Origin of the sequence: Pseudoalteromonas sp. R86517, from assembly GCF_042466295.1 — a bacterium.
Taxonomy (GTDB): Bacteria; Pseudomonadota; Gammaproteobacteria; order Enterobacterales; family Alteromonadaceae; genus Pseudoalteromonas; species Pseudoalteromonas atlantica.
In genome coordinates this window covers 526370-584040 of record NZ_JAXHCB010000001.1, presented here as the reverse complement: position 1 = coordinate 584040, position 57671 = coordinate 526370, and the positions used below count along the sequence as shown (strand labels likewise).

54 protein-coding genes and 1 tRNA gene (2 of these 55 running past the window's edge) are annotated in these 57671 nt (G+C 41.7%); 17 read left to right on the top strand and 38 right to left on the bottom strand.

The features are described 5' to 3' along the window. Positions 1–1467, top strand: the 3' portion of a protein-coding gene (mutS, locus tag SJY38_RS02600; RefSeq protein WP_286741804.1) for a DNA mismatch repair protein MutS. Its footprint begins 1119 nt before the window's first position; the window shows 1467 of its 2586 coding nt (coding positions 1120–2586); its start codon lies off the left edge, out of view; it ends in the stop codon at positions 1465–1467. A 131-nt stretch (positions 1468–1598) separates the two neighbouring features. On the opposite strand, the gene rpoS is transcribed toward mutS, so the two are convergent. From rpoS to SJY38_RS02545, 11 genes are all read right to left on the bottom strand, one after another. Next, entirely contained in the window at positions 1599–2573 is a 975-nt protein-coding gene (rpoS, locus tag SJY38_RS02595) for an RNA polymerase sigma factor RpoS (protein WP_024033114.1), read from the bottom strand. A gap of 35 nt (positions 2574–2608) precedes the next feature. After that, the gene (locus SJY38_RS02590) at positions 2609–3433 is read right to left on the bottom strand and encodes a peptidoglycan DD-metalloendopeptidase family protein (RefSeq protein WP_286741803.1); all 825 of its coding nucleotides are present in this window, start codon (positions 3431–3433) and stop codon (positions 2609–2611) included. Between the two features lie 41 nt (positions 3434–3474). Beyond that, the gene (locus SJY38_RS02585; RefSeq protein ID WP_004586188.1) at positions 3475–4053 is read right to left on the bottom strand and encodes a YqaA family protein; all 579 of its coding nucleotides are present in this window, start codon (positions 4051–4053) and stop codon (positions 3475–3477) included. Between the two features lie 9 nt (positions 4054–4062). Then, entirely contained in the window at positions 4063–4701 is a 639-nt protein-coding gene (locus tag SJY38_RS02580) for a protein-L-isoaspartate(D-aspartate) O-methyltransferase (protein ID WP_004586187.1), read from the bottom strand. Further along, positions 4691–5455: a 5'/3'-nucleotidase SurE gene (gene surE / locus SJY38_RS02575; RefSeq protein ID WP_004586186.1), complete on the bottom strand. Its 765-nt coding sequence runs from the start codon at positions 5453–5455 to the stop codon at positions 4691–4693. The genes SJY38_RS02580 and surE overlap by 11 nt, the downstream gene beginning before the upstream one ends. Then, entirely contained in the window at positions 5436–6485 is a 1050-nt protein-coding gene (gene truD / locus SJY38_RS02570) for a tRNA pseudouridine(13) synthase TruD (protein ID WP_286741802.1), read from the bottom strand. Before truD ends, surE begins: the two co-directional genes overlap by 20 nt. After that, positions 6482–6979 carry a 2-C-methyl-D-erythritol 2,4-cyclodiphosphate synthase gene (gene ispF, locus SJY38_RS02565; RefSeq protein WP_273607701.1) on the bottom strand — a complete coding sequence of 166 codons (498 nt, stop codon included), beginning with the start codon at positions 6977–6979 and terminating at the stop codon, positions 6482–6484. The genes truD and ispF overlap by 4 nt, the downstream gene beginning before the upstream one ends. Continuing rightward, on the bottom strand, positions 6976–7677 hold the full coding sequence (gene ispD / locus SJY38_RS02560; protein ID WP_054982725.1) for a 2-C-methyl-D-erythritol 4-phosphate cytidylyltransferase: 702 nt from the start codon (positions 7675–7677) through the stop codon (positions 6976–6978). The genes ispF and ispD overlap by 4 nt, the downstream gene beginning before the upstream one ends. Beyond that, the gene (gene ftsB, locus SJY38_RS02555; protein WP_004586182.1) at positions 7667–7954 is read right to left on the bottom strand and encodes a cell division protein FtsB; all 288 of its coding nucleotides are present in this window, start codon (positions 7952–7954) and stop codon (positions 7667–7669) included. Before ftsB ends, ispD begins: the two co-directional genes overlap by 11 nt. A 30-nt stretch (positions 7955–7984) precedes the next feature. Then, a complete protein-coding gene (locus SJY38_RS02550) occupies positions 7985–8614 on the bottom strand; it encodes a hypothetical protein (protein WP_024033119.1) in 630 nt (209 codons plus the stop codon). Between the two features lie 75 nt (positions 8615–8689). Then, positions 8690–9169 carry a DUF2947 domain-containing protein gene (locus SJY38_RS02545; protein ID WP_286741801.1) on the bottom strand — a complete coding sequence of 160 codons (480 nt, stop codon included), beginning with the start codon at positions 9167–9169 and terminating at the stop codon, positions 8690–8692. 60 nt (positions 9170–9229) lie between these two features. Here SJY38_RS02545 and SJY38_RS02540 point away from each other — a divergent pair, with 60 nt between their 5' ends. The 3 genes from SJY38_RS02540 to SJY38_RS02530 are packed head-to-tail and all read left to right on the top strand — an operon-like array spanning position 9230 to position 11559. Further along, the gene (locus SJY38_RS02540) at positions 9230–9469 is read left to right on the top strand and encodes a DUF1653 domain-containing protein (RefSeq protein WP_029774266.1); all 240 of its coding nucleotides are present in this window, start codon (positions 9230–9232) and stop codon (positions 9467–9469) included. A 52-nt stretch (positions 9470–9521) separates the two neighbouring features. Further along, on the top strand, positions 9522–10370 hold the full coding sequence (locus SJY38_RS02535; protein WP_004586178.1) for a MoxR family ATPase: 849 nt from the start codon (positions 9522–9524) through the stop codon (positions 10368–10370). A gap of 1 nt (position 10371) precedes the next feature. Further along, entirely contained in the window at positions 10372–11559 is a 1188-nt protein-coding gene (locus SJY38_RS02530; protein WP_286741800.1) for a VWA domain-containing protein, read from the top strand. A gap of 692 nt (positions 11560–12251) precedes the next feature. Here SJY38_RS02530 and SJY38_RS02525 read toward each other — a convergent pair. The 7 genes from SJY38_RS02525 to tkt all read right to left on the bottom strand — a co-directional run bounded on the left by SJY38_RS02525 (position 12252) and on the right by tkt (position 17967). Beyond that, complete coding sequence (locus SJY38_RS02525; protein ID WP_004586175.1) at positions 12252–12566, bottom strand: DNA-binding transcriptional regulator; 315 nt, start codon at positions 12564–12566, stop codon at positions 12252–12254. After that, on the bottom strand, positions 12553–12885 hold the full coding sequence (locus SJY38_RS02520) for a type II toxin-antitoxin system RelE/ParE family toxin (RefSeq protein WP_054982728.1): 333 nt from the start codon (positions 12883–12885) through the stop codon (positions 12553–12555). The genes SJY38_RS02525 and SJY38_RS02520 overlap by 14 nt, the downstream gene beginning before the upstream one ends. 78 nt (positions 12886–12963) lie before the next feature. Further along, positions 12964–13419: a GNAT family N-acetyltransferase gene (locus SJY38_RS02515; RefSeq protein ID WP_064385272.1), complete on the bottom strand. Its 456-nt coding sequence runs from the start codon at positions 13417–13419 to the stop codon at positions 12964–12966. A gap of 71 nt (positions 13420–13490) precedes the next feature. After that, on the bottom strand, positions 13491–14726 hold the full coding sequence (locus tag SJY38_RS02510) for an NRAMP family divalent metal transporter (RefSeq protein ID WP_064385273.1): 1236 nt from the start codon (positions 14724–14726) through the stop codon (positions 13491–13493). A gap of 142 nt (positions 14727–14868) precedes the next feature. Further along, a complete protein-coding gene (hpf, locus tag SJY38_RS02505; protein ID WP_024033129.1) occupies positions 14869–15225 on the bottom strand; it encodes a ribosome hibernation-promoting factor, HPF/YfiA family in 357 nt (118 codons plus the stop codon). A gap of 178 nt (positions 15226–15403) precedes the next feature. Next, on the bottom strand, positions 15404–15718 hold the full coding sequence (locus SJY38_RS02500) for a pyrimidine/purine nucleoside phosphorylase (RefSeq protein ID WP_024033130.1): 315 nt from the start codon (positions 15716–15718) through the stop codon (positions 15404–15406). A 257-nt stretch (positions 15719–15975) separates the two neighbouring features. Continuing rightward, positions 15976–17967, bottom strand: coding sequence for a transketolase (gene tkt, locus SJY38_RS02495; protein ID WP_029774273.1), 1992 nt, complete (start codon positions 17965–17967; stop codon positions 15976–15978). Positions 17968–18271: 304 nt separating this feature from the next. Here tkt and metK point away from each other — a divergent pair, with 304 nt between their 5' ends. The 5 genes from metK (at position 18272) to serA (ending at position 22820) form a co-directional block, all read left to right on the top strand. Further along, positions 18272–19423: a methionine adenosyltransferase gene (gene metK, locus SJY38_RS02490; RefSeq protein WP_004586168.1), complete on the top strand. Its 1152-nt coding sequence runs from the start codon at positions 18272–18274 to the stop codon at positions 19421–19423. Between the two features lie 308 nt (positions 19424–19731). Beyond that, entirely contained in the window at positions 19732–20274 is a 543-nt protein-coding gene (locus SJY38_RS02485; RefSeq protein WP_029774274.1) for a hypothetical protein, read from the top strand. Between the two features lie 19 nt (positions 20275–20293). Continuing rightward, entirely contained in the window at positions 20294–20890 is a 597-nt protein-coding gene (locus SJY38_RS02480) for a 5-formyltetrahydrofolate cyclo-ligase (protein ID WP_286741798.1), read from the top strand. A 37-nt stretch (positions 20891–20927) separates the two neighbouring features. Continuing rightward, positions 20928–21581, top strand: a complete 654-nt coding sequence (gene rpiA, locus SJY38_RS02475; protein WP_286741797.1) for a ribose-5-phosphate isomerase RpiA — start codon at positions 20928–20930, stop codon at positions 21579–21581. A gap of 9 nt (positions 21582–21590) precedes the next feature. Continuing rightward, positions 21591–22820 carry a phosphoglycerate dehydrogenase gene (gene serA / locus SJY38_RS02470; RefSeq protein WP_004586164.1) on the top strand — a complete coding sequence of 410 codons (1230 nt, stop codon included), beginning with the start codon at positions 21591–21593 and terminating at the stop codon, positions 22818–22820. Between the two features lie 118 nt (positions 22821–22938). On the opposite strand, the gene SJY38_RS02465 is transcribed toward serA, so the two are convergent. The 3 genes from SJY38_RS02465 to radA form a co-directional block, all read right to left on the bottom strand. Continuing rightward, positions 22939–23790, bottom strand: a complete 852-nt coding sequence (locus SJY38_RS02465; protein ID WP_121637871.1) for a tetratricopeptide repeat protein — start codon at positions 23788–23790, stop codon at positions 22939–22941. A 192-nt stretch (positions 23791–23982) separates the two neighbouring features. After that, the gene (locus SJY38_RS02460) at positions 23983–24915 is read right to left on the bottom strand and encodes a hypothetical protein (RefSeq protein WP_286741796.1); all 933 of its coding nucleotides are present in this window, start codon (positions 24913–24915) and stop codon (positions 23983–23985) included. A gap of 75 nt (positions 24916–24990) precedes the next feature. Beyond that, the gene (gene radA, locus SJY38_RS02455) at positions 24991–26376 is read right to left on the bottom strand and encodes a DNA repair protein RadA (protein ID WP_004586161.1); all 1386 of its coding nucleotides are present in this window, start codon (positions 26374–26376) and stop codon (positions 24991–24993) included. 359 nt (positions 26377–26735) lie between these two features. Here radA and SJY38_RS02450 point away from each other — a divergent pair, with 359 nt between their 5' ends. Next, entirely contained in the window at positions 26736–29213 is a 2478-nt protein-coding gene (locus tag SJY38_RS02450; protein WP_286741795.1) for a PilZ domain-containing protein, read from the top strand. Between the two features lie 182 nt (positions 29214–29395). Here SJY38_RS02450 and serB read toward each other — a convergent pair whose 3' ends face one another. Continuing rightward, positions 29396–30412 (bottom strand): phosphoserine phosphatase SerB, encoded by a 1017-nt coding sequence (gene serB / locus SJY38_RS02445; RefSeq protein WP_377109253.1) that lies wholly within the window; start codon positions 30410–30412, stop codon positions 29396–29398. A 151-nt stretch (positions 30413–30563) separates the two neighbouring features. Between serB and SJY38_RS02440 the strand changes: the two genes are divergently transcribed. Further along, positions 30564–31184, top strand: coding sequence for an AhpA/YtjB family protein (locus tag SJY38_RS02440; protein ID WP_096739180.1), 621 nt, complete (start codon positions 30564–30566; stop codon positions 31182–31184). Here the strand turns inward: SJY38_RS02440 and SJY38_RS02435 are convergent. From SJY38_RS02435 to SJY38_RS02405, 7 genes are all read right to left on the bottom strand, one after another. After that, positions 31151–31918 (bottom strand): TatD family hydrolase, encoded by a 768-nt coding sequence (locus tag SJY38_RS02435; protein WP_154945618.1) that lies wholly within the window; start codon positions 31916–31918, stop codon positions 31151–31153. The genes SJY38_RS02440 and SJY38_RS02435 overlap by 34 nt on opposite strands. Positions 31919–31930: 12 nt before the next feature. After that, positions 31931–32569, bottom strand: a complete 639-nt coding sequence (gene pdxH, locus SJY38_RS02430) for a pyridoxamine 5'-phosphate oxidase (RefSeq protein ID WP_096739178.1) — start codon at positions 32567–32569, stop codon at positions 31931–31933. A gap of 633 nt (positions 32570–33202) precedes the next feature. Beyond that, positions 33203–34945, bottom strand: coding sequence for an arginine--tRNA ligase (gene argS, locus SJY38_RS02425; RefSeq protein WP_248442783.1), 1743 nt, complete (start codon positions 34943–34945; stop codon positions 33203–33205). Positions 34946–35007: 62 nt separating this feature from the next. Then, on the bottom strand, positions 35008–36597 hold the full coding sequence (gene prfC / locus SJY38_RS02420; RefSeq protein WP_004586154.1) for a peptide chain release factor 3: 1590 nt from the start codon (positions 36595–36597) through the stop codon (positions 35008–35010). A 289-nt stretch (positions 36598–36886) separates the two neighbouring features. Then, the gene (locus SJY38_RS02415; RefSeq protein WP_064385284.1) at positions 36887–37921 is read right to left on the bottom strand and encodes an HlyD family secretion protein; all 1035 of its coding nucleotides are present in this window, start codon (positions 37919–37921) and stop codon (positions 36887–36889) included. Positions 37922–37945: 24 nt separating this feature from the next. Beyond that, positions 37946–39490: an MFS transporter gene (locus SJY38_RS02410; protein ID WP_377109252.1), complete on the bottom strand. Its 1545-nt coding sequence runs from the start codon at positions 39488–39490 to the stop codon at positions 37946–37948. Then, positions 39490–40998, bottom strand: a complete 1509-nt coding sequence (locus SJY38_RS02405) for an efflux transporter outer membrane subunit (protein ID WP_377109251.1) — start codon at positions 40996–40998, stop codon at positions 39490–39492. Before SJY38_RS02405 ends, SJY38_RS02410 begins: the two co-directional genes overlap by 1 nt. A gap of 239 nt (positions 40999–41237) precedes the next feature. Between SJY38_RS02405 and SJY38_RS02400 the strand changes: the two genes are divergently transcribed. After that, on the top strand, positions 41238–41906 hold the full coding sequence (locus SJY38_RS02400; RefSeq protein ID WP_377109250.1) for a TetR/AcrR family transcriptional regulator: 669 nt from the start codon (positions 41238–41240) through the stop codon (positions 41904–41906). A gap of 428 nt (positions 41907–42334) precedes the next feature. After that, the gene (locus SJY38_RS02395; RefSeq protein WP_054982743.1) at positions 42335–45007 is read left to right on the top strand and encodes an ATP-binding protein; all 2673 of its coding nucleotides are present in this window, start codon (positions 42335–42337) and stop codon (positions 45005–45007) included. Positions 45008–45055: 48 nt separating this feature from the next. Here SJY38_RS02395 and rimI read toward each other — a convergent pair whose 3' ends face one another. From rimI to SJY38_RS02380, 3 genes are all read right to left on the bottom strand, one after another. Further along, positions 45056–45523 (bottom strand): ribosomal protein S18-alanine N-acetyltransferase, encoded by a 468-nt coding sequence (rimI, locus tag SJY38_RS02390; protein ID WP_286744170.1) that lies wholly within the window; start codon positions 45521–45523, stop codon positions 45056–45058. After that, on the bottom strand, positions 45510–45815 hold the full coding sequence (locus SJY38_RS02385; RefSeq protein ID WP_286744172.1) for a hypothetical protein: 306 nt from the start codon (positions 45813–45815) through the stop codon (positions 45510–45512). The genes rimI and SJY38_RS02385 overlap by 14 nt, the downstream gene beginning before the upstream one ends. A gap of 64 nt (positions 45816–45879) precedes the next feature. Continuing rightward, positions 45880–45956, bottom strand: a tRNA-Trp gene (locus SJY38_RS02380). A gap of 704 nt (positions 45957–46660) precedes the next feature. Here SJY38_RS02380 and SJY38_RS02375 point away from each other — a divergent pair. Next, complete coding sequence (locus SJY38_RS02375) at positions 46661–48259, top strand: BCCT family transporter (protein ID WP_348689179.1); 1599 nt, start codon at positions 46661–46663, stop codon at positions 48257–48259. A gap of 153 nt (positions 48260–48412) precedes the next feature. Here the strand turns inward: SJY38_RS02375 and guaA are convergent, their stop codons facing one another. Both guaA and guaB read right to left on the bottom strand, forming a co-directional pair. Beyond that, complete coding sequence (gene guaA, locus SJY38_RS02370) at positions 48413–49990, bottom strand: glutamine-hydrolyzing GMP synthase (RefSeq protein WP_024033152.1); 1578 nt, start codon at positions 49988–49990, stop codon at positions 48413–48415. A 96-nt stretch (positions 49991–50086) separates the two neighbouring features. After that, complete coding sequence (guaB, locus tag SJY38_RS02365; protein WP_004586134.1) at positions 50087–51556, bottom strand: IMP dehydrogenase; 1470 nt, start codon at positions 51554–51556, stop codon at positions 50087–50089. A 146-nt stretch (positions 51557–51702) separates the two neighbouring features. On the opposite strand from guaB, the gene xseA reads away from it, so the two are divergent. Next, positions 51703–53034: an exodeoxyribonuclease VII large subunit gene (xseA, locus tag SJY38_RS02360; protein ID WP_064385295.1), complete on the top strand. Its 1332-nt coding sequence runs from the start codon at positions 51703–51705 to the stop codon at positions 53032–53034. 11 nt (positions 53035–53045) lie between these two features. Here xseA and SJY38_RS02355 read toward each other — a convergent pair whose 3' ends face one another. From SJY38_RS02355 to SJY38_RS02345, 3 genes are all read right to left on the bottom strand, one after another. Beyond that, complete coding sequence (locus tag SJY38_RS02355; protein WP_377109247.1) at positions 53046–53726, bottom strand: hypothetical protein; 681 nt, start codon at positions 53724–53726, stop codon at positions 53046–53048. A gap of 42 nt (positions 53727–53768) precedes the next feature. Next, the gene (cysE, locus tag SJY38_RS02350; protein ID WP_004586131.1) at positions 53769–54587 is read right to left on the bottom strand and encodes a serine O-acetyltransferase; all 819 of its coding nucleotides are present in this window, start codon (positions 54585–54587) and stop codon (positions 53769–53771) included. A 124-nt stretch (positions 54588–54711) separates the two neighbouring features. Next, positions 54712–55641 (bottom strand): diguanylate cyclase, encoded by a 930-nt coding sequence (locus tag SJY38_RS02345; RefSeq protein ID WP_377109246.1) that lies wholly within the window; start codon positions 55639–55641, stop codon positions 54712–54714. 297 nt (positions 55642–55938) lie between these two features. On the opposite strand from SJY38_RS02345, the gene SJY38_RS02340 reads away from it, so the two are divergent. After that, the gene (locus SJY38_RS02340) at positions 55939–56346 is read left to right on the top strand and encodes a hypothetical protein (RefSeq protein ID WP_377109245.1); all 408 of its coding nucleotides are present in this window, start codon (positions 55939–55941) and stop codon (positions 56344–56346) included. A 1-nt stretch (position 56347) separates the two neighbouring features. Further along, positions 56348–56662 carry a helix-turn-helix transcriptional regulator gene (locus tag SJY38_RS02335; RefSeq protein ID WP_054982750.1) on the top strand — a complete coding sequence of 105 codons (315 nt, stop codon included), beginning with the start codon at positions 56348–56350 and terminating at the stop codon, positions 56660–56662. A gap of 87 nt (positions 56663–56749) precedes the next feature. Here SJY38_RS02335 and SJY38_RS02330 read toward each other — a convergent pair whose 3' ends face one another. Next, positions 56750–57671 carry the 3' end of a M16 family metallopeptidase gene (locus SJY38_RS02330; protein WP_377109244.1) on the bottom strand. Its footprint extends 1958 nt past the window's final position, so only the last 922 of its 2880 coding nucleotides appear in the window; its start codon lies beyond the right edge, outside the window; the stop codon is at positions 56750–56752.

The window sequence follows — 57671 nt, the reverse complement described above, 5'->3', positions numbered from 1 at the left end:
CGACTGCGCAGTGCCCTACAAGCACTCGCACCACTGCACGCATTATTAAACGATGCTAATGATGAGCGTATCGCTAGCATTGTTCGCCATTCTCCAGAGCTGCCTGAACTACAAGCTTTACTTGAGCGTGCTGTTATTGATAACCCACCGGTACTAATTCGCGATGGGGGCGTTATTGCTCCAGGCTACAACAGCGAACTCGATGAATGGCGAAACTTGAGTAAAGGCGCTACCGATATACTTGAGCAACTAGAGCTTAGAGAGCGCGAGCGCACCGGGATCAGCACATTAAAAATTGGCTATAACAAGGTACATGGCTTTTTCATCGAGGTAAGTCGTGCAAATTCACACTTAGTACCTGCTGATTATATTCGCCGCCAAACACTTAAAAATAATGAACGCTACATAATACCTGAACTAAAAGAGCACGAAGACAAAGTGCTTGGCAGCCAATCAAAAGCTCTTGCGCTTGAAAAACAATTATATGAAGAGCTATTTGAGTTTATAGCCCCGCATATTGAACAGCTTCAAATAATGGCTGGCGCATTAGCCGATTTAGATGTATTGAATAACTTAGCAGAGCGAGCACAAACGCTTAACTATGCTAAACCGCAACTATGCGATGATGATAATATATTCATTAAACAAGGTCGCCACCCCGTGGTAGAGCAAGTAATGAAAGAACCTTTTATTGCCAACCCTGTGGAGCTAAATAGCCAGCGTAAAATGTTGATTATTACCGGTCCAAACATGGGTGGTAAATCAACCTATATGCGCCAAACAGCACTTATCGTATTGATGGCGCATATTGGCTGTTATGTCCCTGCTGATAGTGCAAAAATTGGTAATATTGACCGTATATTTACTCGCATTGGTGCAAGCGACGATTTAGCCTCTGGTCGCTCTACTTTTATGGTAGAAATGACAGAAACCGCCACAATATTAAATAATGCAACTGCGCAATCTTTGGTATTAATGGATGAAATTGGCAGAGGTACCAGTACCTACGATGGCTTGTCACTTGCTTATGCAACGGCTGATCATCTGGCACAAAAAATATCTGCTAAAACATTATTTGCTACGCACTACTTTGAATTAACGGAACTTGCCGAGCAAAAAACCGGGCTGGTGAATGTACACCTAGATGCCATAGAGCACAACGACACCATTGCATTTATGCATACTGTGCTTGATGGTGCAGCAAGTAAAAGCTTTGGCTTACAGGTCGCAGCGCTTGCCGGCGTGCCTAAAGCCGTGATAGCCCAAGCAAAACAAAAGCTTAAACTGCTCGAAAACCACCAAAGTGTAACAGCGCCTAATGCTGAGCAACAGGCGTTTTCATTTGCTAATGAGTTACCTGCGCCTGAGCCTTCTGAAGTTGAGGAGCAGCTCGGTGCCATTGACCCTGATAACCTATCGCCGCGTCAAGCACACGAACTTCTTTATAAATTAAAAGCACTACTTTGAATACAGGTAACTTGAGCGGTGGTTAAGAGGCTGATAACACTGTAAATAGTATTTCTTGGGGGTCGTAAGACATAAAAAAAGCTGAAGGTTTTATCCTTCAGCTTTTAAACACATAGACATATAAAAGGGAGTTACGAGAACTGGTCAAACAAACTTTCTGTGCTTAACCCTTCTTGTTGTAAAATATCTTTCAAACGACGTAATGCTTCTACCTGAATTTGTCTTACGCGCTCTCGCGTTAAACCAATTTCACGGCCAACATCTTCAAGTGTTGATGGCTCATAGCCAAGTAAACCAAAGCGACGCGCTAATACTTCACGTTGTTTAGGGTTTAACTCACCTAACCAATCAACAATATGTTTGTTAATATCATTGTTTTGAACTTCGCCCTCAGGGCCTGCGCTTTTTTCATCGGCAATAATGTCTAACAGTGCGCTGTCGTTCTCACCGCCAATTGGCATATCAACTGAGGCAATTTTTTCGTTTAAGCGTAGCATTTTAGTTACGTCTTCTACGGGTCTACCTAAGCTTTCAGCAATTTCTTCAGCAGTTGGCTCATGGTCTAGCTTTTGTGTCAGCTCGCGTGCTGTACGCAAGTAAACATTTAATTCTTTAACTACATGTATTGGCAGGCGAATTGTGCGCGTTTGATTCATAATGGCGCGTTCAATTGTTTGGCGTATCCACCACGTTGCATAAGTCGAAAATCTAAAACCGCGTTCTGGGTCAAACTTTTCAACAGCGCGAATTAAACCTAGGTTACCTTCTTCAATTAAATCTAGAAGTGCTAATCCTCGGTTGTTATAACGGCGGGCAATTTTTACAACTAAACGTAGGTTACTTTCAATCATACGCTTGCGAGATGCTTCACATCCACGTAGCGATTTGCGGGCAAAAAAGACTTCTTCTTCAGCGCTAAGTAGGGGAGAAAAACCAATTTCTCCTAAATAAAGTTGGGTTGCATCAAGGTTTTTAGTTACTTCCTCTTTTGCAAATATCTCTTCTTCGTTATCAACCTCTTCAAGTAATGCTGCAGTTTCTTCTACTGCGGTGTCATCAAATTTTTCGTCGGTGGTGTTTTTGTCAAGTTTTGCTGCGTTAGCCATAAGCCTTCTCCCGAGCAATTATCAATACCTAAAAATTAGGGAAGGTATTTAGCAGGATTGACAGCTTGCCCACGGTAGCGAATTTCAAAACGAAGCGCAGTGACCGAAGATTCTGACTTGCCCATTTCTGCTATTTTTTGTCCTGCCTTAACTTTCTGCTTTTCTCTAACAAGTAGTTTCGAGTTATGTGCATAAGCACTTAGGTAATCATCATTATGTTTCAAAATGATTAAATTACCGTACCCTCGAAGCGCATTACCCGCATACACCACCGTTCCTTGTGCTGCGGCTAAAACTGAAGCCCCTGTACGGTTAGTAATCTGTAAACCCTTGTAACCGTTTTCCTTATTAGAAAAGCGTTTAGTCACTTTGCCCTTTGCAGGCCAAAACCACTTTACTTTACTTCTCGACGAAGGTTTAGCATTACTAACTATTTCATTGGCTTGTTTTCGAACATACTCTCGTTGTTTCGGCTGATCAAGATTTTTCTTTAATTTTTTGTTAGTTTTTTGTTTTATTTTAGTGGGTGTTATTTTTTGTTTAACGGGTGAATTGCTAGCAACCGCATGGCTAGTGGTGGCTGCAAGCGAAATAACTTGCCCAGGATAAATAACATAAGGTGATGGAATTGAATTGTTTTTTGCAAGCGACCTAAAATCTTGCCCTGCACTAAAGGCAATGGAATATAAAGTATCACCCTTTTGTACTGTGTATTTATTTCCATTAATGTTAATGCCTTTTTGAAAATCATTAACATTAGTATTGAGGCTACTAACAGGAGCAGGAATATGGCGAGATGAACACCCCGAAAGCAAAACAGCAATAAATACAACTGCATATAATACGTACTGACTATTCAAGGTGTTTTGCTCCGAAATTTAAAAAGTACTACTTTTGCTTGTTAGCGTAATAAAAAGTAAGCAACCGCTATTAATATAACTAAACCCCAACCAAGTACTTCAACATATTGACGTAATTTTTGCTCCATTTTAACCCCGCCCCACTTCATTAAAGCAGAAACTAAAAAGAAACGCGCACCGCGGCCAACGGCAGACGCTATTAAAAATGGTAAAAATGCCATTTGTAATACCCCTGCACCAATAGTAAATACCTTATAAGGGATAGGTGAAAAGCCTGCTAAAAATACCACCCACACGCCATACTCTTTAAACCATGTAAGCGCTGTTTCAAACTTTTCTTGCCAGTGCATCTGCTCAATAAAGGGCTGTACAACAGGCTCAAATAACCAGTAACCTAAAAAGTAACCTACAATCCCCCCAAGTACTGAAGCAACTGTTGCAAAGCTTGCAAAGCGCCACGCTTTACTTGGCTGAGCAAGCGACATAGGAGCAAGCATTACATCCGGTGGTACCGGAAAAAAAACGGACTCAGCAAAGCTCATGGCTGCTAAATAGCGCTCAGCAAAGCGGTGTTTTGCCCACACTAGGGCCATATCGTATAACTTAGTAAACAATTTCAACGTGAATTCCTATTCAATATCACCAGGGACGAGAGGGACAAACCGTACTGGTGCAATAACATGCTCTGTGAAGCTATCGCCTTGGCGAATAACCATGGTTAATTTTTGTTCTTGCTCTCCAATGGGGGCAAGGAGTACACCGCCATCAGCTAGTTGTGCAAGTAAGTCTTGGGGCACTTTTGATGCGGCCGCGGTAACTATAATACCATTAAACGGGGCCTGTGATTGCCAGCCTTGCCAGCCATCTGCGTGTTTCATGGTTACATTGTATAAATCAAGTTGGTGTAAACGGCGTTTAGCCTGCCATTGCAGTGCTTTTATACGCTCGACCGAATACACCTTATTAAAACACTTGGCTAACACTGCGGTTTGATAACCAGAGCCTGTGCCAATTTCTAACACTTTGTCGCGTACGCCAGCCAAATGAAGCAGCTCGGTCATACGCGCCACAATATAAGGCTGCGAAATAGTTTGCCCTTGCCCTATTGGCAACGCCGTGTTTTCGTACGCCTTGTGTTTTAGTACATCATCAATAAAGGCATGACGTGGTATATCTGCAATGGCTTTTAATACCTGTTTGTCTTCTACCCCTTCTTGCTCTAATAGCTTAGAAAGCGCAATAGCACTGCGCGAGTAATTAGCCAGCACGGTTTATCTCCATTTCAGCTAACCACTGCCCAACCGCTTCAATACTTTCTTTTGCTGTCATATCAACACTTAACGGTGTAACTGAAGCATAGCCATTATTAACAGCGTAAAAATCAGTGCCCTCACCGGCATCGCTTTCAATACCAAGCGAGCCATACCAAAAAATATCACGCCCCCATGGGTCCGTTTGTTTGGTCATGGTTTCGGCTTTATGTCGAGCGCCTAAACGCGTAACTTGCACCCCTTTTAGCTCACTTAGAGGAATATCGGGTACATTTACGTTGATAATTTGATCTTTAGGCAGTGGGTGCGATGCCAGCCCTTTAATTATGTTAACGGTCACAGCTGCTGCGGTTTCAAAGTGCTCACCATGGTGCGAGCAAAGCGACACGGCAATAGCAGGCAAGCCTAAATGGCGCCCTTCGGTCGCCGCAGCCACAGTGCCTGAATACAATGTATCATCGCCCAAATTAGCGCCGTGGTTAATACCTGCTACGACTAAATCAGGCGTTTCATCTACTAACTGATTAACCCCTAAATGAACACAATCAGTAGGTGTGCCATTAACCGATATAAAGCCGTTTTCAAGCGTGGTAGAGCGCAGTGGATTTATTAACGTTAACGAGTTACTGGCACCACTACAGTTACGATCAGGGGCTACAAGGGTTACATCGGCAATTTGCGTAAGAGCCTGGTATAAAACAGCAATCCCTTTAGCGTTTACACCGTCGTCGTTACTTAGCAGTATCTTCATTTTGACTGTCCTTTTCTTTTCGCTCATTAGGGCTTGCATCGGTGTAATCCACCAGCTCACGTAAAAGTGCGGTAGCAAAACACCCTTTAGGCAATCCAAAGCTTAATTTTAAAGTCGTTTCGTCTAGTGTTTCTATGGTTAAATCTTGCGGAATGAGACGCAGCATACGGCGCTCATTTTTAAGGCCTAATTCGCCTAAGCCCTCACACCATGCTTGGTATGGTTTTAGCCATAATTTTTCTTGATCAGTTAAGCCCTTTTCGCTTTTACCAACCATAGGAGCCGACATCATAATATCGCCAGAGGCTAAACGCGCTATGTTTTCATCGCTTATTGCATCTTCAAAAAATGCGTTACTACCGCTTAGCATAAATACTTCACGGTGCATGGTTTTAGCTAACCCATGCTCTTTAACACGTAAGCTCACTATTTGATTAAATACATGTGAACGGGCAGCGGAGATAATAATACCGCGTAGTTTTTTATCGCGAATGCGCTCGCCGGCAAACATTTTTTCGGCCATAACTAAATTATGCCCATCGCGGCCAAAGCGCTGCTCGCCAAAGTAGTTAGGCACACCCGCACGCACGGCATTAATGCGGCATAAAATATCAAGCGGCTGGGTTACATTACGAAGCGTAATAGTGAATCGGTTTCCTTTGTGGCAACCGGTGCGTAATTTACGTTCGTGGCGCTGTTGCGAAACCACAAAAATGCTGTCGCTATTGAGTTCACTAAAATCAATGTGCTTTTTAATGGGTACTTTTACGCTAAACCATTGGCTACACACGCCGTGGCGGTCTTTCATGCCGGCATAGCTTACTTCGCGCGGTGACACTCCAGCCTTTTGTGCAATTAACTTAGCCACATATTGCGTGTTTTCACCTTTTTTAACGACCTGTAAGCATACATGCTCACCACTGCCGGTAAATTCTATGCCGAGGTATTCATCAACCATAAAATCTTCAGCAACGGTTTTAAAGTCTGCTTTTGAAAGGGGTGCACCGTATAGATAATTTAAATCGCTCATGCGCTTGCTGTACTCTCAAGCGCTTTGCTCATAATAACCACCGCATGGCTAGAAATACCTTCTTTACGCCCTTCAAAGCCGAGCTTTTCGGTGGTGGTCGCTTTAACATTGATTTGTGAAAGCTCGCAATTTAAATCGCTGGCTAAATTAGAGCGCATAGCGTGGATGTGTGGCAACATTTTAGGAGCCTGCGCCACAATAGTGACATCGCCATTGCCCAGTACATAACCTTGCTCTTTGGCAAGGCCTACAACATGGCGAAGTAAAATACGGCTATCTATATTTTCATACTCGCTCGCCGTATCCGGAAAATGCTTACCAATATCGCCCATTGCCAACGCGCCTAAAATAGCATCGCATAATGCATGAATAGCAACATCGCCATCTGAGTGTGCTAAAAAGCCCTGCGGGTAATCTATTTTTTCGCCGCAAATTGTTATTGGGCCTTCGCCACCAAATTTGTGTACGTCAAAACCATGGCCAATTCGAATCATAATGCTTGCTCGTTTTGTTGTTTGTTTAATAAAAACCCCGCTAGGTCTAAATCCTCCGGCGTGGTTATTTTAATATTGTCGCTGCGCCCTGCAATTAGCTTAACGGGTTTATTTGCCCACTCAATGGCACTGGCTTCATCGGTAATAGTTACGCCTTCACAAAGCGCACGTTGCAACGCATTTTTAAGCTCGTCATATTTAAAAAACTGCGGTGTAAGCGCTTGCCATAAATCATCACGAGGCACGGTTTGCTCGCTATGCGTGTTACCACGCTTTATGGTGTCTTTTACCTTGCTTGCTAAAATACCGCCTTCGTCGTCGGCTATACAATGCGCTATTAAGGTTTCAATATCGTTAATAGTGACTAAGGGGCGGGCTGCGTCGTGCACCAGCACCCATTCAGGAGGGTTATTTTCTAAAAATAATAGGCTATTAAGCACTGAGTCTGCTCGCTCTTGCCCGCCGTTCGCGCGTAAAATTCGCGAGTCTATGTGCGCAAGCGAGTCAAAATAAGGGTCGGTTTGACTAACGGCGACAACTATTTGGCTTAAGCTTTGTAATTGCGAAAGCTTACAGAGCGTGTGCTCTAAAATAGTTTTTCCTGCCAATTTAATATACTGCTTAGGTGCACTGTGCTGCATTCTGCTGCCTACGCCGGCAGCGGGTACAATGGCAGCTATTGAATTATTATTTTTCATGTTGTTTGCCCGGTAAAACACGTATAAATGTTTCATCCGGTTTAATCATTCCTAATTCGTTACGAGCGCGCTCTTCTATGCCTTCTTGACCAAGCTTTAAATCTTCTATGTCGGCGGTGAGTACTTTATTGCGCTTAATTAGTTTTTCATTAGTTTGTTGATGAGAAGCCACGGCTGCTTTTAAACGCGTATAGTCTTGCACACCGTTATGTCCAAACCAAAGTCGGTATTGTATAAACAGTGCTAAGCACAACAGGCCAAGCTGAAAAAACCGCATTTAACACTCCCTATTCGTTTTTAAATAAAATTAGGCTCGTGGGCGTTTTATATTACGCCAATTAATATTACCCGCTAATAACATTTCTCTAAGTGAAAGCAACCTAGGTGCGCAGCGTTTTGAAAATTGCCACTGATGCCCGCAACACGCCGCTGTTAAACTCATTTTACTGGGTTTTACCAACTGCGCATTCGCTTGCTCTAGGCCCTTGCCAAAAAAATCAAACCAGCCTAGTTCATTACAGTGCAGTTTATTGTCGCTTACTTGATCTATGCTGTCTATTCTTAGCCTCACTTGGTCATGGCTATTTATTAACACCGGCACTATTAGCCCCACTTGGGCATATTTTTTATAAAAAAGTTCATTTGCCTGAGCGTTAACCTCTGGCGGTGTTGGCTTTTGTTTTTCAAGCCAAGAGCCATTTTGTGAGTCGAGCGTAAACGGCGAACTCCCATTGGCAACCAAAGTGGCCGCCCGTTCTATATAATACGGTAAGCTTTTTAATTGGCGGCGTAGTTTATCGGCATTAGGCTCAGCAACTAAGCGCTGTACCTCTCGCTGATAAAACGCATTGCACAATTGTGCATACAGCACTTTTTGCGCATCACTTTGCCATATTTCTTGCTGCTGAGCTGCAAGTGGCTGACTCTTCGCTACCAATAGTTATACTCAAAAAACAATTAGGTAGCTGTTTTATAGCACAATAGCGGCTATTTTTTAAGCGCACTAGGCAATTTAAACGCTTGGCTTTTCACCTAATTTAGCAATGCCGCTTTCTAAAAATTGCACCACGGTATTACGCTTTTTACCAATTAATAAACTGCCATCAGCTAAAAACATAAAGTTTTGCCAATTACGTTTAAATACATCGAAGGTGGTTTCTATAACGTTATCGCGTGCCATACAAAAATAAACGGTGGTATTAGCCTGCCAATCTAAATGATCCAAAATGGCTTGTGGTAAGCTTTCGTCGCCATTTTCCCACGCATCTTCCCAATTTACTTCGTCGCTAAAGCTTTCTTCTTTACCGCACCAATCAGTTTTATCAAAAAAATCGGGGTGGTCGAACTCGCGGCTCACCATAGTGCTCCAAAGCACCGCAGCACGTTCGCTGGTCATTGGCTTAATACGCGCAGCGTCTTCTTCAGATACAGGGAGGTCTTTATGACGAAAAACCCAGGCTTTTTTGTGATCATCGAGCGAAATATAATTCATAGTGTTGGTGTATTCTTTGGCATAATAAAAAGCAAACGCAATTATACAAGAGATCAAAACATGACTACAGCAATAAAACCGCTTTCCCTCAAACCAGGGATATATCAACACTACAAAGGCCCACAATACAAAGTATTTTACGTAGCAACACACAGTGAAACCGACGAGCAACTAGTTATATACCAAGCCCTGTATGGCGAGTACGGCATGTGGGCACGCCCACTAAGTATGTTTTTAGAAACCGTTGAAAAAGATGGACACACTATTCCACGCTTTGCCTACCTTGGAGCTGCAGATTAACTATGGCATTATAATCACATACAACACTGATCAGACCAGGCAAAGGGAACCCGTGCAATTTAATTCTACCGACAACTACATCGCTAGCAGCTCGCTTAAACAGGCTGTAAATGCCGCTATTATGCTTGAAAAACCCTTATTAATTAAAGGTGAGCCAGGTACAGGTAAAACCATGCTGGCTGAAGAGCTTGCTAAAAGCTTAGATACCGAGCTTATTCAGTGGCACATTAAATCAACCACCAAAGCACAACAGGGCTTGTACGAATACGACGCGGTATCGCGCCTACGCGACAGCCAATTAGGCGATGAGCGCGTACATAATATTGGCAACTACATTGTTAAAGGTAAACTGTGGCAAGCGTTTAACTACGCTGAACTTAACGGCAAACGGCCAGTGCTTTTAATCGACGAAATAGACAAAGCCGACATCGAGTTCCCAAACGACTTACTGCTCGAACTTGATAAAATGGAGTTTCATGTTTACGAAACTAACGAGCGCATTGTAGCGAAAGAACGCCCTATTGTGATCATCACGTCAAACAACGAAAAAGAACTACCAGATGCCTTTTTACGCCGCTGCTTTTTTCACTATATTGATTTTCCAAGCAGCGAAGAAATGCAGCAAATCGTTGATGTGCACTACCCTAACGTTAAACAAGATTTAGTTCGCCAAGCACTCGAAGTATTTTTTAACTTACGTGAAGCCAACGGTCTTAAAAAGAAACCTTCCACCAGCGAATTACTGGATTGGTTAAAGCTTTTAATGGCAGAAGATATAGACGCTAAAACACTGCACGATAAAGCCCAAAAAGGCGGCTTAATGCCGATGTTTGGCGCACTGCTTAAAAATGAGCAAGACATAAGCCTCATCGAAAAACTTGCGTTTATGAGTCGTCGCTAACATGTTAGTACAGTTTTTTTTCACGCTGCGCAAATACCGCTTACCGGTAAGCCTGCGCGAGCTACTCGATTTAATAAACGCCTTAAAAAAAGGCGTTATATTTGCCGATGTAGATGGCTTTTACCATTTAGCCCGCACCATAATGGTAAAAGACGAAACCCATTTTGACAGGTTCGACAAAGCCTTCAGCGACTATTTTAGCGGTATTGCCGACCTTGATTTGCTTGAAAGTTTAAAACAACAGCACAACTTACCTAAAGATTGGTTGCGCAAAGAGTTTGAAAAACACCTAAGCGATGAAGAAAAAGCCCAGCTAAAAGCCATGGGCGGGCTCGACGAGCTAATGAAAACCCTAAAAGAGCGTTTACAAGAACAGCAAAAACGCCACGCAGGCGGTAATAAATGGGTGGGCACCGGCGGTACATCACCTTTTGGTGCATATGGCTATAACCCAGAAGGCGTGCGTATAGGGCAAGAGGGTAACCGTAATCGCCAAGCGGTAAAAGTGTGGGATAAGCGCGAATACCGCAATTTAGACTCTGATCGCGAAATTGGCTCTCGTACTATTAAACTCGCCCTTAAAAAATTACGTAAATTTGCCCGCACAGGCGCAAGTGACACCCTTGATTTAAACGAGACCATTCGCGCTACCGCCAAACAAGGCGGCATGCTGGATGTAAAAATGGCACCCGAGCGCCACAATGCCGTTAAAGTATTAATGCTGTTTGATATTGGCGGCTCAATGGATGACTACATTCATACCTGCGAAGAGCTATTTAGCGCAGCCCACAGCGAGTTTAAACATTTAGAGTTTTACTACTTTCATAACTGTTTATACGAGCACGTTTGGCAAGACAATGCGCGCCGCCACTCAAACATAATCGACACCATGACGCTGATTAATAAATTTACCAGCGACTACAAGGTCATATTTGTAGGTGATGCCACTATGGGCCCATACGAAATAGCCTACCCCGGCGGCTCAGTAGAGCACTACAATGAAGAGCCCGGCAGTGCATGGTTGCAACGTATAACAAACCACTTTGATAAAGTCGCCTGGCTCAACCCACAACCGGTTGAACACTGGCCGTACTATCAATCCATTGATTTTATTAAGCAGCTGATGGATAACAGAATGTACCCATTGAGTTTAGATGGAATAAGTAAGGCAATAAAAGAGCTGAGTTAGAATGTTAATTTACGAAGGCTCAAAACTAGTAGCGAATCCTCCAGGCGTGAACCTATAACTTTGTTGGGTGGCGCCTTTGGCTTAACCAACCTACCTTTGACGTAGGTCGGATAAGTGGCGAAGCCACGCCATCCGACGATAATGATGAATTAACTAGAAACAACCCGACTTACTGCGCTAAATATGAGCTGTTGAAATTTCAAGCAAGGAAAGGCTAAATAATGATACCTACCCTTATCCTATAAATTATTATTTGCACTCTTCTATATAAGGTTATAATATAAACATATAACCAAAAGGAATATGGTTATAACAAAAAAGCCTAAGCGATTATAAATCAACTTAGGCTTTCTTTAGGTATTGACCATTTGTAAATTGCTAATGCCATACCCTTTTGCGTGAGAACTAAAGGTTAGCATTAGCACGGTAAAATGGTCAATTAATTTAAACCATTTGACCGAGAGGTGCATCATGCAAATCACGATTAAAATTAGTGAGAAGTTTTTAGCTGATTTAGTAAGGTTAGTTACTTCAGTTTCTCCAATCTTGTTAATCATCAATAACTTTATGTGACAATTATTTAACTGATAAAAAGAAAGGATTCTTTTTATATTTCAACATTATACCTTGTAGCTCAACTGCGCTTTATTCATTTTAAAACATAATAAAAATCGTATTACAGTGTCAAAGCCCTACAATTCAGCTATATGATTCAATGTTTCAGGATGTCGCTGCACAAGCTTTAACAAGGTAATTGCTTGCCCATTCGGTGCACTACGCCCTTGCTCCCAGTTTTCGAGTGTTCTTGCTGATGTATGTAGAATGTTTGCAAATACACCGCGCGACATATTAAATGTTTCTCGAATATTTACTATTTCATCGGGTGAGATAGCAAGATCGTTAATATCATTTACTGCATGAGTACGTAACGTTAGCTTTCCTTGTGAATGCGCTTTAGCATCATCAAGTGCTGTCGTTAATTCTGAAAATAAATCACGTTTGCTCATTGCGCCATACCTCTAAGAATTCTTTTAATTGCTTTTTCTGATCTGCTGTTAAATCGGTTACTTCGTTTTTACTGTAAATAGTGAGTAGATAAAAACGTCTTTTGTCGTCCAAGTAATAATATATAACTCTTGAACCGCCACGCTTACCTTTTCCTTTGCTCGCAACTCGAACTTTACGTAAGCCGCCTGTTCCTTGAATCACATCGCCCTGTTTTGGGTTAACCATGAGGTCTGCTTGAAATAAACGATATTCGTCATCACTCAAGTACAGCTCTCGGTACTTTTCAAATATGCTTGATTCAACAAATAGGCTTTTCATACATAGAAGTATACGCAGATAGCGTACAAATTCAATTAAAGATTTTAAATGGGCGGCAGCTGGTATCTTTTGCTTTAGCTAAAGCACTTTACTCATAAACAAGCTATACGGATCTAGCTGATAATCACCGAACGGCTCGCACTCTTTAAAACCAAATTGAGTGTAAAGCTTTTGCGCAGGTAAAAATGCTTTTGCTGTTCCAGTTTCTAGGCTTAACTTTTTATACCCTCGCAGTGTTGCTTGCTCAATAATATGCGTGAGTAACTTAGCGGCTATGCCTTGGCGTAAATAGTTGCTTGAGGTGCGCATTGATTTAATTTCGCCATGCGTTGTATTTAGTGCTTTTAAAGCACCAACACCCGCTAAATTATTATCAATCCATAAGCTATAAAAAATTATATCGGGCTGAGTGAGTTTAGTTACATCCAGCGCATGTACGCTTTCAACAGGTGAGTGTTTTAGCATATCGTTATGATGCGCTTGTAGTAACTTTATAATGTGTGGGTTTGAAAGCTCGTCTGTTCTAATATCCATTTACACCCCATTTAACCCTTGAATTTAATGCTTTAGGGCTTTAATTAAAACCCTAAAGTAAATAGCTATTTTTAAGCTGCTAGCTTCCACACCACAAACGCAACAGCAAAACCAACCAAGTACACTAAGCCTAACCAGGTTAAGCTGCGCAATAGTACGCTGTGTTTAATGGCGGGCTCTGAGCGCACTAGGCTAAAGTTAAGCCATGCAAAAACGGGGGTAGTGACAAAAGCAAGTGTCATGGCAAAGGTAAGCATTGGCCCCAGGGCCGATTTAAAAAATAAAATAACGGCCATACCGGCAAAGGCCTGCAGTACTAACCAAATATTTAAACTGTGTTTAGATTGCTTAAAACCAAGTAATTTATGTGACTCGTTAAGTGTACGGGCGTAGCCATCAAGCACGGTGAGTGTAGTGCCAAACATACATAAAAAAGCAATGGCTGATACAAGTGGCCTTGCCCACTCGCCAATAGTCAGTGCGTACATATCAATAAGCTGTTTAGCAAAGGCAACACCGCCAAGCTCAATACTGCTGCTTTGCCCATATTGCACCAGCACACCTAAGCTAAAAAATACCAATGCTAAACAGGCTGTTAGCCAATAGCCTACGTTAAAATCGAATAAGCCTTGGCTTTTAGTAACCGTTTGCTGAGTTTGTTTTTCTTTGAGCCAAAGCGAACTAAGCGCTGATATTTCTATGGGTGCTGGCATCCAGCCCATTAACGCGACCATAAAGCTCAGCATAGCCAACTCGTAAGGTGATGGGCCAATATAGTCAGCAGGAGCCATTGGGCCGTTACTAAACGCGATAACCAGTGCAATAACAGTAGCTAACGTTAATAGCCCCATAATGCCTTTAGCAACGCTGTCGAGCGCTTTAAAGTGCCCAAGTAATAAAATAGCTAAACACACGGCCAATAATATCCAACACAGTAGCGTGACTTCTATCACTATTGGCAGTGCATAATGCAGCAAGCTTGCAGTCAGTAATAACACCCCTGCGGTATTAACTATGGCGGCCAATATATTTAAGCCAATAAAGCTATAAAAATAGACAGGGCCTTTATTTTTATAGCCTTCTACTAAACTGTTTTTGGTTGCTAGGGTGTATTCCATACCAAAGCGAAAAAACGGGTACTTTAATACGTTAACAACGAGAATTAGCCAAAACAGTTGCCATCCAAATAGCGCGCCAGCTTGAGTAGATGCAACTAAGTGAGAGCCGCCAATTGCTGCGGTTGCCATTAAGATACCAGGGCCTAGTGCGCCCAATCGAGATTTCCAAGAGGTGTGTGTTTGCTGCATTAATTTCTCAAATTATGTGTGTTATTCGCTCTGGTTATTAATTTTAATAATTAATAACACCGAAGGCTGCATAACTTACCTAAATTAAAGGCAATAAAAAAGAGCCGTAAGGCTCTTTTTTATAGTACTTTGGGACTAAATCTTATTTTAGTTCCATCTCTTGGATGATTTCGTGCGCTATTTCTGGCGTTGTGCTTACAGGCTTTTCGTGTAAATTTGCTTTTATTTGCCCTTTTCGATGTTTTAGTGCTGCATCGAGTTTTTTAGCTGCGCTTGCAATCGCCGGGTACATAACTTCGTTTTCCCCTTTTACCGATATACGCGCACCTTCGTAATTTGTGCTAATTTCTGCTTGGATTTTGTGATGCTCTTTAGACAATATAATGTCGAGTGCGATAAGTGATGGAAAGTGGCTCTCGATTTTTGAAAACTTTTCGTTGATATGCTCTCTAATAGAGTTAGTAACGTCTACATGGTGACCAGAAAGATTAATTTTCATAGGGTATCCTTTTATTTGTTACCTCATAAATAGTATTGGGGGCTATTTAGATTAACACAAGGAAAAAGCACTGATTTTTGAAATTAATTTGTTACTTAAACTGATTTAAATTATAAGTTGTGCAAAGTTTATGCAAAGCCCATAGGGTATGGGCTTTCAGACGTCTAGCCTTTAGCGTTTAGTCTGTGTACGAACAACAATAGTCAGCAAAATCACTCACTTTTACTTTAAAGCTAACATTGGCATCAACGTTAAATGATTCGCCCGCGATAAATGTTTTCCACTGCGTTTCGCCAGGTAATAAAATATCCCATTGGCCGCCTAACAGCTCCATGAGTTCTTTTTTGCTTGTATCAAATACAAATTCGCCTGGTTGCATAAAGCCTAGCGTTTTGGTTGTGCCATCGTTAAATACCACGGTACGGCTTGATACTTTACCGTCAAAATACACGTTCGCTTTTTTAATTACGCTTACATTTTCAAACTGAGACATCCTCACTCCTGTTGTATTATTTTATTTAATCGGCCACCACCTTGCCTGATAGGTCATAGCCTTGCAAGAAAAGCGCTGTGAAAATTACTCATCTGAAATTCAAGCTCAAAAGGCTTTAAGCCAAAAAAGTACTACGTATTACAAGCAGTGTGATTGAAGTATCTTAAGGCTACTACGCCACTTTATAACTCAGTCAGCAAACAAAAAAGCCCGCCCTGTTTTACACAGGGCGGGCTTTTAAATATTAAAGCTAACGGTTAAAACAACGCGTTTGCTTTATTTACAATGTTCTCTACTGTAAAGCCAAAGTACTCAAACAGCTCACCAGCAGGTGCCGACTCACCAAAGGTAGTCATACCTACTACTGCACCATTTAGGCCTACGTACTTGTACCAGTAATCAGCAATACCTGCTTCTACTGCTACGCGGCGTGTAACGGCTGCCGGTAGTACGCTTTCTTTGTACTGTGCGCTTTGCTCTTCAAATACATCAGTACATGGCATAGATACAACACGTACCTTTTTACCTTGGCTGCGTAGCTCTGTTGCAGAGTCTTGTGCTAGTTGCACCTCAGAACCTGTTGCAATAATAATTAGCTCTGGCTCGCCGTCACAGCTAAGGATGTAACCACCCTTTTTAACATCTGCTAATTGCTGAGCGTCACGCGCTTGTTGCTCAAGGCCTTGGCGAGTAAAGATAAGTGATGTAGGACCATCTTTACGCTCAATAGCTTGTTGCCATGCAATTGCCGACTCAACTTGGTCACACGGGCGCCAGTTGTATAAGTTTGGCGTTAAACGCATGCTAGCAATTTGCTCTACTGGTTGGTGAGTTGGACCGTCTTCACCTAGGCCGATTGAATCGTGCGTGTAAACAAAAATGCTTGGTTGCTTCATTAGTGCAGCCATACGTACCGCATTTTTTGCGTATTCAACAAACATTAAGAACGTTGCACCGTAAGGAATAAAGCCTTTATGAAGGGCAATACCATTCATAATTGCCGACATACCAAACTCACGTACACCGTAGTAAACGTAGTTACCGCTTGCATCGTCTGCAGTTAGCCCTTTAGAGCCATCCCAAATTGTTAAGTTTGAGCCAGCTAAATCGGCTGAGCCACCCATGAATTCTGGTAATAACGGGCCAAATGCATTTAATGCATTTTGCGACGCTTTACGAGATGCAGGATTTGCAGGGTTTGCTTGTAGTTGCTCTATGTATGCTTGAGATTTTTCAGCCCAATCGCCTGGAAGTTCGTTGTTAATACGGCGCTTATATTCAGCTGCAAGCTCTGGGTATGCTTTTGCGTATGCTGCAAATTTTTCGTCCCAGCTAGATTCAAGCTGTTGACCTTTTTCTTTGCTATCCCACTGTGCGTAAATATCATCAGGGATTTCAAATGCACCGCCAGACCAGCCTAAAAATTCGCGAGACGCTGTAATTTCGTCATCACCTAATGGCGCGCCGTGACAATCGTGGCTACCAGATTTATTAGGTGAACCGTAACCAATCACTGTTTTACAACAAATTAGTGATGGTTTGTCGGTAACACTTTGAGCCTCTGCTATTGCAGCACTAACAGCATCGCTGTCGTGGCCATCAACGTCACTTATTACATGCCAGCCGTACGCTTTAAATCGTGCTGGTGTATCGTCGCTAAACCAACCTTCAACTTCACCATCGATTGAAATACCGTTGTCATCCCAAAAAGCCACTAACTTGCCAAGGCCTAATGTGCCAGCAAGTGAACATGCTTCATGAGAAATACCTTCCATTAAACAACCGTCACCCATAAATGCATATGTGTAGTGATCAACAATGTCGTGGCCTTCACGGTTAAATTGTGCAGCAAGCGCTTTTTCAGCAATCGCCATACCTACCGCATTTGTGATCCCCTGACCTAGTGGGCCCGTAGTAGTTTCAATTCCTGGTGCATAACCGTACTCAGGGTGGCCTGGCGTTTTAGAATGCATTTGACGGAAGTTTTTAATTTCATCAAGTGGTAAGTCGTAACCAGTTAGGTGCAATAGAGAATAGATAAGCATTGAACCGTGGCCGTTTGAAAGAATAAATCTGTCACGGTCAGCCCACTCTGGATTAGTTGGATTATGCTTTAGATAATCGCGCCATAATACTTCTGCGATATCGGCCATGCCCATTGGGGCTCCAGGGTGGCCAGATTTGGCCTTTTGTACTGCGTCCATTGACAAGACGCGAATAGCATTTGCAAGTTCTTTGCGAGATGGCATGAATTCTCCTACCTTTATGTGTATTTGCGCGGGTACTTATGTGTTCGTTAATACCCTTAAGTAACTTAAGAGCTGTTATAGCAACCATTCTTACTTAATGTGGGTGCAGTGTGCAATTAAAAACCCCATAAAAATGGGCTATTATGAATATTTTTTAAGACCAAAAAGTTATTACTCATTTTATTTAGACGTCTAGGCGTAAAAACACTATGCAAGGTGTTTTGTTTTAGATAAAATACGCCCCTTAATTTTTTAGCGCTAATACCGACGTTTGTGAAGCGCAATATTTGTGAGCAGAAATACAATGGCAAAACATTTATTTACTTCTGAATCTGTTTCTGAAGGTCATCCGGATAAAATCGCCGATCAAATCTCTGATGCGGTACTTGATGCTATCCTAGAGCAAGACTCTCATGCCCGTGTTGCGTGCGAAACTTACGTAAAAACCGGTATGGTTATGGTTGGTGGTGAAATTACCACTAGCGCATGGGTTGATATTGAAGAAATTACACGTAAAACAGTACGTGAAATTGGCTACACGCATTCAGACATGGGTTTCGATGCAGACTCGTGTGCAATTTTAAACACTATTGGTAAGCAGTCTCCTGATATTAACCAAGGTGTTGACCGTACTAGCCCAGAAGAACAAGGTGCTGGCGACCAAGGCTTAATGTTTGGTTATGCATGTAACGAAACAGAAGTACTAATGCCTGCGCCAATTACTTACTCACACCGTTTAGTACAGCGCCAAGCGCAAGTACGTAAAAGCGGCGAGCTTAACTGGTTACGCCCAGATGCAAAATCTCAAGTAACTTTTGCATACGAAAACGGCAAGCCTGTAGGTATTGATGCAGTTGTACTTTCTACTCAGCACGCTGAAGAAATTTCGCAAAATGACTTAGTAGAAGCCGTGATGGAAACCATCATAAAGCCGGTACTTCCTGCAGAGCTTATTACAAGCGCGACTAAATTTTTCATTAACCCAACGGGTCGTTTTGTAATTGGCGGACCTATGGGCGACTGTGGTTTAACGGGTCGTAAAATCATCGTAGATACATACGGTGGTATGGCACGTCACGGTGGTGGTGCTTTCTCAGGTAAAGATCCATCAAAAGTTGACCGCTCAGCTGCATACGCTGCACGTTACGTTGCTAAAAACGTAGTTGCGGCTGGCCTTGCTGATAAATGTGAATTACAAGTATCTTACGCAATTGGTGTAGCCGAGCCTACCTCTATCAGCGTTGAAACCTTTGGTACAAGCAAGCTTGAAGAAGGTCGTTTAATTGAGCTTATTCGTGAGCACTTTGACCTACGCCCTTACGGCTTAATTCAAATGCTTGATTTAGAGCGCCCAATTTACCAACCAACAGCGGCATACGGTCACTTTGGTCGTGACGAATTCCCATGGGAACGTACAGATAAAGCAGACGCACTTCGCGCAGCTGCTGGCCTATAAGCCAAAATGCATTAAATAATAAACGGCCCTTTTAAGGGCCGTTTTTATATCTAAAGCAAAGGCTAATTATGCGCTTTATATCAATTGCATTAATTTAGTTGTTTATCATAGCACCCAGTAAATAGTGCAATAACAAAGGAATTTACGGCGTACAGTTATTTTATATAAATAATTTTAACGCAGTCAGTGCGCTATTTAATACGCTAAACTAATCGTGTTTTGAATTAAATTGGTATTAACTAGCCCTCGAATTTCGTACGGTTTTAGGTATATACTCTTTGCATAATAAAAGCTTAAGGGATAAGTAAATGGCCAATAATTTTCGCGTTATGTTTGTAGGGCTCGCCGAGGGCACTGAGGCTAAAACGGCCTGCGTAAATTTAGCAAGTAAGCTAAAAACGTCTGAAGATAAAGTAACTCAGTTTTTTAATGGCAAAGCACTCTTTGCACCTAGCAATAAAGACAAAGCCTTAAAGCAGGCCAAATTACTGGCAAGCCTAGGCATTAAAAGCAAGTTACAAGCCACAGGTGAGCTGCCCACTCAAAGCCCTAGCGCAGCTAGTCAGCGTGATGAACGGATTTTTGATGCCCTTGATTACATAACGAGCAGCTTGATCCGCCTAGAAGAAAAACTAGAAGAGCTAGAACAAAGGCTTCCAACCAATGAGCTAAAAAGCCCTACAGACGAAAGTGATGAGTGGCAAGAAGATGATCTTATGCTTGACGAGCAGCTCGATGAACCCGTTAAAACGCGTAGCAATACTTTGTTATATTCACTGATTGCCACTGCCGTTTTACTACTTATTGTGCTTGCTGTTTACTTAGCTTTTCCTGATTTAGTGTCTATTTAATCAAAGGTGCGTAATTACAATGAGCAATAAACGTACACACATACGCCAATCTATTCGCCAATTACGCAATAATCTATCAAAAAAACAGCAAGAAAAAGCCGCGGCACAGTTAAAGTTGAATTTTACTCAACAGCTAAATAGCGATAAAACAGCCTCAAAAAAACATATAGCCATTTACTTTAGTAACGATGGAGAATTAGATACCTCATTGTTAATTAATGAGTTATGGGAAAAAGGCCACACCCTTTACTTACCCGTTATACACCCATTTAATGGGGCTACTTTGCTGTTTCAACGCTATGAAAAAAACTCACCCATGAGGGCAAATCGCTATGGTATCTTGGAGCCTAAGCTGAACTGCTCTCAAATATGCCCATTAACTGATTTAGATTACTTACTGATGCCACTTGTAGCATTTGATAATCAAGGTAATCGATTAGGAATGGGGGGTGGATTTTACGATAAAACACTGGCGCAATTACACGCTTACAATTGGCAAAAACCGCAACTTATAGGCTTAGCACATAGCTGCCAAAAAGTAGATGCACTGCCAATTGAATCGTGGGATGTTCCACTTAAAACCATTATTACTCCCGATAAAATTTATCACTGGTAATAAACACCCACTACACATTTGAAATATGAGCATAACAATGACGCAAGACGAATTAAAAAAAGCAGCTGCGTGGGCTGCACTCGAGTTTGTAAAAGAAAACACCATTGTTGGTGTGGGGACAGGCTCTACCGTAAATCATTTTATTGATGCCCTAGGCACAGTAAAAGACACCATAACGGGTGCGGTATCTAGCTCTGAGGCTTCAACAGCGCGTTTACACGCGTTAGGTATTGAAGTGTTTGAGCTAAACGATTTAGATGCTCTTGATGTATACGTAGACGGCGCAGATGAAATTAATGCCCAAAACGAAATGATCAAAGGCGGCGGCGCAGCACTTACCCGCGAAAAAATAGTCGCAGCCGTTGCAAAACAATTTGTTTGTATTGTTGATGACACAAAATTAGTAGATACATTGGGCGATTTTCCGCTTCCGGTAGAAGTTATACCCATGGCACGCAGCTACGTAGCGCGTGAATTATTAAAACTTGGTGGCGACCCTGTGTACCGCCAAGGCGTAGTAACCGATAACGGTAACGTTATTTTAGATGTACACAATTTAAGTATTAGTAATGCCAAACAACTTGAAACACAAATTAATTCAATTGTTGGCGTAGTTACCAACGGCCTATTTGCGATGCGCGGCGCTGATAAAGTGATTATCGGCACTAAAAATGGGCCACAAATTAAATAGGATGAGGTTATGAGTAAGGTATCGTTAGCAAAAGACAAAATTAAAATTCTCTTGCTTGAAGGTGTTCACCAAAGCGCAGTAGAAACGCTTAAACGTAATGGTTACAGCAACATCGACTACGTAAAAACATCGCTACCTGAGGACGAACTTAAAGAGCGTATTAAAGATGTGCACTTTGTAGGGCTTCGTTCTCGTACTCATATTAACCAAGCAGTTTTAGACTCAGCTGAAAAGCTAGTAGCCATTGGTTGTTTTTGTATTGGTACTAACCAAGTTGACTTAAACTCAGCTCGCGAGCGCGGTATTGCGGTATTTAATGCACCGTTTTCAAACACTCGTTCAGTAGCTGAGCTTGTACTTGGCGAAATACTATTACTATTACGTGGTATTCCAGAGCGTAATGCAGCAGCGCACCGTGGCGGCTGGTTAAAAACAGCAACCGGCTCGTTTGAAGCGCGCGGTAAAACGCTCGGGATTATTGGTTACGGCCACATAGGTACACAGCTTGGTATTATGGCTGAAAACATAGGTATGAACGTAGAGTATTACGACATTGAAGATAAGCTCTCTTTAGGTAATGCAACACAAATTCATAACCTAACACAGCTTTTACAGCGCGCTGATATTATTAGTTTACACGTACCAGAAACACCGCAAACTAAAAACCTAATTGGCACAGCAGAACTTGCCGTAATGAAGCAAGGGTCAATACTAATTAACGCTTCACGCGGTACTGTAGTGGATATTGATGCACTTGCCGAAGCACTTAGCGAGAAAAAGCTAAGCGGCGCAGCTATTGATGTATTCCCCGTTGAGCCAAAATCTAACGAAGAAGAATTTGTATCGCCACTGCGTGAATTCGACAACGTTATTTTAACGCCGCACATTGGTGGCTCTACCCAAGAAGCGCAAGAAAACATTGGTATTGAAGTAGCCGGTAAATTAGCTAAATACTCAGATAATGGCTCAACTATTACAGCGGTTAACTTCCCTGAGGTTTCGCTTCCAGAGCTTGCTAACCGTAGCCGCTTATTGCACGTACACCACAACCGCCCTGGCGTACTTACGCAGATTAACCAAGCGTTTGCCCAGCACGGTATTAACATTGCCGCTCAATACTTACAAACTGATGAATCAATTGGTTATGTAGTTATTGACGTAGATACCGATCAGTCAGAAGTTGCACTTAAAGAACTAAGTGCAGTAGAAGGTACAATTAGAGCGCGTATTCTTCACTAAAAGATGAAGTGTAAAAAATAATTAAATAAACACCGTGTTTAAAATAAATACGGTGTTTTTTATTTTAAAGCTAACTTAACTTTAGGCTCTCATTTCAACGCATTTACCTAGGTGCCCATTATAAACCTTGAGTAGCGCCTTGCTTAAACAGTTTCAAGTTTTCATAACCACTTATACTTTCACAGCTGATGCTATCCTCGCATTTACCTCCTTTAATACGACTCGATACGGCGGTTCGCATACTAGGCATATTTTTTATATTAGTGATAAAATTACCCATTGTTTGCTTTTCTCTAACAACGGTTATACGCTCAATATCTTTATTTTCAGGCTCTCTTGGTAAATCAATGCCTAAAGCGGCAAGCTTTAGTTTTGCCCTTGGGTCTTTTATAGCCGCCTTTTTATAATGCTTAATTGCTTTTTCTTTATTGGATTGACCTAAAATTGCTGATTCATACACTTTAGCTAGTAAAAAATTTGCCCTCACATAGCCCTTATTTGCTGCCAGTTCTAGCTTTTCTTTTGCTTCTAAAGCATCATCTTTTGTCGGGTTATTAGTTAGCATATATGCTGCAATATAATAATTTGCTTTTGGTAACTTTTTAGCGGCGTGTCGTAAGTTTGTAAAGCCAAGGCTTTTATTAACTTCACCACCTTGGCCTTCAATCATCATTATGCCAAGTTTAAACTGGCTATTAGGCAGCCCCCAACGAGCGGCTTCATAAAAGTACCTTCTTGCTTTTTTTAAATCTTGCTCTACACCATAACCATTATAATAAAAAGTGCCCAACATCTCTTGAGCAAGTGGGATCTGTTGACGTGAGTATCGCTTTAGTTTCTTAAACTCTTCCTTACATTTTTCTGAAGAGCATGACTCCACCTTGATATTGTGCTCAAAATTAGTTTTTGCTGATAAGGCAGGCGAAAGCGATAAGATTATTACTTGGGTAAGAATTAAAAATAAGCGCATAATTAGGTCCATTTCCGTATGTATAACTAATACACTAGCCAAACAGAGACTAAAAAACAAGCAGTTCAACCAATGAAAAAGCATTTAAAAACAGATTATTATATTGCATAAAAAAGCGTGAGGTATACCCACGCTCTAACAACTTTATTGTTTGCAGCCAACCATATAGGCAACTACAAAGCTAAAACGACTTTACTCGCCTTTAACTTCTAAGTTAACGAATTTAACTAGCTCTTCTGGCTGGCCAGCTAACATCATTATTTGCTGGTTTACTTCCATCATAGTTTTACCTTCAGGCAATTTTGCCGATATGCTTAATGAGTTTAAGCCTTTGGCAAAATCAGTCAGCGCCTGTGCAATTTCTTCAGTTACGGGAGCTTGCTGTAACTGTTGCTGTAGCGTCATTTGCATTTGCTCAAGCGTCATACCTTGTTTTTCAAGCTCGCTCACAAATAGCTCTTTTAATTTGCCTTGGTTATTAAGTACTAAATTAATATTTCGTGGCTCAAGCTTACTCATAGCTTGCATAACTAAGGTTTGCTGTTGTAACTCTTGCTCGTAAGTAAGCGGCGTGTCACCTGCTTCTTGCTGCGCTTTGCTTATAGCAAGGGATGCGTCCATTAATGCTTTAGAGTTAGCAAGTCCTACATCCATATTAAAACTAGCAATATCTTTTGCATCAAGCTTTAAAACTACGTCGCTGTCGCCAGATTGTTCATCGTAATCGAGCGATGAGCTTAAGTCGTAACTTGCAGAGGCAAGCATTTCGTTTGTATCTGCAGGTAGTTTTGCTACAAAGTCTTTATCGAACTGAAAGCTTTTTACTATAAACGATGTATGTGGCGATATTTTATCGGTTTTGTAACCGGTTACTTCAATACTTTGAATATGCGCTACGTTATCACCTTCAGGGCTAATTACTTCCATGTTAGTAATTTCAACACTTTTAGAAATAACACTTGCCGATAAACCCGCGTATTTAAATGTTGCACCGGTTTGATCGCTCACTAAAGCAAGCTGCTTGTCTACTTCGGTACGTACTTCTTGAGTTGCTACATAGTTTGCGTAGCTAACACCGCCTACGCCAGCTGCAACAATGGCTATGGCTATTACGAGTTTTTTCATGCTATTTCCTTATTCTGATCTGTATATAAATTGTGTTTGCTCAAGAGTAACATTGCACAGCAGCCGCTGTAAGCGTTAATTAATTAAACTCAGTAACTCGTGCACGGTTTTTACTGGCGTAATTTTAGCCCCTAATCCTTCCATCGATTTATGGTAATTACGAAACGGGATAAATATTTCAGTAAACCCATGCTGTGCCGCTTCTTTAACCCGTGGTACACCGCTGTCGATTGGGCGCACATCGCCGTTTAAACTAAGCTCTCCCATAATGCAGGTTGTACGCGGTACAACAAACTCGTTTAAGCTGCTTAAAAGCGCGGTTACTAACGCTAAATCAATACAGGTTTCGGTTTCATCGATTCGTAAGCCGCCCACAATATTAAAAAACGTATCGTGAAATATTTTAGTTTTGGTGTGTTTGCGTAAAATACCAGTGAGCATTTTTATTCGGTTCATGTTTAAACCCACGCACACACGCTGCGGAAATTCGGCTTCGGTTTCGGTGGTTAAACATTGAATTTCGAGCAATAAGTTACGGTTACCTTTTCGGATACACGTAATAGTAGAGCCTGGTGATTCAGTACTTGATCCCGATAAAAAAATCTCGCTGGGGTTATCAACACTTAGCATGCCGCGTTCGCACATTTTAAAAATGCCTACGGTATCAATATCACCAAAACGGTTTTTGTTAGCTCTAAGCGTACGTACCTGTCCATCATTCGTGTCAATATGCAATAAGGCATCCACTATATGCACTAATGTTTGCGGTCCTGCAATTTCGTTGTTTTTATTTACATGGGCAATAATAAACATAGTGACATCGTTTTGCTTACAATACTGAGTAAGCGCTTGCGCGGCACTTTTTACTTGCGAAGGCGAACCAGGGCTGCCATTTGCAGTATCGGTTACAACCGCCTGAATAGAGTCGATAACAGCAAACTTAATTTTATTTTTATCAAGTTCTTCAATAATGGTTTCTACGCTAGTTTCAGAAAGTAAATAAAGCTCATCGGCGTTATAGTTAAGCTTTAAGCGGTTTACACGGTTTTTAAACTGCGACAACGACTCCTCAGCAGTACAATAAAGTGATGGCATACGCTGCGACATTCTGGCTACTAAATCAGATAACAGCGTTGTTTTACCTGCCCCTGGGTCGCCCGATATAATATTAACCGAGCCCGTGGTTACGCCGCCGCTTAGTACACGGTCAAGCTCGCCTATTTCTGTTAGCTGCTTTTCGGCCTCGGTGGTGGCTACATCATCAATTTTTTTAGAGCCACCACCAATACCACCTGCATAACCACCAACCGTTGCTCGCGCAGCGGCTTTTTTACTTTGCCCTGCAGAGGGTTTAAATTCTGCCAACGTGTTCCACGCACCACAGCGACACTGACCTTGCCAACGTTGGTAGTTCATACCACACTCTGTACAAACAAATTCTACTTTTGCCGCCTTAGCCATTTATAACCTTACCTACTATTCTTTAATTTAAAATGCATACATTTAGTTGTTTATTTTATCATGGGGAGAACGACATAGCAGCGCTACATTGCTAAAGCCACTCTAGGATCTATATTAGAAACAAACACATGTAATTTTCTCTTTTACTTTAAGTTAGGGCATACTTATTGCTTTTAAATACTTTAAAGTAACTTGCCAACAAATTGGCATTTAACACATAATAACAAGAGTTAAACTGTACTTACACGAAAAATCGTACCTATATTAATAACATAGCACGATGTTACGTTTATTGAATTTTTCAAATAAATGGACTTTACAGTATACCTACTTTTCAATTAGACGGTGACGATTTATAAATGGCTGAAGACATACTGCTCAAACACGAAGACCTCGTAAATGAGCTAAAAACCTATTTAGGTAACGCAAAGTTCGACCTAATTTTCAAATCTAAAACAGCAGGTTTAACAAAGCCTGAGCAGTTTTTAATGAAAATGGAAATGTCGCGCCTATCTCAGCCAGTTGCCCGTTTTGTTGACCTGCGAGGCTTAGTAACAGGCCAAGTTCGCCCGTATGAGCACAATGGTAAACAACACTTTATGGATGACACCGCCATAGAAGTATTTGAGGCAGCCTTAAAACAACACGGCGGCTATACTTTAGCGGTATACGAAGCGGTAATGAATACCGAAAACAACCATCGCGTACTACAAAAACAAGCACAAGAGCAAAGTGATACACAAGTTGAAAACGACACTCTGACTACCAGCGTAATAAAATTTGCCTCTTATGAAAGCCGCTCTGAGGAGCGAATGAACTACTCGATTAAAGTTAAAATTGAGTACAACGATAAGAAAAACATTGCCGCGAGTACCTCAGATATCTCTTTGAGTGGTTGTAAAATTAAGCTTCCTACCCGCCAAATTATAAAAAAAGGGCAGCTAATTGCCATGCGGCTAGTAGGGCTTGAGCAAGATTTTGAGCTAGGCCTTAAAAATGGCATTCAATATGAAGTAGTTGCAGTAGAAAACATATCTCGTGAATATAACCACATTCGTTTAAAGCGTACTTTTATAGAAAAAAATGAAGCATTCGATAATTTTTTAGATAGCTTTATAAACGGTAATAAACGCCGCTATAAAGTGAACTTAGATAACACCCTAGATGCAGTGGTTTCAAAGGGTTATGAGCAATATTATATTCCGCGCGTTACCTCTTTATACGTGTTTTTAAGTAAAAAAGGCGAACAAATTGTTCCTAGTTTAAGCCTAACCACTGAAAATAATATTTTTATTCAGCGCTATTTTACTGATGAACGAAAAGTGCCCTGCTTATATAGCATTTTAAATAATCAACGTATTAGCCAAATGCTTACCCAAGTAAACGCAGTAAAAGAAGATTACTTATATACGTTTACTCATGTTTCTGCAGGAAAAATCTATTACTACTCAGCCACGCGTACAGAGCTTAATAACAACCCTAAATTAAGAAACCTGTTTTTAGGGTTTGGTAGCCAAAAAGACAGTTGGCAATGCTTTAAGTTACAAGTTATGCCAAGCCACCCTGATGATTCGTTTATTCCATTATCGTTGCCTAATTCGGCGGGTAAAAACATAGAAAAGCTTAATAAGCCACCTTCTCCAAGAGTGGCAGGCCTTATAAAAGATGTAAAATATATTGCGGTTTTAACCGCCATTGGCAACAGTGAAGAACAAGCGCATTATAAGAAGCAGCCCTACGATAAGGCGTTAGTTAACCAGCTTAAACATTTTGGCCACGCTAAGCATAATAAGCCTCCTTATTTAGATATTGTGCCACTAGAGTATGTAAACTTACGCTCTCACAAACGATACTTATATAAAACACCTGCCGAGCTTACGTTTGAGGATAAGCAGTATCAGGCTCATACTCGGGATTTTTCGGTTATGGGCTTGCAATTAGAGTCAGACTCGCCGGTTAGCTTTAAAAAAGGTGATATTGTTTTACTGTCTTTCCCCGATTTACAAAAAATAACTAAAAAGCATAATTTAAGTGAGCTTAAATACGAAGTGATGGCAATTAGTAAGTCGTTAACGACCATTAATTTAAAAGCCAACAGAGTTGCTGACTTACCACATGCAGGGGTTAACTTTTTTACCCAATTAATTCAAAGTAATAAAGATAAATTAAAAGTGTCTGAAGAAGCCCCTAAAATAGAAGGCCTTTCTACCGCACTGAGAAATATGGTGACCAAAAGTGTGTGCCAATTCCCGCTTTATTTACATAAAGAAGCAAGCCACTTTATTCCAGGTGCCATAGGTTTTGGTTTATATGCCAGCCCAATTCACGTGATTTTACAAAATTTTGGCTTATTAAATAATAAAACTGACCTAAGCCATATTTTAACGCAGCAACAAATTATTGATGTGATCACCCCAAGCATTAAAGATCGTAGCCGACAAGACCCGCCTTTGCCATTTACACTCGCAATTAATTTTGACCCTAAACAAGATAACATTGAAAAGGCTGTGACGAGCCAATGCGTACTAGGCGAAAACTATTCAAGCTTTAGTGAGCAAATTAGCGCAGGCGTTAAATCTGAGCTGGTATTTGTTATGCGCTTGTACTTATCGCGAACGGGTCGCCCAGATACAGACTACCTATCAAACGAACTTAAATATGTAAGCCAATATGCAATGCACAAAGCAAAAGACATAGAAGAAGCGCTGTGGGCAGTATCTGGGGTGGGTGATATTGTAGATATAACCGACGAAGCGCTTAGCCATTTAGAGTTAGATCAAAAGCAGGTCGCTCAAATGGGCCGCAGAAAGCTGTTATGGTTAAACCGCTTGCGCTAAGCGGCTTAATACCAATCGACTTAAAAGTTTATAGCGTGCTAAATAAAGCGTTAGCGGCGTTATAAACTTCTCAAATAGAACAACTACATGTCGAAATTTATGCCTTGTTATCACGCTATTTATCTGTCGCTCTAAATAACTTAACCCGATTGGTATAACTTATTTTGGTGGTTATTCTCAGGTTACTTCTTTAAGGGAATAGCCAACATATACAACAATTGCAGTAACGAGCCCTGACATATAGCCGCTTGAGCTTGCTCCACCACTTTTGGTTTACCATGTACGGCAACACCTAACCCTGCTTTTTCCATCATTAGCAAATCGTTTGCACCATCGCCAATGGCTACCGTTTGCGTATTTGCTAAGCCCAGCTTTTGCTGCAGTGTTTCTAAAACAACCGCTTTTTGCTGCGCATCAACAATGGCACCAGAGACTTTTCCTGTGAGTTTATTGTTTGCAAATTCAAGCACATTAGCGTGTACTTCATCTAAATTAATCAGCTGCTGCACACGCTCGGCAAAGGGTACAAACCCGCCTGATGCTATAGCAAGATACCAATTATGCTGCTTTAAAATTTGGCATAACGCTTTAATACCTGGCATTAATGGTAAGGTGTTTTTTAAGTCTTCAATTAAGCTTTGCTCTATGCCGGCTAACTTTGCTACACGCTGATTTAAACTTTCGCTAAAATCTAGTTTGCCCGCCATTGCAAGCGCGGTCACCGAAGCCACATCGTCATATACATCTGCTAAACGTGCAATTTCATCAATACACTCTATGGTGATGGCGGTAGAGTCCATATCCATAACCAGCAACCCTGGCTCATATAGGTTAGGTGGCGTTGTAACTTGCACTAGCTGAAAATCAAGCTTGTTTGCAAACTCTCTTAGCGCAAGCGGGTTAATTTTTTGCTCTGCCTCTGGGCTATAAAAACACAGAGCTGGGGCTAACCCTAAGTCGGGCTGATATTGACATACAGCGGTTACTTTAAGCGCGTGCGTTTTTAGAAAGTCGATAATACTCGTTACATGCTTCAGTTCAAAATCGCCCGCAAACGCAATACTAAATAACCCAACGGTTTTATCTGGTATTGTTTGAGCAGGAGTAAAACTCCCTTCTTTGTAATCAAACCATGTGTTTAGCGTTAAAGAATGTAATGCTTGCTCAGCAGCTGGCTGTGCCATGTTCATTTGCGACATGGGTTCTCCGTGTTTGTTATTTATTTTTCTAATTTGGCGTATCAATTAGGGTATTCATAACGCTAAATTCGCCATCGGGGTAGATTTAAGGTTATAGTTAGCGTAGTTGTAACATCAAATCAAAATGCTGTCAGTAGCATATACGGTGACTATGAAAAATAACCATATAAAAAGCCCTTTGTCTGCATCACAAAGAAAGCGAATCGTTCGCTTGTTATTGGCTGCGGGCTGTTTTGTATTACTGAGTTTTGTAGGTGTTAACAGTAGCTTTGAAAGCCACCAACTACTTTATAATAGTGCCGATAATACTGCCAAAAGCTTAACCTCATTTATGGCTCTTAATGCTAAAGAGCCATTGCTTGCTAAAAATAAGCCACAGCTTAGAGCTTTGTGTAATGATATAAGCAAAGACGAGTTTGTACTTTCAGCCACAATATACGATCAGCAAGGCGTACTTATAGCCAGCAGCGATCACTGGCAATCGCACCATATATTTGGCCAATTGCCAGAGTCCACCCCAGGGATTAGTAAACTAAAAACCCCATTTGTTGAGCCTGTTATAAGCGACATAGATAAGCCTTTAGGCTTTGTATCTATTACTTATTTAACCCGCGCGGCGATATCTGACAGCCACAATCACTTTCATGATTTAGGCAGGCAAGTTTTATTAATGCTAGTAATAGCCTGTATTTTTACATGGCAGCTAGGGCGAGGCCTAAAACGTTGGCAGGTAAATCGCTATATGCAAAAAACCTCAGAGCAAGAATCGTAAAGCTGCTGAACAAGTTCGGCTTTATTACTATTTGGCTTTAAGCTGCATAAAACTTCAAATACAGCAGGAATATGCGCAGGGGTGTTAATTTCTCCCTGATGGCCACTTAATGGCATTGAGGGCGCGTCCGTCTCAAGCACTAAATGCTGCGGTTCTATTTGAGCAATTACATCACGGGTTTTTGCTGCTCGTTCATAAGTAATAACGCCACCTACACCTAATTTAAAGCCCTGTTTAATATAATACTGTGCTTGTTGCATGGAGCCTGAGTATGCATGTATCACGCCGCCATATTTTGGCTTGCAGCGCTTAAACGCATGCGCAATTAAATCATGGCTTTGCCTGTGATGCACAATAAGCGGCAGCTGGAGCTCGTTAGCAAGGGTGATGTGTTGCTCAAATAGGCTGGTTTGTTTTTCAAGGTCATCAATACTTCTATCAAGCCCGCACTCCCCTATTGCCACCAGCTGCTTTTTATTGGCTTTTGCAAAATCGAATAACTGCGCTAAGTGAGCATCTTTATGCTCATCTAAAAAGTAAGGGTGAAGCCCTGCGGCAATATGTACTTGTGGGTATTTAGCTTTAAATTCAATTAGCTGCTGAGATTGCGCCAAGCTAATACCTGGCACAACAAAGCGCTCAACACCTTTAGCCATACACTCTTTTATGAGTGATCCGCGGTTTGCGTCAAACTCAGTAAAATCGAGGTGGCAGTGGGAGTCTATAAACTTCACAGCGTAAACCGGTTAAGGGTTTAAACGTGTTATTTGCCAGCTATTATCGGTTTGGCGCTGATATATAAAGCGGTCGTGTAAACGGTGTGCGCCGCCTTGCCAAAACTCTATTTTAGTAGGCACTACGCAGTAACCGCCCCAAAAATCAGGCAATGGAATTTCACCATTAGCAAATTTACTCTTCATATTGGCAAAGGTTTCCATAAGCACTTTGCGCGATGAGACCGGCCTGCTTTGCGCTGAGGCCCATGCTGCTAATTGGCTTTCTTTAGGGCGCGATAAAAAATATTTAGCGACTGCAGCCGTCGGTAATGGTTTTGCCTCACCGTATACAATCACTTGGCGCTCCATATGATGCCACGGAAAATGTAGCGATATTTTGTTATTGCCTTTTAGCTCTTGCGCTTTACGTGAGCCGGTATTAGTAAAAAATACAAACCCGTTATCATCTAAATGTTTTAGCAATACAATACGCTGTGAAGGTTGCCCGGTTTCATCAACCGTTGCCACAACCATGGCCGTTGGGTCTGGAATATTACTGCCCACAGCATGCTCAAGCCAGGTTTCAAATTGTTTGAATGGATCATCTTGCAAGTTATCTTCGCTTAGCGCGTCTTGCAGGTATTCACGGCGGATGTCTTCGAGTTTCATAAACAAATCCTTCTCTGTTTATTAAAGCGTATGTGGGTAAGTAAGGTCAGGCAATTAATAGTAATCAGTAATAAGAACAATTTTATATTTTGGGTTAGTGCTTGGTTAATGTTGGGTTTCGTTTCACTCAACCCAACCTACGGTGCTATCAGCTATCAGCTATCAGCTATCAGCTATCAGCTATCAGCTATCAGCTATCAGCTATCAGCTACAAAATGATCAACTTACAAAAGTTCGTCAAGTAAAGCCTAAAATCATCTGCAAGTGTAGGAGTGCTAGCAAGGCGGTAAAACTATTTATGCCAAGGAGCATACGGTTTGTATGTGACTTAGGCTGAATAGTTTTACCAACGCAGCTAAAGCGAACTACACAACTCAGATATCTGCAAGTGTAGGAGTGCTGACAAGGCGAAGTGCTTTTTTATGCCAAGGAGCATACAGTTAGTATGTGACTTAGGCTAAAAAAGCACGACAACGCAGTCAAAGCGAACTACACGCAGCAGAAGGTTCACCTATGTAGTTTAGCCTAAGACAAGGCATCCACCTCCTACTTATCCCTATGAGCATACGATTTGTATGTGATTAGGGTAAGTTGGGGTGGATAACGCAGTATTAGGTTAAAATACGACGGTGATTACATTTGCTCCATGACTTCAATGCCTAACAAATCCAATCCTGTTTTTAGCGTATCTGCCACTAAATTACATAACACTAAACGGCTGTCACGTACGTTTGGCTCTACGCCTTCTTTTAGTACTGGGCAGGCTTCGTAGAATGTCATGTATAGGCTAGCTAGCTCGTATAAGTAGCTACATAGTACGTGCGGAGTAGCCTCAGAGATCATTAAATCTAGGACTTCTTCAAGCTGTAGCAGTTTAAGCGCGAGTGCTTTTTCTTGCGGCTCGGCTATAGCTACATCTGCATTTAGCGTAGCGGCATCGACACCTGATTTACGGAAAATACTGCGCACACGGGTATAAGCATATTGTAAGTAAGGTGCTGTTGCGCCTTCAAAGCTTAACATGGTGTCCCAGTTGAATATGTAATCGCTGGTACGATGCTTAGAAAGATCAGCGTATTTAACAGCGCCAATACCTACTTTACGCGCAATTTCGCTGCGATCATGATCTGATAAATCAGATTCACGCTCAGCAAGTTTTGTTGCTGCACGGCTAATTGATTCTTCAAGTAAATCAGCAAGTTTTACTGTACCACCTGTACGGGTTTTAAATGGTTTACCATCGGCGCCCATCATGGTGCCAAACGGGCAAAACTCATAGCTTGTTTCATCGCGTAAAAGGCCTGCTTTACGTGCGGTAAGCTCTACTTGATTAAAGTGAAGGCTTTGGCGTGCATCAACAAATATTAAAATACGCTCAGCACCTAAGGTATTTGAGCGGTAGTTACACGCGGCTAAATCGGTGGTTGCATATAAAAAGCCGCCGCCAGATTTTTGCACAATAAACGCCGATGGCTCACCATCTTTATTGGCAAGTTCATCTAAAAACACCACTTGTGCGCCTTGCGACTCTACCGCTATGTTTTTATCTTTTAACAGGCTAATAATATCGTTAAGCTCACTGTTGTAAGCACTTTCAGCCATAATATCGTCTTGGGTAAGCGTTACGTTTAGACGTTTGTAAACTTCTTCAGAGTGCTTAACAGAGGTCGCTATAAATAGCTTCCATAGTTTTTCACAGTGCGCGTCGCCGCCTTGTAGTTTAACTACATAGTCACGGGCTTTATCGGCAAAGCCTTCTTCATCGTCAAAACGTTTTTTAGCATCGCGGTAAAACGTTTCTAAATCAGCAAGCGCTACCGACTCTAAGTCTACGCCTTGGCTAATTTGATCTTCTAAATGCGCAATTAGCATACCAAATTGTGTGCCCCAATCGCCCATGTGGTTTTGACGAATGACTTTGTCGCCTCTAAATTCAAGCGCACGTACAATCGCATCACCAATAATGGTTGAACGCAAATGGCCTACGTGCATTTCTTTTGCAAGGTTAGGTGATGAGTAATCTACCACGACAGTTTGCGGGTTTGCGTGCTCGTTTACAGCCAGTTTTGCATCGCTGTTAGCTGCTTTTACACTGTTGGCTAAAAACTCAGGCTTTAAATGAATATTAATAAAACCCGGGCCGGCAATTTCTGTTTTTTCAGCGATGTCGGTTACATCTAGGTTATCAATAATTTTTTGCGCAAGCTCACGTGGGTTGCTTTTCATTTTTTTAGCGGCGCCCATTGCTCCATTAATTTGGTAATCACCAAACTGTGGGCGTGTGCTTTGTGTAACAGCTGGGTTTGTGTCTTCTGGTAGGCCTGCTGCGGTCATGGCGGCAATGGCTTTTTCTACTAAAATAGTACGAATGTTCATTATATTATTTACCTTTGTAAGCCCGCCATAGCAGGCTTTCAGTTAACTTTAGTCAGTCGATTCTAGTTTTCGCGCGTATGGTTAAAGGTTACCTCTGGGTAACGCTCTACCGATAAGTTAAGGTTTACACGGCTCGGTGCTATGTAAGTTAAGTTATCGCCACCATCGAGTGCTAAGTTGCTTTCGCACTTACGTTTAAACTCTTCAAACTTTTTAACATCGTCGCTGCTTACCCAACGTGCCGTATTTACATTTACGCCTTCGTAAATTGCATCTACGTTGTACTCAGCTTTTAAGCGCGCTACAACTACGTCAAACTGAAGAACACCTACCGCGCCTACAATTAAATCGTTGTTAGTAAGCGGTCTAAATACCTGTACAGCACCTTCTTCAGAAAGTTGTACTAAGCCTTTTAATAATTGCTTTTGTTTGAGTGGATCGCGCAAACGAATACGACGAAACAGCTCAGGCGCAAAGTTAGGAATACCGCTAAATTTAAGCTTTTCGCCTTGCGTAAAGGTATCGCCAATTTGAATGGTACCGTGGTTATGCAAACCAATAATATCGCCCGCATACGCATCTGCTGCACGCTCACGATCGCCCGCCATAAAGGTTACCGCATCAGAAATACTAATTTGCTTACCAAGGCGTACGTGGTTCATTTTCATGCCTTGGCTGTATTTACCCGACACAATACGCATAAAGGCAATGCGGTCACGGTGTTTAGGGTCCATGTTGGCCTGAATTTTAAACACAAAGCCGGTAAAGTTTTCTTCTGTTGCGATTACTTGGCGGTCATCTGTTTCGCGCGGTAATGGCGTTGGTGCCCATTGCGTTAAACCATCAAGTACATGGTCTACACCAAAGTTACCAAGGGCTGTACCAAAGTACACCGGAGAAAGCTCACCTGCTAAAAACAATTCAAGATCAAACTCATTTGAGGCACCAATTACCAGCTCTAGCTCTTCACGTAATTGCTCAGCGAGTTCTTCACCAATGGCGGTATCAAGCTCTGGGTTATCTAGGCCTTTTACAGTGCGAACTTCTTGAATAGTATGACCTTGGCCTGTTTTGTATAAAACAGCTTCGTCGTTATGAATGTGATAAACACCTTTAAACTCTTTACCACAACCAATTGGCCAAGTAATAGGCGCACAGGCAATATTTAGCTCTGTTTCTACTTCATCAAGTAGTTCCATTGGGTCACGAATATCACGGTCACACTTATTCATAAAGGTAACAATAGGCGTGGTACGTAGGCGCGTAACTTCCATTAGCTTACGGGTACGTTCTTCTACACCTTTTGCGGCATCAATAACCATTAAACACGAATCTACCGCGGTCAATGTACGGTAAGTATCTTCTGAGAAGTCTTCGTGTCCAGGGGTATCAAGTAAATTAACCAGCGCATTGTTATACGGAAACTGCATTACAGAGGTAGTAACCGATATACCACGCTCTTTTTCCATTTCCATCCAGTCAGACTTTGCATGCTGATTAGAGCCACGGCCTTTTACAGTACCGGCTTTTTGAATCGCTTGTCCGAACAAAAGTACTTTTTCGGTGATGGTGGTCTTACCAGCATCTGGGTGCGATATGATTGCAAAAGTCCTTCGCTTGCTAATTTCGTTGATAATATTCTGGTCTGCCATTAATAAGTTCTTTTAGTTTGATGCCAAGTTACATGCATAACATTGAGTGTATGCAAGGCAACCCGTTAAGTTGATCGTTATTAACTGGGCTTTGAGCAATTTAGTGTGAATAAATTGACAACAATTAACGCCATATAGCTAATTTTTTAATAGTGGCAATTGTAACAGGAGTCGGTATAAAAGTGTGCTATCTAACTCAAAAATATCTTGGCTTTATATGCAAAAGGAAGGAGTAACTAATTTTAAGGGCCAGCAACATGGTTACTGGCCCTGTAATTAACGCAATGTGCTACTGCGTTATTGAAATACTTGGCACCACCGACATACCTACTCGTAACTGCTTAAGCGCCGGCTGGTTTGCATCTAAGCTAATTTTAACCGGTAAACGCTGCACAATTTTGGTGAAGTTTCCCGTGGCGTTATGAGCACCAATGGCTGAGTAGCTCACGCCACTGGCAGGGCTTAGGCTATCAACGTGGCCACGTAAAATTTGCCCTGGTAGTGCATCTACTTTTATTTCAACTTCTTGGCCTACTTTTACATTAGCTAGTTGAGTTTCACGGTAGTTTGCACTAACAAACACTTTATCAAGGGGTACAACAACCAATAGCGGGCTGCCTGGGTTTACATACGCCCCTACACGCACCGATTTTTGGCCAACTATGCCATCAATAGGCGCTGTAATTTGGGTGTACGATAACTTAAGTTCGGCATCTACTACACGTGCTTTAGCTTGTACAAGCACAGCTTTGGCTTTTTCAATATCGGCACGTAAAATTTCAATCTGCTGCTTTGCTGCCGCAAGGCCTGCTTGGTTTTTATGCAAGTTTGCTTTTTGAATAGCCAGCTTTGCTTGTGCTTCTTCTCGTGCTTGCACAGTGCCTGAGCCATCGGTTGCTAAGTTGGTATAACGCTTTAAATTTAACTGCGCTAATTTAAGTGATGCAGTGTCGGCCTCTACCGCAGCTTGCGCTTGTTGTACCAACGAATCTTGATAAGTTAACTTAGCTTGCAAGCTAGCTACACTTGCTTTAGCACTATTAGCTTGGGCTTTAGCAGAATCTAGGGCCACTACAAAATCGCGATTATCTATGGTGGCAATTAAATCGCCTTTTTGTACTCGCTGGTTATCTTTAATGAGTACTTGATCTACCGTGCCAGATACCTGAGGCGCCACAAAGGTAAAGTCGGCTTGCACGTAGGCATCGTCAGTTGTTTGAGTTGCACTTTGCGACTCCGGTTTATTAAGATAAATAATACTGCCTGCAACAACGGCAAGTATAGTTGCTACAACGGTTAATTTAACTACTTTTGGTAAGGCCATAATATATTACTCAACGATTAAAATTTAAGATTTACTAAGATTCGGGGCTGGTACAAAGTTCATACATAGCGCCAGCGGAATTAATACAAGTGCTAACACACCAAGCACCAAGTAGGCATCACCTACCGACATCACTAACGATTGCTGGGCAATAACGCCACCTAATTGCTCATTAGGTATGGTGTTTGCCAATGAATTACCGACCAGTGAGGCGCGATCTAATAGCATTTCGTTATGAAAATGACTGCGCACCGTTAATAGCTGCCCCACAACAGCCCCGCCAATAAGCGAGCCAAACACACGTAATGTGTTTATGGTTCCCGAAAAAAACGGCCCTTCGCTTGGGTCTAGTACACTGGTCATTAAAAATAAAATAGAGACCACTGCCATGGGCTGGCCAAATGCTTGCAACAGCTGCGCTGTGATAAATTGATCCCGATGCCATAAAGGCGTAATTTGTACGCCGCTAAAACAGGCCAGCGCAATTAAAAATAATCCAATTGACATCACAATGCGGGCGTCTACCCATTTTTTGTATAAAAGCAGTGCCACTACCGAGCCAAGTACAAGTTGTGGTAGCGCAATTAATAACCCTACTGGCGCTAGCTGTAATGCTCTATAGCTATGCAAATTGGCTAAATGGGTTGAGGGCAACATTGAGCCCGACATCAACACCACTAACAACATGGTAAGCAGTACAGAGCCAATACCTAAATTGCGTCGGCCTAATAATTGCGGTCTCATAAACGGCGCTTTGTGATGCCACTCGGTTAATACGTAGCAGCCAAATAAAATTAGCCCACCAAAAAAACATACACTAATAAGCGATGAATTAAACCAATCTAAACGCACACCTTGATCAAGCGCGATGGCAATTAACGTCAAAGACGATACGCCGCACACTAGGCCTAACCAGTTTCCTTCTTTAAAGCGCGCATATTTAACGCCCTCTTTTGGGAGCCCCCACGCAGTTAGTGAGCCCGCAATAATACAAAGCGGAATAACTTGCCAGTAAATCCAGCGCCAGTCCGATAACACATCAGCCCACTGCCCGCTTAGCCAAATAGCTAAATTTGGGGCGAATGTAGCGGTCATGGCGTAAAGCGCTAAACCGTGTAAACGTATGTTAGGGGGTAAAAATTTAAGTGCAGCCATCATTAATATAGGAATGAGCGCGCCACTACTTACCCCTTGCACAAAACGCAGCGCAATTAATAAGTTTAAATCATGAATAAAAGGCAAAATTGCCGCAATAACGCCACATATAGTCACCATAGAAATATGAAAGCGTCTAACCGATAACGTAATGGCAAACCAAGAAGCAAAAGGCATAGCGATTAGCTCCCCAACGGTATAGGCGCTTGAAAGCCAAGAGGCATCGTCTAAACTAGCCCCTATTACGCCCCTCACATCTGCTAATCCAAGTGCCCCTACTCGGTTATTTAAACCCGCCATCATAGCGGCAATAAAAATGCCTAATAGCCCAGCGAGTGCTTGTTTTGATGGCCCTGCGGGCTTAGCAACAGGTGCTGCATTTTGTACAGGCACATTAATCGTGACTGCATTCATTACTCGCCCTCCGCCTTGGCTGACATGGGCGCAAGCGCACTTTCAGGTAGCGCGTCTGGGTTCCAGCCACCACCGAGAGATTTATACAAATTTACAACCGCAATCGAGGCATTGGTTGCACTGTTATTTAACTTAGTTTGGCTTGCTAATAAATTACGTTGCGCCGTTAAAACACTAAGGTAGTCGGCTGCCCCTTGCTGGTAGGCTCTTTCAACGGTTTGTAAAGCCTGCTTATTAAAGTCGTGGGCAATTTCAACTTTGTGATGGTGATTTTGCTGCGCAGCCCAGCCATCTACTGCGTTATCAACTTCGTGCCACGCTTTTAGTACAGTTTGACGATACGTTAATGCCGCGTTTTTCTCGCGCTCTTTAGTAAGCTTAAGCTGTGACTTTAAGCGCCCACCCTGAAAAATAGGCAAATAAACATTTGGTCCCACTGAAAAAACACGTGAATCCCAGGTTGATAAATCACTCTGCGCATACCCTTCAACTCCTAATGAGCCCGTTAAAGTAATGCGTGGGTAAAAATTCGCTTCGGCCGCGCCAATAGCGGCAACAGCGCTGTGTAAGTTTGCTTGCGCTTGCAAAATATCTGGGCGGCGTTTCACAAACTCTGATGGAATAGCCGAAGGGATTTCGCTTGGCATAACAGGCGCAGCAATACGCTCGGCTAACAAAGTATTTAAGGCACGTGGTTTTTCACCTACTAGCAACGCAAGCGCGTTCATTAACACATTACGGCGCTGCGTTTGCTCTGGTAGCGCAGCATTAATTGTTGCCAGCTCTGCTTTTGCACTAATTGTTTCAAAACGTGTACTTACACCGTTTTTTTCGCGGCTTTGTGCAAGCTTTAACACACGCTCTGCAATGGTTTTGTTTTCGTGTGTTATGTTGAGCTGCGTTTGTGCACTGCGCAGTAACAAATACGTTTTAGCCACCTCGCCAGCTAAGCTAACACGCGCGGCTTCACGCGCATACAAAGAGGCCTGCAGCATAGCGACGGCCCCTTCTTCAACACGTTTATTACGGCCCCATAAATCAAGTTCCCAGCTGGCATCAAAACCAAGCTGCCAAAAGTTATCAGGGTCTGAGGGCGCACCGAGTGCAACAAACTTACCATTTTCGCTCAGCCCTTCGCGCTTGTAGTCAAACCCAGCAGATACACTGGGTAAGCGGTCTGCCGATGCAATACCCAATGCCGCGCGGCTTTGGGCAATTCGGCTTGATGCTAGCTGTAAGTCAAGATTACCTAACTGTGCTTTGCGCTCTAGCTCCGTTAAAATAGGATCGTTTAAAATTGTCCACCAATTCCACGCCAATTCAGCATTACCGCCTTGTAGCTGAGTAAATTCGGGAGTTGGCTTTATAGCATCGTTGTTTATATTTGTATTAGGCTCTTCAAAGTTAGGACCCACTACACAACCCGACAAAGCCGCAGCTAATGTAAGCGCAATAGCTGAATGCCGCGAATAATTAAAAAGTCTTTTATTAAGACACTGATTAGCCATTTTTAAATCCTAAATTAATAACACAATTATTTATGTACTGTACCGCTCGGTTCGAGTGATAAGCAAAAAAAAGCTAAGCACGCTAATTGCTGCCTAGTCACACCTTAAATACATTTAAACAGGGTAATACCGATAGTTAACAGCTGCAAAAAACACCCTTAACTTAAAGCTCAAATTGAACTGTACCGCTCGGTTTGATATGCTAGGCTTAATTTAACATTATGTCAAGGTGAAATGTAATGACAAAAACGCTTACTGATGCCCAAAACACTCTGCCTCCAAGTGAATTAGAGCTTGGCGCAAAAGCACGAACGGTATTACATGCTGCACGTAAAATATTTTTAATTCATGGTTTTAATGGTGCAACCACCGACATGATCCAACGTGAGGCAGGCGTATCAAAATCGACGGTTTACGCTCACTTTGCAAATAAAGAAATTTTATTTTTAGCGGTCATTAAAAGTGAATGCGAAATATTTACAGCATCAATCGATAATATAACGTTTAAGCCAGGCAACTTAACAGAAAACTTACGCCGCCTTGGGCATGCTTATTTACAAATCGCTCTATCAGAGACAGCAATGGCTCTATACCGAATTGTTGTTGCTGAAGCCCCCCGCCTACCCGCCCTAGGTCATATGTTTTATAACTCTGGCCCGCGGGTGGTAAAAGGCAAGGTCTCTAATTATTTAAAAGCGGCAGTGGAATCTAAAGAGCTTGATTTTGAAGAATTAAACATTGAAGAAGCCACTAACCTATTTGTTGCCTTAATGCGCAGTGAGCTACATTTAATGTACTTAACTCACCCCGATCAGCCTGTGCTTAAAAAAGATATAGACCGCTGGGTAGAAGTAGCAATAAACTTTTTAGTGCGCTCTTACGGTACGGCTCACACTCAAAAGAACTAATTTTTAAATGTGTAATACTTTAAATAAATAGCATTTTAAAGCCACGCATTAATTTTAAGCGTGGCTAAATTACCCTTAATGCCAATGCCCTAACAACGCATATTTTAATGCATTGTGCTAAACACTAATAAATATAAAAATAGCGCTACGGGTTTACCCCTTGCGCTCAATTTATGACAGGCATTGATACTGCACTGTTAGCTATATAATTAAAAAACCAAGCAGCGCAGCCGCTAACTTATTTAAAACAAAGCTAAATATAGCGCCTTAAAAGATAATCTCGCTTTCGGTGCTCACTAGCCGTATTTAAACCAATTATATACACACTTTTTTTACGCTAAATTAACCCAAATCAGCTTACGCTTCTTGTGTAATAAAGTCGTAACGCATATCATTGCTAGATTGCACGGAGGATAAGTAGTTTGGTCATGAAAACCAGTAAGTTAAGTATTCGATTATTATGGTATATAACCCCGCTTGTTATATTACCCTTGTTGTTTTTAGGTGGTTTTACATTAACTAACGTAACCAACTCAACACAAAAGCAGGCTGATCTTATAATGAGTCGCTTTGTTGAGCAGCAACAGCAAAAGGTTTTCAACTACATAGACTCGTTTCATTCAACAGCAAAACTACTGTCTACCTCGCCTGTTTTAAACGATTTTTTATCAAACGACATTCATGCTGATGGCAGTTATACCCGCCGCTTAGGGGCACTAATGGATGTTTTTGCCAGTTATAGCGAAGCCTACCCAGATATAATTAGTATTAACTTAGTCTCGGCCAGTGGTAAAAGTGACGCGTATTATTCTAATAATTTAACAACCGCACCGCAGTCATACCCATTTTTTAAGCAAGTACTGCAAAGTAATTTGCGCCAACAACAATTTATGGTGCAAAACAACGACGGCACCACCAACTTATTTTTTGTACAGCGCGTACAAAGTGTTGATTACTATTTAAAACGCCCACAACAACTTGGCTTTATAGTATTGCAAGTTGAACCCTCTATATTAAACACGAGTATTTTAGAAGCACCTTATAACAACACCCTTAATTTACTGCTAACCAACGACGGGCAAATTTTATTTAGCTCAGACTACAGCTTACGCGGGCAATATATTACCGAGCACGAGCTTGAACAGGTTCACGATTTAGCCGATGTAGGCACCCTTTCGACGATAGAGCTTTCGAGCATAGATAAAATAGAAAGAATGATATTTGCTGTACAAATGAGTGGCGGTTATTACTTTGTATCAACCATTCCAAAAGGCGTGCTTTATCAATCGGGTAAGGCAATTAGCTTAATCACAGGCTTAATTGTGATAATTTCGGTGATCACCCTGCCCATCCTTATTTTTGTGGTTGTGCGCAATTTACTGCTAAACCCAATTGAGCTTTTAGGGGCCGCCAGCCACCGTGTAGGTGATGGTGATTTATCGGTAAATTTACCTGCTCATACAAATGATGAAGTTGGGGTGTTGTTTAACGATTTTAACCACATGATCAACCAAATTAGACACTACCAAGAACAGCTAGAAGAATATAAACACCACCTAGAAGACAAAGTAGAAAGCCGTACTAAAGCGCTCGAAGCGATGAACAGCCAGCTTGAACTTGCCATAGCTCAAGCAGAGCAAGCTAACCAGCTTAAAAGCCGTTTTTTAGCAAATATGAGTCACGAGATTCGCACCCCACTTACGGCCATTATGGGCTTTACCGAGCAGTTATTAATTAACGATAAAGTGGTTAACGACAAACAGCATTTAAATACCATTTTACGCAACTCTAAACACTTATTAGAGCTAATAAACAACATACTCGATTTATCTAAAATAGAAGCAGAAAAGCTCGCTGTAGAGCAAGCCCCCCTTAATGTAGTGCAGCTGGTTCACGATATAGAATCAATTATTGAACCGCTAGCACACGAAAAACAACTCGGGTTTAGCATTCATTACGAGCTGCCATTACCGCGCACTATTTATAGTGATATGACGCGTTTAAAACAAATTTTGATAAACATAGCCAGCAATGCCGTAAAATTTACCGAACAAGGCAAAGTATCAATTTGTGTGCATTATTTGCAAAGTAAGCAGCAGCTTGAATTTGTGGTTAAAGACACCGGTATTGGTATGTCTGAGCACCAAATAGAGCGTATATTTAAACCTTTTGAACAAGCCGATGCCACCACCACGCGCCGCTTTGGAGGCACAGGATTAGGTTTATGTATTTCTAAAAACTTAGCGCAGTTATTGGGTGGCGATGTTACTTTAAAAAGCGAAATTGGCATAGGCAGTCGCTTTGCTATTACCGTTGATTGCCATATTAACGAGCCTAAACAGTCACTAGAGCTTTTAACTGAGCAAGCACAGCTTATTCCAGAAAAAGACCCTTTCTTGTCGTTTGCCACTTCTAGTTTTGATGCCAACATATTAGTTGCCGAAGATAACCCCGATAACCAGCTACTTATAAAACTGCTATTACAAACCTGGGGCCTAGAGCCAGATATGGCTAACAATGGTGCACAAGCAGTAGAAATGGCGTTAGTAAACGACTACCAGCTAATTATTATGGATATGCAAATGCCTGTAATGGGCGGCCTTGAGGCTACTAAAATGCTACGTCATGCAGCCTACGATGGGCCCATTATCGCGCTTACTGCCAATGTAATGAACCATGATATAGACACATACATTGAGGCAGGTTGCGATAAAGCGCTGGCAAAACCCATTGATAAAGACGCGCTTGAAAACGTGCTAGTTAGTTACTTAAACCTTGAAAAAGATAATCAGAACAAGTGGGATAGTTTACTAAAAAGTGAAAAGTTTCAACAAATTAACGATAACTATGTGGCTAACCTGCCAAGTTACCTGCAAAAGGTAAACAGCTTAAAAGCCAGTAACGATGCAGAAGCACTTCGAAGTGTAGCTCATAGCTTAAAAGGCAGTGCTGGTTGCTTTAATTTTGACGATATTTACCACAGTGCAGCGCTACTAGAAGAAAACCTGCTTAGTAATGACCAAGCGCAGCGCCCCACATTAATTGTAAATTTAATTAATGCTATTGAGCAAACCATAGCTAAAAGTAAAGAAACAGCCTAAAAATACGTGTTTTACTTTAAAGGTTTATTTAGCGCTTAATTTAACCCTTTAACTAAACCCTAAGTTAAGCGCCATACCCATTAGTATGGCGTCTTCATAGCCATTTTTAGAGGGCTCATTGCTTGGGTAATAGTTTTTACGTACCGACATTTGCGTAAAGCCAGCATGTTCGTAAAGCGTTATTGCACGCGCGTTTGATTCGCGTACTTCTAAAAAAAGGTTTTCAGCATTTTGCTGCTCGCCATATTCAATAAACTGGCTAAGTAACTGCCTTGCAATACCTTTACCTTGCTCACTGGGCGTTACACAAATATCCATAAGGGTAAAGTCAGGCCCGGCCTTTTCACCTATATAAAAACCTACCAGGGTGTTTTCATCAAACGCCGCTAAATTAAAGTAACGACCGCCCATGCAAGAGCTCATTGTTTTAAGAGACCAAGGATGAGAGTGGCAGGCAGTTTCAATAGCCATTAATTGTGCTATTGCGCTTTCGTTTACAGGTTTAAAGTTTATCAAGGTGTGTGCTCATTAAAGCCCATAAAGCGCGCTTATCAGAAGCACTGAGCTGTGAGGTTGGTAGTGTAAGCTTATCGTCGGCTAACTGTATGTCTGGCCCTTTTAAAACATGATTAATTGTTAAAGAAGGTGCACTTAAACGTATATCACTTAATAACTGTTTGCTCAGCGCTAAAGGCTCAGCTGGAGTGCTTTGTGAAACGGCTAAAGTAGTCTCAGTATTTTTAGGACGATAATGCTGATTTAGTTCAAGGTTTTCTATACCAAAAATAGCTGCGTAACGTGGATGCATAACAACTCAGTAGATTAAACACTAGAACAATATATGAAGTAATAAAAACGATGTAAAGAAGAAATGGCAGGGGCGGAGAGATTCGAACTCCCAACCGTCGGTTTTGGAGACCGCTGTTCTACCAATTGGAACTACGCCCCTGCAATGTCGACGAATTATAGAGACCTTTTAGAAAAGGTAAAGTAAAAAATTAACTTTTTAGTTTAACTGCTTTTTAATTATACAAAACGCTGAATTAGCAAACTAAATAGCGCTGTAAAGCCACTTTAACTTTAACAGCTACTTACCTTTAAAAAATAAATGCTGCTCAGCTTAGCGTAATTAAAACTGCAGTGTATGCTTTAAAACCGTGCAAGCTTAATAACTGCGGTACTGTTTTTACCTACGCTTAGCCCAAACGCTATGTTGTAAATTCCTTCTTAAGTGTTAAATACTTTAAGTAGCATGGTGTATTTACACTTGCTGCTAGTTATTTTTATAGCGGTTTAGCTTGGTTGAGTTGCTGTATACATAAACAAGTCAATAACATTGGCAGCATTTATGATACAATTTAGCGTCTAGGGGATCCGCGTTATACCAATCGTGTTAAGTTATTAGTCGCTTATAGCGACAGATAAATAGAGCGGTTACAAGGCATTAATTTTTACATGTAGTTGCTCTACCTGAGAAATTTATAACGCTGTTAGCGCTTTATTTAGCTCGCTAGAAAGACTAAGTATTTAAGTCGATTGGTATTACCACCTAATTGCATATTTCATCATGTATCTTACTTACGCGGGTCATTCACAATGCAAATATGGAGGAGCTTTACTATTAGCAGCTGCTGGTAGTTCACGCCGTGTTATATGAAGTTTAAATCAAAAAAATACAGTATCGATTCAACCGATTACCAAGTAGGACAAGATAACGTTAGCAAATGGGGCATGGATATTCATACTAATGTATTTTCTGTTTCTATTGGCCTATCTCTACTTTTTATAATTACTCTACTTGCACTCTCGCCTAACGAAGCTAAAGAGGCGATTAACTCAATAAAAAATGCCGCACTAACTAATTTTGACTACGTATTTATGTGGGGCGCCAATATATTACTGCTGTTTGCAGTGGGTATTGCCGCTTCACCGCTGGGTAAAATTCGCCTTGGCGGCGATAAAGCAACTACAGACTATTCAACCTTATCGTGGGTATCTATGCTGTTTGCTGCAGGCATGGGTATTGGTCTAATTTTTTGGGGCGTGGCAGAGCCCACCGCCTTTTACACCGACTGGTTTGGCACGCCTCTTAATGCAGAAGCCTTTACCGAGCAAGGCCGAGAAATGGCTTTAGGGGCTACTGTTTTCCATTGGGGTCTGCACGCGTGGGCAATTTACGGTATGACCGCTTTATGCCTAGCCTATTTTGTTTATAACAAAGGCTTACCGCTTTCTATGCGCTCAATATTTTATCCGCTTTTAGGAGATAGAGTATGGGGCAAGTTAGGTGATGTTATCGATGTAATGGCGGTATTAGTAACCCTTTTTGGTCTAGCTACGTCGTTAGGCTTAGGCGGGGCACAAGCTGCCAGTGGTATTAGCCACGTGCTCGGCTTTAAAAGCTCTTTATTATTACAACAAGGCATTATTTTATTAATTATGAGCTTGGCTATCCTCTCTATTGTGCGCGGTATGGATGGTGGCGTTAAACTCCTAAGTAATATAAATATGGGCATAGCATTTGTGTTTTTAGCGCTGGTATTTATTTTAAACTTTACCACGGTACTTGATTCTGCCTACACGGCCGTAATAGGTTATGTTAAAAATATCATACCTCTAAGCTCAAGCACCGGCCGAGAAGATACACAGTGGTTACATGGCTGGACTGTATTTTATTGGGCGTGGTGGGTTGCATACGCACCTTGCTTTGGTATGTTTGTAGCGCGTATTTCAAAAGGGCGCACCATACGCGAGTTTTTAGTGTATGTATTACTCATTCCTACCCTTGTGACTACTGCTTGGATGTCGGTTTTTGGTGGTGTTGCGATTGATCAAATTATAAATGAAGTTGGGGTACTTGGCGCAAATCAAGGCATTACAGATGTAACGCTTAGCTTGTTTTATATGCTAGATGCTTATGCATTTGGTACGCTGCTTTCGCTTTTAGCTGTGGCGTTAATAATTATCTTTTTTGTCACCACCCTCGACTCCGGCTCTATTGTGATAGATAGCCTTACATCAGGCGGAAAACTAGAAGTACCTATAAAGCAAAAGCTAGTATGGGCCGTTATTGCCAGTATTATTGCTATGTTAATGCTGTGGATTGGTGGCACCGATTCAATCCAAGCATTGCAATACATTACTATTATTGCCGCCCTGCCCTTTACTATTATTTTAATTTTAGGCTGTATTAGCCTAGTTAAAGGGCTACTTACAGAAACCGAGCAACCTACGCCCGTTCCTGCAAAATAAACCCGCTTAGCTCACTTCACTTAATGAGTTTAGTGGGCAAGAGCTAACGGTTTTTAGGCATAAAAAAAGTCCGTGTAAGCGGACTTTTTATTATTTAGATAACAAAACTATGTTTGCTATCTAAAAGGCATTAACCATTAGTAAAGACGGGTGTTATTCCCACTCAATAGTGGCCGGTGGTTTACCAGAAATATCGTAAACAACACGTGAGATACCGTCAATTTCGTTGATGATACGGTTAGAAACCACACCTAAAAACTCATACGGTAAATGTGACCAACGCGCCGTCATAAAGTCGATAGTTTCAACACAACGTAGTGATACAACCCAATCATATTTACGTGCATCGCCCATAACCCCTACCGACTTAACAGGTAAGAATACAGTAAACGCTTGGCTTACTTTATGATAAAGCTCAGCTTTGTGTAGCTCTTCAATAAAGATAGCATCAGCACGACGTAGTAAATCACAGTACTCTTTTTTAATTTCGCCAAGTACACGAACACCTAAACCTGGCCCTGGGAATGGGTGGCGGTAAAGCATGTCGTACGGTAAACCAAGCTCTAAACCAATTTTACGTACTTCGTCTTTAAATAATTCACGTAATGGCTCAACTAAGCCCATTTTCATGTCATCAGGTAAGCCGCCCACGTTGTGGTGAGATTTAATTACGTGTGCTTTACCTGTCGCTGAAGCGGCTGATTCTATTACGTCTGGGTAAATAGTCCCTTGACCTAACCACTTCGCATTTTTAAGCTTTTTAGCTTGCTCATCAAATACATTAATAAACGTATGGCCAATGGCTTTACGTTTTTCTTCTGGATCTGATTTGCCTGCAAGGTCAGCTAAAAATTGCTCCTCAGCGTCTACTTTAACAATGTTTAAGCCAAATTTATTGCCAAACATGTCCATAACTTGCTGACCTTCGTTTAAGCGAAGTAAGCCATTATCAACAAATACACATGTTAGGTTTTCGCCAATTGCACGGTGGATCAGCATTGCTACAACAGATGAATCAACACCTCCTGATAAGCCTAAAATAACTTCGTCATCGCCAACGGTTTCTTTAATGCGCTCAATAGCATCATCAATAATTTTGGCAGGTGTCCATAGCTTTTCACATCCACAAATATCAATTGCAAAACGCTCTAATAAACGTTGCCCTTGATGAGTGTGCGTTACTTCTGGGTGAAATTGTACACCGTAAAAACGTTTTTCTTCGTTAGACATAGCAGCATGCGGACACGTTGGTGTTTTAGCTGTAGTGCTAAAGCTTGCCGGCACTTCCATTACTTTGTCGCCGTGGCTCATCCACACGTCTAAAACGCCGTTGCCGCCATCGGTAATATGATCTTCAATTGCATCGAATAATGCACAGTTACCCACTTTTTCTACTTGTGCATAACCAAACTCTTTTTTATCTGAGCTGTGTACACTGCCGCCAAGTTGAGCTGCCATGGTTTGCATGCCGTAACAAATACCCAGCACTGGCACGCCAGCGTTAAACACGTATTCAGGTGCACGCGGGCTGTTCTCTAGTGTGGTTGACTCAGGGCCACCAGATAAAATAATACCTTGTGGATTAAATTCGCGAATTTGCTCTTCGGTCACATCCCATGCCCACAGCTCACAGTAAACGCCAATTTCGCGGATACGACGCGCGATTAATTGAGTGTATTGCGAACCAAAATCTAAAATTAGAATTCGTGAATCGTGAATATCTTTGCTCATGAAGGATCTCGTAAAGTAGATGCTAGATTCCACTAATTTGCTTAGTGGCTATAAAAGAGGGCTGGTAATTCCAGCCCCGTAATTTAAACGTGTTGTTTAACCTAAGCGGTAGTTAGGCGCTTCTTTGGTAATTTGCACATCGTGAACGTGCGACTCACCCATACCTGCAGATGTAACACGTACAAACTGCGGTTTAGTATTTAGCTCTTCAATGGTGGCACAACCCGTTAATCCCATTGCGCTACGAAGGCCACCCACTTGCTGATGAATAATCGTTGCAATTGGGCCTTTATAAGCGACGCGACCTTCAATACCTTCAGGTACTAATTTGTCAGCTTGGTTAGATTTTTGGAAGTAACGATCCGACGAACCTTCTTTTTGATCCATCGCACCTAATGAGCCCATACCACGGTAAGATTTGTAGTAACGGCCTTGGTAAAGTTCAACTTCGCCTGGCGCTTCTTCAGTACCAGCAAGCATTGAGCCCACCATTACACACGATGCACCCGCAACCAATGCTTTAACAATATCGCCAGAAAAACGAATACCGCCATCAGCAATAACTGGAATGTCACGCCCTTGTAAGCCATCTACCGCATCAGAAATAGCCGTAATTTGTGGCACACCACAACCTGTAACAATACGCGTAGTACAAATTGAACCTGGGCCAATACCTACTTTAACCGCATCCACACCTGCATCAGCAAGGGCAATTGCGCCTTCGGCTGTAGCCACGTTACCGGCAATAATTTGTAAATCTGGGTAAGTTTCACGAGTTTGAGAAACACGGTCAATAACACCTTGTGAGTGGCCGTGTGAAGTATCGATAAGTAAAACATCAACACCCGCCTCTACTAATGCAGCAATTCGCTCATCAGTACCTGCGCCAACACCAACAGCAGCACCTACACGTAAACGACCTAGCTCGTCTTTACATGCATGTGGTTTGTCTTGCGCTTTTTGGTAATCTTTTACGGTGATCATGCCTTTTAGTTTAAACGCATCATCAACCACTAAGATTTTTTCAATGCGGTGTTCGTGCATTAAACCTAAAATTTCTTCGCGCGATGCGCCTTCTTGAACCGTTACCAGTTTGTCTTTTTTAGTCATAACGCTAGAAACAGGCTGTTCAAGCTTCGTTTCAAAACGCATGTCACGACCAGTAACAATACCTAGTAGGTTATTTTCGCTATCAGTAACCGGGAATCCCGAGAACCCTTTTTCTTGCGAAAGAAGCGTTGCATCTGCAATGGTTAAATCGGCAGACACAGTAACAGGGAATGACACAATACCTGCTTCGTAGGTTTTAACTTTACGTACGTTTCTCGCTTGTTCTTCAATGGTCATGTTTTTATGGATAAAACCAAGACCACCTTCCTGCGCGAGGGCAATAGCTAAACGAGCTTCTGTAACAGTATCCATAGATGCTGAAATAAGCGGCAAGTTAAGTTTGATACCACGCGTTAAGCGAGTTGAAATATTTGCCGTGTGTGGCAAAACAGTAGAATGACCAGGTACTAAAAGTACGTCATCAAAGGTAAGAGCTTCTTTAGCGATTCTAAGCATTTTGGCAACTTCTCACATGTGGATCTAAGATAAGGAATTGCGGCCAAATTTTAACAGCGTTGTGGGCATTCGTAAATAATATTTCGCAAATATTTATGATAAACTTGCCTTATAACTTGCCTCATAATAGTTTTAGGTTGTTTTTTATGTTTTCGAAGCCTTCGCAAACGGTTTACACCGTATCGCGCCTTAACAGAGAGATTCGTACAGTTCTTGAGCAGGGCTTTGCATCGCTAATTTTAACAGGCGAAATTTCTAACTTCATTACCCCTGCTTCTGGGCACTGGTACTTTTCATTAAAAGATGAAAAAGCACAAATTAAAGCGGCTATGTGGCGCGGCAATAACCGCTCTCAAAGTTACCGCCCCGAAAACGGCGCACAAGTAACAGTAAGAGCCCGTGTTTCACTTTACGAACCACGCGGTGATTATCAGCTTATTGTTGAGCATATGGAACCTGCCGGTGAAGGCCAGCTTAAGCAAGAGTTTGATGCATTAAAAATGCGCCTAGCCGCTGAGGGGTTGTTTAGTTCGGCCTATAAAAAACCACTGCCGCAAAATATAAACCGTGTAGGTGTAATAACCTCAGCAACGGGCGCTGCTATAAAAGATATATTAACCGTACTTAAACGCCGCGCACCTCAATTAGAAGTCATTATTTACCCAGCCATGGTGCAAGGCAAAGAAGCCCATGTGCACTTAATTAACCAAATACAGTTAGCCAATGCACGCAATGAGGTCGACGTACTTATTGTAGGGCGAGGCGGTGGCTCGTTAGAAGATTTATGGTGCTTTAACCATGAGCAGCTTGCGCGAGCTATTTATCAAAGTGAATTACCCATAGTCAGTGCGGTAGGCCACGAAATAGACACAACCATCAGTGACTACGTAGCCGATGTACGCGCAGCAACGCCTTCAGCAGCCGCTGAACTTGTCAGCCCTAACACGCAAGAGCTACATAGTAAGGTTATTGAGCTCATTAACCGTTTAAATAATGCCTTTAAACACGATATGGCCGATAAGCGCGCACTAGCAACACAGTTACAGCACCGGCTTAACTTGTGTCATCCGCGCAATCAACTTAATCAAAAAGCGCAGCGATTAGATGAGCTAACTATTGCCTTACAACAGGGCATGCGCAATCGCCTTTACCAACAAGAGCGCACGCTTAATAATTTAACCCCGCGTTTAATGCGTCAATCGCCTGATAAAAAGTTATCGCAGGCCAGCCATCAGCTTATGCAGATACAAACTCGGCTTGAACAAGCAATGCAGCACAAGTTGCAACACGCGCAAAATAGCTTAGCGCTGCAAGCGAGTAGGCTTGACTCGGTAAGCCCACTTAATGTTTTAGCGCGCGGTTACAGCATAACCAAAACCCAACAAGGCAAAGTGGTTAAATCGGTAGATCACATTAAAACGGGTGACGTGCTAATTACAGAGCTGGCCGATGGCGCTATAAAATCAACGGTGTTGTAAAGCCCTTTCAGTTAAAGCTCTGTGGCCATTAGTAAGGTTAGTTCGGTGTCGCTTGACGTTGAGGTTGTTCTTTTAAATTGCAACCAAAACTCTTGCTTCATTAACTTATCGTTTAGCTCTCGCCATTGGGTATGATCAAACGAGTCGTTATCAGTAGGTGCAGCAAGTTCAAATTTGCATACGGTGGTTTTACACGCTGCACTAACAATCTCTGGGATAGAGCTTAGATCAGAGGTAAGTAAAAAATCTTGTAAAGCTATTTCTGTTTGATAAGCCCACTCTTCATTACGTATTTGCTCATCAAATTGCGCTTGCAAAACGGCTTGTGCATCAGAGGGGTCACGTAGCTGCTGCGCCGCGTTTTTCATCAAGGCTTTTTGCGCTGCTAATTGCTGTTTAAGCTGCGATACTTGCTCTTCTAAAGGAAGCTCATCTAGCGGTTGTGGTTCTGGTTTAGGGGGATTATCTTTTTGCTCTATACGAGCGCTTTGCTCAGGGACTGCTGGTACAACACGCTTTGCTGTTGCTTCACTGCTTTTAACTGGCTGAACAAAAGGTGCCTGCTGCTTTGTATCAGCATGTTGTAACTTTGCGGGGTTTGCGTCACTTGAAGATAAATTAAAGTAGCTCCACGTTAAACCTACACCCGCAATAAATCCTATCCCTAGTGTTAATAAGCTATTTTTGTTCATTTTAATTCCTTTTAAAATTATTTTTATTTATACAGGCTGCTATTACAGCATGGCGCTGGTGTGTGATTCGTTTTCAGGCTCTGGAGTGGTTAAAAAGTTTTGGTTCATACTTTGCGCCGGACACGGGCAATCCGGTCTGCCAATAATTTTAGCCGGTACGCCTACAGCGGTGGTATGTGGCGGTACTGCGGTTAAAACAACTGAACCTGCGCCAATACGTGCACCCTCGCCTACTTCAATATTACCCAGCACTTTAGCGCCTGCACCAATAAGCACACCGGCTCTAATTTTAGGATGACGGTCGCCCTGCTCGTTACCCGTACCACCAAGCGTGACCGATTGCAGTATTGATACGTTATCTTCAATTACCGCCGTTTCACCAATAACAATACCGGTGGCGTGGTCAAACATTATCCCTTTACCAACCTGACACGCGGGGTGAATATCAACCCCAAACACTTCTGAGGTTCGGCTTTGAATAAAACGAGCAAGCTCTTTACGGTTTTGCTGCCACAAGCAGTTAGCTAAACGATGCGCTTGAATAGCATGAAACCCTTTTAAGTTTAAAATAACCGTAAGGTAGGTTTCGGCTGCCGGGTCTCTGTCTTTAACGGCTTTAATATCTTCGGCCACATAAGTAAGCATACGGTCGCACTTTACAAACGCTTGGTCGAACAACTCACGTATTGTAAAAGCCGATACAACAGCATCAGCCAACTTATTAGCAACAATAAAGCTTAACGCCGAACCTAAACACTCATGATTTAAAATGCATGAATACACATGACTTGCTAAAAGTGGTTCGCGAGTTACAACTTCATTAGCTTCACTACGAAGCTGTTGCCAAATTTCATGACGCATAATACTACACTGCCTTAAATTGATATAAAAAGAGCCTTTTCCTAAGTTTAACGGATTTAAAGCCTAAGGTGTTAACGCCTTAGTTATTTGTTCTGGTTATTAGGTATAACTAAGAGTAAAAAAATTATATGAGTGCTAAATCACTCACACATAAAGCATCTTTTCCTTTATCTTTCGCTTTATAAAGTAAATCGTCTGCTTCTTTGATTAAATACGCACAGGTAAAGTCACTATTGGGTGTAATAGTAGTGAGGCCTACACTCACTGTAAGGGTTCTGCTTGGTAATGAATGTTTATTTTCAATGTTTAACTGTTTTAATTTTTCTAAAATATCGTTCAATACTAACAAGGCCTGATCTGAGTTTGTATTTCCATACACTAATACAAACTCTTCACCACCAAAACGGGCACATAAATCACCTGGGCGTTTAGTAAATTCATTGAGTACTTTTGCCACCCTTTTTAAGCATGTATCGCCTTGTTGGTGGCCGTAAGTATCATTGAGTAATTTAAAATCATCTATATCAATAATAGCCAACGAAAGCGGCATACCTAAACGCTGACAACGATTCCATTCTTGCTCTAAAAAGGTATCAAAAAAGCCTCGGTTAGCAATATCAGTTAAGCCATCAATAGCGGCAAGTTTTTGTACTTGCTCTTCAGCCAATTTACGCTCGGTAATATTTTGATGGCTAATAGCGTAATACGCTTTATCTGTATGGCTAAACGACACTACTCGCATCATAAACCAACGTTTTTCATCTTCACTATGACATGGATATTCTAAATAGAAGTCGTCATTAGCCCCCGAAATAACTGATTTAATGCCGTTAAATGCCTTTAAACCAAAGCTATCCCCTTTTTGCGCAGCTTTTTCACACTCTGCTAAGTAATTTTGCTGCTCCCACATATCACAGCAGGCACAATCGTTTTGCTCACCAAAGTTTTGCCAACTTCGGTTTATATAGACTATGTCGCCGTTAGAATTAATAACCACTACTTGGTCGGGCGTGGTATCTAGTACCAACTTAAAAAACGCTTTATCGTCAATCACGAGCTTTCCATTTTAGCTTTGTTGTTAATCAGTATAATCAATAACAATTTTTTAACACAATATTGTTACTTTACTTCACGTTAGTTGCATAATTTATCAATGTGAAGTAATACTCCGTATGACAGCTAAGTAGTCTATAAAAAATATAAAAAATTTTACTTTTACATTAAAAATCAGATACTAAAGTAGCATGACAGGGTTACTGTCATATGCCAAACTAGCTACTGGCATACTACTGACGGCGTAAAAAATAAAAACAAACGCTAAATTAGCATCATCAACTCAACAAGGATAACGATGATGAAAAACGATATATTGAATACAAAAAAGCTTGGTTATAAATTTTACTTTCAAGATGGCGACAATCAAATAGCCTGTTTTGGAAGCTACTTTACGGGTAAAGAAGAAGTGTTTGTAAACGATGACCTATTCAGTAAAAAACGAAATATCTACTGTGCAAGCACACACTCTTTTGCTTTTGAGGGCTCACAGTACCAAGTAAAATTTGACATGCTTAATATACTTACGGGGCGTCTGGAGTGCACTCTTTATAAAAATAGCAGTGTGATAGCCACACAAGTTCAAAGTATTCTTTCAGACGATCCTAAAAAAGCAGCATTTTTTCTTGCTGGCTGTACATTAGGTGGGGCGGTGTTTGGCTATACAACGGCAACTATTGTTGAACTATTTGTAGGGAAGCTTTAACGTGCAATTAAATCCTACAACAGTTAAATCGCTTAGAAGTAAGTTAGATTGGACGCAGCAACAGCTCGCAGATGCCTGCGATGTAAGTTTGCGGACCATTCAACGGGTAGAAAAAGAAGGCGCCGCTTCTAAAGAAACCACTATGGCGCTTTGCGCGGTACTTGAAGTACGCCAAGGCGAGCTAATTAAACTTGATGAGCCTATAAATAATGACGTTAAAAGTACGCCAACTAAAAGCTTTTTAGCGGGGGTTGTTATTAGCTCCTTAATAAGCTTTGCTCTAGGCGCAGGCTCAGTGCTTTTAGCGACTAACTAATATTACGCTTTAATAGCATTAATTAAATAAAAATGCCCCAGGCTATAAGCACTGGGGCATTTTTTATATGTTAGAAAAAGAGATTAATTACTGAAACACTTTTTCAACAGCCATTACTTCAATGTTGTTAGCTGGAATAGCTAATTTATAATCGGCAATGACTTTATCCTCAGCAACAAGCGCTGCTGGTTTTTCTGTGTTGTAAACCATTGGCGATGTTTGCTCTGACACTAAACGTTTTTTCATGTCTTCGCCGTCACCGGTAATAAACACGTACTGTACGTTATCTGTTTGCAAATTATCTTTAATCACGCGATTAACATCAGCAAGCGTTAGCTTTTCAAGTTTACTTGTCACGTATTTTACAAACGACTCTGTGTTATAAAATTCGCTATCAAGTGCATAACCTAATTGGCGGTTTTGACTTGCGACAAGCTGCGGTACGTAGTTAATTAAAAAGTTACGTGTTGCTTCAAAGTCTTTTTCGGTTAAGCCATTTTTAATAAGCTTATCCAGCTCAAACAACGCGGTACGTGTTGCAAAGTGTGCATCGTTATTAGAGCGCAGCGGGCGTAACCAAATTTGGAATATTTGCTCAGAGCGTCCTAAGTTTGCATCAGGCTTAGTTTGAAACATGCCACGTGGGAAGTACTCAATGTAAGCGTAATCGCCGTAGTTCATACCACGTGTTTGACGAATTCGCTCATACAGGTATGAGTTAGAACTACGGTGCTCACCAAAGTACGAACGCACCAGCCAAAGGGCTGTCCAATCTTCACTACTACGAATAGTATCAATTGGGAAACCAAACGATACCGCAGTAGATTGCGCCGACTTTTCTACAATCGTGGCATGGTGACCTTTAAGCGCTGGTGCATCAGGAATACTTAAACGGCTTTGCTCGCCTTTAGGTAAGGTTGCTAAGTCGCTCATGATTTCTGCTTTAAGCGCTTTTGGCACAGCGCCAATTAAACCCAGTGTTAGTTTAGATTGGGTAAGCTCTGTGTTG

Excerpts from the sequence above, each read along its gene's own strand:
- rpoS (WP_024033114.1), bottom strand. The coding sequence starts at position 2,573 with ATGGCTAACGCAGCAAAACTTGACAAAAACACCACCGACGAAAAATTT.
- surE (WP_004586186.1), bottom strand. The coding sequence starts at position 5,455 with ATGAAGATACTGCTAAGTAACGACGACGGTGTAAACGCTAAAGGGATT.
- truD (WP_286741802.1), bottom strand. The coding sequence starts at position 6,485 with ATGAGCGATTTAAATTATCTATACGGTGCACCCCTTTCAAAAGCAGAC.
- ispF (WP_273607701.1), bottom strand. The coding sequence starts at position 6,979 with ATGATTCGAATTGGCCATGGTTTTGACGTACACAAATTTGGTGGCGAA.
- ispD (WP_054982725.1), bottom strand. The coding sequence starts at position 7,677 with ATGAAAAATAATAATTCAATAGCTGCCATTGTACCCGCTGCCGGCGTA.
- ftsB (WP_004586182.1), bottom strand. The coding sequence starts at position 7,954 with ATGCGGTTTTTTCAGCTTGGCCTGTTGTGCTTAGCACTGTTTATACAA.
- SJY38_RS02545 (WP_286741801.1), bottom strand. The coding sequence starts at position 9,169 with ATGAATTATATTTCGCTCGATGATCACAAAAAAGCCTGGGTTTTTCGT.
- SJY38_RS02540 (WP_029774266.1), top strand. The coding sequence starts at position 9,230 with ATGACTACAGCAATAAAACCGCTTTCCCTCAAACCAGGGATATATCAA.
- SJY38_RS02530 (WP_286741800.1), top strand. The coding sequence starts at position 10,372 with ATGTTAGTACAGTTTTTTTTCACGCTGCGCAAATACCGCTTACCGGTA.
- SJY38_RS02525 (WP_004586175.1), bottom strand. The coding sequence starts at position 12,566 with ATGAGCAAACGTGATTTATTTTCAGAATTAACGACAGCACTTGATGAT.
- SJY38_RS02520 (WP_054982728.1), bottom strand. The coding sequence starts at position 12,885 with ATGAAAAGCCTATTTGTTGAATCAAGCATATTTGAAAAGTACCGAGAG.
- SJY38_RS02515 (WP_064385272.1), bottom strand. The coding sequence starts at position 13,419 with ATGGATATTAGAACAGACGAGCTTTCAAACCCACACATTATAAAGTTA.
- SJY38_RS02510 (WP_064385273.1), bottom strand. The coding sequence starts at position 14,726 with ATGCAGCAAACACACACCTCTTGGAAATCTCGATTGGGCGCACTAGGC.
- hpf (WP_024033129.1), bottom strand. The coding sequence starts at position 15,225 with ATGAAAATTAATCTTTCTGGTCACCATGTAGACGTTACTAACTCTATT.
- SJY38_RS02500 (WP_024033130.1), bottom strand. The coding sequence starts at position 15,718 with ATGTCTCAGTTTGAAAATGTAAGCGTAATTAAAAAAGCGAACGTGTAT.
- tkt (WP_029774273.1), bottom strand. The coding sequence starts at position 17,967 with ATGCCATCTCGCAAAGAACTTGCAAATGCTATTCGCGTCTTGTCAATG.
- metK (WP_004586168.1), top strand. The coding sequence starts at position 18,272 with ATGGCAAAACATTTATTTACTTCTGAATCTGTTTCTGAAGGTCATCCG.
- SJY38_RS02485 (WP_029774274.1), top strand. The coding sequence starts at position 19,732 with ATGGCCAATAATTTTCGCGTTATGTTTGTAGGGCTCGCCGAGGGCACT.
- SJY38_RS02480 (WP_286741798.1), top strand. The coding sequence starts at position 20,294 with ATGAGCAATAAACGTACACACATACGCCAATCTATTCGCCAATTACGC.
- rpiA (WP_286741797.1), top strand. The coding sequence starts at position 20,928 with ATGACGCAAGACGAATTAAAAAAAGCAGCTGCGTGGGCTGCACTCGAG.
- serA (WP_004586164.1), top strand. The coding sequence starts at position 21,591 with ATGAGTAAGGTATCGTTAGCAAAAGACAAAATTAAAATTCTCTTGCTT.
- SJY38_RS02465 (WP_121637871.1), bottom strand. The coding sequence starts at position 23,790 with ATGCGCTTATTTTTAATTCTTACCCAAGTAATAATCTTATCGCTTTCG.
- SJY38_RS02460 (WP_286741796.1), bottom strand. The coding sequence starts at position 24,915 with ATGAAAAAACTCGTAATAGCCATAGCCATTGTTGCAGCTGGCGTAGGC.
- radA (WP_004586161.1), bottom strand. The coding sequence starts at position 26,376 with ATGGCTAAGGCGGCAAAAGTAGAATTTGTTTGTACAGAGTGTGGTATG.
- SJY38_RS02450 (WP_286741795.1), top strand. The coding sequence starts at position 26,736 with ATGGCTGAAGACATACTGCTCAAACACGAAGACCTCGTAAATGAGCTA.
- serB (WP_377109253.1), bottom strand. The coding sequence starts at position 30,412 with ATGTCGCAAATGAACATGGCACAGCCAGCTGCTGAGCAAGCATTACAT.
- SJY38_RS02440 (WP_096739180.1), top strand. The coding sequence starts at position 30,564 with ATGAAAAATAACCATATAAAAAGCCCTTTGTCTGCATCACAAAGAAAG.
- pdxH (WP_096739178.1), bottom strand. The coding sequence starts at position 32,569 with ATGAAACTCGAAGACATCCGCCGTGAATACCTGCAAGACGCGCTAAGC.
- argS (WP_248442783.1), bottom strand. The coding sequence starts at position 34,945 with ATGAACATTCGTACTATTTTAGTAGAAAAAGCCATTGCCGCCATGACC.
- prfC (WP_004586154.1), bottom strand. The coding sequence starts at position 36,597 with ATGGCAGACCAGAATATTATCAACGAAATTAGCAAGCGAAGGACTTTT.
- SJY38_RS02415 (WP_064385284.1), bottom strand. The coding sequence starts at position 37,921 with ATGGCCTTACCAAAAGTAGTTAAATTAACCGTTGTAGCAACTATACTT.
- SJY38_RS02410 (WP_377109252.1), bottom strand. The coding sequence starts at position 39,490 with ATGAATGCAGTCACGATTAATGTGCCTGTACAAAATGCAGCACCTGTT.
- SJY38_RS02405 (WP_377109251.1), bottom strand. The coding sequence starts at position 40,998 with ATGGCTAATCAGTGTCTTAATAAAAGACTTTTTAATTATTCGCGGCAT.
- SJY38_RS02400 (WP_377109250.1), top strand. The coding sequence starts at position 41,238 with ATGACAAAAACGCTTACTGATGCCCAAAACACTCTGCCTCCAAGTGAA.
- SJY38_RS02395 (WP_054982743.1), top strand. The coding sequence starts at position 42,335 with ATGAAAACCAGTAAGTTAAGTATTCGATTATTATGGTATATAACCCCG.
- SJY38_RS02385 (WP_286744172.1), bottom strand. The coding sequence starts at position 45,815 with ATGCATCCACGTTACGCAGCTATTTTTGGTATAGAAAACCTTGAACTA.
- SJY38_RS02375 (WP_348689179.1), top strand. The coding sequence starts at position 46,661 with ATGAAGTTTAAATCAAAAAAATACAGTATCGATTCAACCGATTACCAA.
- guaA (WP_024033152.1), bottom strand. The coding sequence starts at position 49,990 with ATGAGCAAAGATATTCACGATTCACGAATTCTAATTTTAGATTTTGGT.
- guaB (WP_004586134.1), bottom strand. The coding sequence starts at position 51,556 with ATGCTTAGAATCGCTAAAGAAGCTCTTACCTTTGATGACGTACTTTTA.
- xseA (WP_064385295.1), top strand. The coding sequence starts at position 51,703 with ATGTTTTCGAAGCCTTCGCAAACGGTTTACACCGTATCGCGCCTTAAC.
- SJY38_RS02355 (WP_377109247.1), bottom strand. The coding sequence starts at position 53,726 with ATGAACAAAAATAGCTTATTAACACTAGGGATAGGATTTATTGCGGGT.
- cysE (WP_004586131.1), bottom strand. The coding sequence starts at position 54,587 with ATGCGTCATGAAATTTGGCAACAGCTTCGTAGTGAAGCTAATGAAGTT.
- SJY38_RS02340 (WP_377109245.1), top strand. The coding sequence starts at position 55,939 with ATGATGAAAAACGATATATTGAATACAAAAAAGCTTGGTTATAAATTT.